61 protein-coding genes, 1 tRNA gene and 2 riboswitches (2 of these 64 only partly in view) are annotated in these 54,158 nt (G+C 71.1%); of the genes, 29 read left to right on the top strand and 33 right to left on the bottom strand.

What is annotated here, in order from left to right; translation table 11 throughout:
* From dnaK to KV102_RS05140, 3 genes are all read right to left on the bottom strand, one after another.
* A protein-coding gene (gene dnaK / locus KV102_RS05130) for a molecular chaperone DnaK (RefSeq protein ID WP_220345491.1) crosses the window boundary here: on the bottom strand, nucleotides 1-27 show its start. It extends 1,827 nt beyond the left edge of the window; only the first 27 of its 1,854 coding nucleotides appear in the window; it begins with the start codon at nucleotides 25-27; the stop codon falls past the left edge of the window.
* 170 nt (nucleotides 28-197) lie between these two features.
* Nucleotides 198-2,291: a YhgE/Pip domain-containing protein gene (locus tag KV102_RS05135; RefSeq protein WP_220345492.1), complete on the bottom strand. Its 2,094-nt coding sequence runs from the start codon at nucleotides 2,289-2,291 to the stop codon at nucleotides 198-200.
* A complete protein-coding gene (locus KV102_RS05140; RefSeq protein ID WP_220345493.1) occupies nucleotides 2,288-3,043 on the bottom strand; it encodes a hypothetical protein in 756 nt (251 codons plus the stop codon). Before KV102_RS05140 ends, KV102_RS05135 begins: the two co-directional genes overlap by 4 nt.
* 204 nt (nucleotides 3,044-3,247) lie before the next feature.
* On the opposite strand from KV102_RS05140, the gene KV102_RS05145 reads away from it, so the two are divergent.
* From KV102_RS05145 to KV102_RS05160, 4 genes are all read left to right on the top strand, one after another.
* Nucleotides 3,248-3,694, top strand: a complete 447-nt coding sequence (locus tag KV102_RS05145; protein WP_220345494.1) for a CrcB family protein — start codon at nucleotides 3,248-3,250, stop codon at nucleotides 3,692-3,694.
* Nucleotides 3,691-4,071, top strand: a complete 381-nt coding sequence (gene crcB / locus KV102_RS05150) for a fluoride efflux transporter CrcB (protein WP_220345495.1) — start codon at nucleotides 3,691-3,693, stop codon at nucleotides 4,069-4,071. The genes KV102_RS05145 and crcB overlap by 4 nt, the downstream gene beginning before the upstream one ends.
* Nucleotides 4,072-4,173: 102 nt before the next feature.
* A complete protein-coding gene (locus tag KV102_RS05155; RefSeq protein WP_220345496.1) occupies nucleotides 4,174-4,635 on the top strand; it encodes a CrcB family protein in 462 nt (153 codons plus the stop codon).
* On the top strand, nucleotides 4,632-5,012 hold the full coding sequence (locus KV102_RS05160) for a CrcB family protein (RefSeq protein WP_220345497.1): 381 nt from the start codon (nucleotides 4,632-4,634) through the stop codon (nucleotides 5,010-5,012). Before KV102_RS05155 ends, KV102_RS05160 begins: the two co-directional genes overlap by 4 nt.
* A 43-nt stretch (nucleotides 5,013-5,055) precedes the next feature.
* On the opposite strand, the gene KV102_RS05165 is transcribed toward KV102_RS05160, so the two are convergent.
* The 5 genes from KV102_RS05165 to KV102_RS05185 form a co-directional block, all read right to left on the bottom strand.
* Complete coding sequence (locus KV102_RS05165) at nucleotides 5,056-5,508, bottom strand: MaoC family dehydratase (RefSeq protein ID WP_220345498.1); 453 nt, start codon at nucleotides 5,506-5,508, stop codon at nucleotides 5,056-5,058.
* A 55-nt stretch (nucleotides 5,509-5,563) separates the two neighbouring features.
* Complete coding sequence (locus KV102_RS05170) at nucleotides 5,564-6,253, bottom strand: energy-coupling factor transporter transmembrane protein EcfT (protein ID WP_220345499.1); 690 nt, start codon at nucleotides 6,251-6,253, stop codon at nucleotides 5,564-5,566.
* Nucleotides 6,250-7,716 (bottom strand): ABC transporter ATP-binding protein, encoded by a 1,467-nt coding sequence (locus tag KV102_RS19385; RefSeq protein WP_220345500.1) that lies wholly within the window; start codon nucleotides 7,714-7,716, stop codon nucleotides 6,250-6,252. Before KV102_RS19385 ends, KV102_RS05170 begins: the two co-directional genes overlap by 4 nt.
* Entirely contained in the window at nucleotides 7,713-8,354 is a 642-nt protein-coding gene (locus KV102_RS05180) for an ECF transporter S component (protein WP_308290231.1), read from the bottom strand. The genes KV102_RS19385 and KV102_RS05180 overlap by 4 nt, the downstream gene beginning before the upstream one ends.
* A riboswitch (TPP riboswitch) is annotated at nucleotides 8,344-8,464 on the bottom strand. It overlaps the preceding gene by 11 nt.
* Before the next feature lie 39 nt (nucleotides 8,465-8,503).
* On the bottom strand, nucleotides 8,504-8,857 hold the full coding sequence (locus tag KV102_RS05185) for a metalloregulator ArsR/SmtB family transcription factor (protein WP_220342332.1): 354 nt from the start codon (nucleotides 8,855-8,857) through the stop codon (nucleotides 8,504-8,506).
* Nucleotides 8,858-8,942: 85 nt separating this feature from the next.
* Here KV102_RS05185 and arsM point away from each other — a divergent pair, with 85 nt between their 5' ends.
* Genes arsM through KV102_RS05200 form a run of 3 tightly spaced genes read left to right on the top strand, consistent with a single transcriptional unit; the run spans nucleotide 8,943 to nucleotide 11,229 of the window.
* A complete protein-coding gene (arsM, locus tag KV102_RS05190) occupies nucleotides 8,943-9,755 on the top strand; it encodes an arsenite methyltransferase (protein WP_220342333.1) in 813 nt (270 codons plus the stop codon).
* Nucleotides 9,752-10,828 (top strand): ACR3 family arsenite efflux transporter, encoded by a 1,077-nt coding sequence (arsB, locus tag KV102_RS05195; RefSeq protein WP_220345501.1) that lies wholly within the window; start codon nucleotides 9,752-9,754, stop codon nucleotides 10,826-10,828. The genes arsM and arsB overlap by 4 nt, the downstream gene beginning before the upstream one ends.
* Entirely contained in the window at nucleotides 10,825-11,229 is a 405-nt protein-coding gene (locus KV102_RS05200; protein WP_220345502.1) for an arsenate reductase ArsC, read from the top strand. The genes arsB and KV102_RS05200 overlap by 4 nt, the downstream gene beginning before the upstream one ends.
* A 9-nt stretch (nucleotides 11,230-11,238) precedes the next feature.
* Here the strand turns inward: KV102_RS05200 and KV102_RS05205 are convergent, their stop codons facing one another.
* From KV102_RS05205 to KV102_RS05245, 9 genes are read right to left on the bottom strand one after another with little or no spacing between them, the layout of a single operon-like run.
* Nucleotides 11,239-11,952 carry an SGNH/GDSL hydrolase family protein gene (locus KV102_RS05205; protein ID WP_220345503.1) on the bottom strand — a complete coding sequence of 238 codons (714 nt, stop codon included), beginning with the start codon at nucleotides 11,950-11,952 and terminating at the stop codon, nucleotides 11,239-11,241.
* A 52-nt stretch (nucleotides 11,953-12,004) separates the two neighbouring features.
* On the bottom strand, nucleotides 12,005-12,349 hold the full coding sequence (locus KV102_RS05210; protein WP_220345504.1) for a cupin domain-containing protein: 345 nt from the start codon (nucleotides 12,347-12,349) through the stop codon (nucleotides 12,005-12,007).
* Between the two features lie 5 nt (nucleotides 12,350-12,354).
* Entirely contained in the window at nucleotides 12,355-13,215 is an 861-nt protein-coding gene (locus KV102_RS05215; RefSeq protein WP_308290232.1) for an ABC transporter permease, read from the bottom strand.
* Nucleotides 13,212-14,111: an ABC transporter permease gene (locus KV102_RS05220; protein WP_220342338.1), complete on the bottom strand. Its 900-nt coding sequence runs from the start codon at nucleotides 14,109-14,111 to the stop codon at nucleotides 13,212-13,214. The genes KV102_RS05215 and KV102_RS05220 overlap by 4 nt, the downstream gene beginning before the upstream one ends.
* Before the next feature lie 5 nt (nucleotides 14,112-14,116).
* Nucleotides 14,117-15,283 (bottom strand): spermidine/putrescine ABC transporter substrate-binding protein, encoded by a 1,167-nt coding sequence (locus tag KV102_RS05225; RefSeq protein WP_220345505.1) that lies wholly within the window; start codon nucleotides 15,281-15,283, stop codon nucleotides 14,117-14,119.
* On the bottom strand, nucleotides 15,280-16,374 hold the full coding sequence (locus KV102_RS05230) for an ABC transporter ATP-binding protein (RefSeq protein ID WP_220345506.1): 1,095 nt from the start codon (nucleotides 16,372-16,374) through the stop codon (nucleotides 15,280-15,282). Before KV102_RS05230 ends, KV102_RS05225 begins: the two co-directional genes overlap by 4 nt.
* Before the next feature lie 53 nt (nucleotides 16,375-16,427).
* On the bottom strand, nucleotides 16,428-17,867 hold the full coding sequence (locus KV102_RS05235; protein ID WP_220345507.1) for an FAD-binding oxidoreductase: 1,440 nt from the start codon (nucleotides 17,865-17,867) through the stop codon (nucleotides 16,428-16,430).
* Nucleotides 17,854-19,179 (bottom strand): aspartate aminotransferase family protein, encoded by a 1,326-nt coding sequence (locus KV102_RS05240; RefSeq protein ID WP_220345508.1) that lies wholly within the window; start codon nucleotides 19,177-19,179, stop codon nucleotides 17,854-17,856. Before KV102_RS05240 ends, KV102_RS05235 begins: the two co-directional genes overlap by 14 nt.
* Nucleotides 19,180-19,189: 10 nt before the next feature.
* A complete protein-coding gene (locus KV102_RS05245; protein ID WP_220345509.1) occupies nucleotides 19,190-20,713 on the bottom strand; it encodes a CoA-acylating methylmalonate-semialdehyde dehydrogenase in 1,524 nt (507 codons plus the stop codon).
* 91 nt (nucleotides 20,714-20,804) lie between these two features.
* Here KV102_RS05245 and KV102_RS05250 point away from each other — a divergent pair, with 91 nt between their 5' ends.
* The 4 genes from KV102_RS05250 (at nucleotide 20,805) to KV102_RS05265 (ending at nucleotide 24,878) form a co-directional block, all read left to right on the top strand.
* Nucleotides 20,805-22,430 (top strand): PucR family transcriptional regulator, encoded by a 1,626-nt coding sequence (locus tag KV102_RS05250; protein WP_220342344.1) that lies wholly within the window; start codon nucleotides 20,805-20,807, stop codon nucleotides 22,428-22,430.
* An 80-nt stretch (nucleotides 22,431-22,510) separates the two neighbouring features.
* Entirely contained in the window at nucleotides 22,511-22,684 is a 174-nt protein-coding gene (locus KV102_RS05255; RefSeq protein WP_220345510.1) for a hypothetical protein, read from the top strand.
* A gap of 84 nt (nucleotides 22,685-22,768) precedes the next feature.
* Nucleotides 22,769-24,274: a gamma-aminobutyraldehyde dehydrogenase gene (locus tag KV102_RS05260; protein ID WP_220345511.1), complete on the top strand. Its 1,506-nt coding sequence runs from the start codon at nucleotides 22,769-22,771 to the stop codon at nucleotides 24,272-24,274.
* A 73-nt stretch (nucleotides 24,275-24,347) separates the two neighbouring features.
* Complete coding sequence (locus KV102_RS05265) at nucleotides 24,348-24,878, top strand: MarR family winged helix-turn-helix transcriptional regulator (protein ID WP_220342347.1); 531 nt, start codon at nucleotides 24,348-24,350, stop codon at nucleotides 24,876-24,878.
* On the opposite strand, the gene KV102_RS05270 is transcribed toward KV102_RS05265, so the two are convergent.
* Entirely contained in the window at nucleotides 24,875-25,543 is a 669-nt protein-coding gene (locus KV102_RS05270) for a hypothetical protein (protein WP_220345512.1), read from the bottom strand. The genes KV102_RS05265 and KV102_RS05270 overlap by 4 nt on opposite strands.
* A 60-nt stretch (nucleotides 25,544-25,603) precedes the next feature.
* Here KV102_RS05270 and KV102_RS05275 point away from each other — a divergent pair, with 60 nt between their 5' ends.
* From KV102_RS05275 to KV102_RS05285, 3 genes are read left to right on the top strand one after another with little or no spacing between them, the layout of a single operon-like run.
* On the top strand, nucleotides 25,604-26,185 hold the full coding sequence (locus tag KV102_RS05275) for a hypothetical protein (protein ID WP_220342349.1): 582 nt from the start codon (nucleotides 25,604-25,606) through the stop codon (nucleotides 26,183-26,185).
* Nucleotide 26,186: 1 nt separating this feature from the next.
* A complete protein-coding gene (locus tag KV102_RS05280) occupies nucleotides 26,187-26,819 on the top strand; it encodes a nitroreductase family protein (RefSeq protein WP_220342350.1) in 633 nt (210 codons plus the stop codon).
* A 25-nt stretch (nucleotides 26,820-26,844) separates the two neighbouring features.
* Nucleotides 26,845-27,525, top strand: coding sequence for a GPP34 family phosphoprotein (locus KV102_RS05285; protein WP_220345513.1), 681 nt, complete (start codon nucleotides 26,845-26,847; stop codon nucleotides 27,523-27,525).
* 12 nt (nucleotides 27,526-27,537) lie between these two features.
* On the opposite strand, the gene KV102_RS05290 is transcribed toward KV102_RS05285, so the two are convergent.
* On the bottom strand, nucleotides 27,538-28,989 hold the full coding sequence (locus tag KV102_RS05290; protein ID WP_308290233.1) for an MFS transporter: 1,452 nt from the start codon (nucleotides 28,987-28,989) through the stop codon (nucleotides 27,538-27,540).
* Nucleotides 28,990-29,037: 48 nt separating this feature from the next.
* Here KV102_RS05290 and KV102_RS05295 point away from each other — a divergent pair, with 48 nt between their 5' ends.
* Nucleotides 29,038-29,583, top strand: coding sequence for an NUDIX hydrolase family protein (locus tag KV102_RS05295; protein ID WP_220342352.1), 546 nt, complete (start codon nucleotides 29,038-29,040; stop codon nucleotides 29,581-29,583).
* 5 nt (nucleotides 29,584-29,588) lie between these two features.
* Here the strand turns inward: KV102_RS05295 and KV102_RS05300 are convergent, their stop codons facing one another.
* Nucleotides 29,589-29,903: a multidrug efflux SMR transporter gene (locus tag KV102_RS05300; protein WP_220345514.1), complete on the bottom strand. Its 315-nt coding sequence runs from the start codon at nucleotides 29,901-29,903 to the stop codon at nucleotides 29,589-29,591.
* A gap of 19 nt (nucleotides 29,904-29,922) precedes the next feature.
* Nucleotides 29,923-29,983, bottom strand: a riboswitch (guanidine-III (ykkC-III) riboswitch).
* A 116-nt stretch (nucleotides 29,984-30,099) separates the two neighbouring features.
* Here KV102_RS05300 and KV102_RS05305 point away from each other — a divergent pair.
* Nucleotides 30,100-32,478, top strand: a complete 2,379-nt coding sequence (locus KV102_RS05305) for a (Fe-S)-binding protein (RefSeq protein WP_220345515.1) — start codon at nucleotides 30,100-30,102, stop codon at nucleotides 32,476-32,478.
* 92 nt (nucleotides 32,479-32,570) lie between these two features.
* Here KV102_RS05305 and KV102_RS05310 read toward each other — a convergent pair whose 3' ends face one another.
* From KV102_RS05310 to KV102_RS05320, 3 genes are all read right to left on the bottom strand, one after another.
* Nucleotides 32,571-33,386: an ABC transporter permease subunit gene (locus tag KV102_RS05310; RefSeq protein WP_220345516.1), complete on the bottom strand. Its 816-nt coding sequence runs from the start codon at nucleotides 33,384-33,386 to the stop codon at nucleotides 32,571-32,573.
* Entirely contained in the window at nucleotides 33,383-34,345 is a 963-nt protein-coding gene (locus KV102_RS05315; RefSeq protein WP_308289280.1) for an ABC transporter ATP-binding protein, read from the bottom strand. The genes KV102_RS05310 and KV102_RS05315 overlap by 4 nt, the downstream gene beginning before the upstream one ends.
* Before the next feature lie 93 nt (nucleotides 34,346-34,438).
* Nucleotides 34,439-35,347 (bottom strand): carbohydrate kinase family protein, encoded by a 909-nt coding sequence (locus KV102_RS05320; RefSeq protein ID WP_220345517.1) that lies wholly within the window; start codon nucleotides 35,345-35,347, stop codon nucleotides 34,439-34,441.
* Nucleotides 35,348-35,448: 101 nt separating this feature from the next.
* Here KV102_RS05320 and KV102_RS05325 point away from each other — a divergent pair, with 101 nt between their 5' ends.
* Both KV102_RS05325 and KV102_RS05330 read left to right on the top strand, forming a co-directional pair.
* Nucleotides 35,449-35,640: a hypothetical protein gene (locus KV102_RS05325; protein WP_220345518.1), complete on the top strand. Its 192-nt coding sequence runs from the start codon at nucleotides 35,449-35,451 to the stop codon at nucleotides 35,638-35,640.
* Between the two features lie 152 nt (nucleotides 35,641-35,792).
* Nucleotides 35,793-35,957 (top strand): hypothetical protein, encoded by a 165-nt coding sequence (locus tag KV102_RS05330; protein WP_220342358.1) that lies wholly within the window; start codon nucleotides 35,793-35,795, stop codon nucleotides 35,955-35,957.
* Between the two features lie 52 nt (nucleotides 35,958-36,009).
* On the opposite strand, the gene KV102_RS05335 is transcribed toward KV102_RS05330, so the two are convergent.
* On the bottom strand, nucleotides 36,010-36,915 hold the full coding sequence (locus KV102_RS05335; RefSeq protein WP_220342359.1) for a pseudouridine-5'-phosphate glycosidase: 906 nt from the start codon (nucleotides 36,913-36,915) through the stop codon (nucleotides 36,010-36,012).
* Nucleotides 36,916-36,930: 15 nt separating this feature from the next.
* Entirely contained in the window at nucleotides 36,931-37,506 is a 576-nt protein-coding gene (dcd, locus tag KV102_RS05340) for a dCTP deaminase (protein WP_220342360.1), read from the bottom strand.
* Nucleotides 37,507-37,692: 186 nt separating this feature from the next.
* Between dcd and KV102_RS05345 the strand changes: the two genes are divergently transcribed.
* Together KV102_RS05345 and KV102_RS05350 are read left to right on the top strand one after the other, a co-directional pair.
* On the top strand, nucleotides 37,693-38,451 hold the full coding sequence (locus KV102_RS05345) for a hypothetical protein (RefSeq protein ID WP_220345519.1): 759 nt from the start codon (nucleotides 37,693-37,695) through the stop codon (nucleotides 38,449-38,451).
* A 44-nt stretch (nucleotides 38,452-38,495) separates the two neighbouring features.
* A tRNA-Gly gene (locus KV102_RS05350) sits at nucleotides 38,496-38,566 on the top strand.
* Nucleotides 38,567-38,625: 59 nt separating this feature from the next.
* Here KV102_RS05350 and KV102_RS05355 read toward each other — a convergent pair.
* Nucleotides 38,626-39,162, bottom strand: coding sequence for an alpha/beta hydrolase (locus tag KV102_RS05355; RefSeq protein WP_220342362.1), 537 nt, complete (start codon nucleotides 39,160-39,162; stop codon nucleotides 38,626-38,628).
* A 245-nt stretch (nucleotides 39,163-39,407) separates the two neighbouring features.
* Here KV102_RS05355 and KV102_RS05360 point away from each other — a divergent pair, with 245 nt between their 5' ends.
* Nucleotides 39,408-40,982, top strand: coding sequence for a M20/M25/M40 family metallo-hydrolase (locus tag KV102_RS05360; protein ID WP_220342363.1), 1,575 nt, complete (start codon nucleotides 39,408-39,410; stop codon nucleotides 40,980-40,982).
* A 70-nt stretch (nucleotides 40,983-41,052) separates the two neighbouring features.
* Here the strand turns inward: KV102_RS05360 and KV102_RS05365 are convergent, their stop codons facing one another.
* The gene (locus tag KV102_RS05365) at nucleotides 41,053-41,799 is read right to left on the bottom strand and encodes a hypothetical protein (RefSeq protein WP_220342364.1); all 747 of its coding nucleotides are present in this window, start codon (nucleotides 41,797-41,799) and stop codon (nucleotides 41,053-41,055) included.
* A gap of 83 nt (nucleotides 41,800-41,882) precedes the next feature.
* Between KV102_RS05365 and KV102_RS05370 the strand changes: the two genes are divergently transcribed.
* Nucleotides 41,883-42,104 carry a hypothetical protein gene (locus tag KV102_RS05370; protein ID WP_220342365.1) on the top strand — a complete coding sequence of 74 codons (222 nt, stop codon included), beginning with the start codon at nucleotides 41,883-41,885 and terminating at the stop codon, nucleotides 42,102-42,104.
* Nucleotides 42,105-42,135: 31 nt separating this feature from the next.
* Here KV102_RS05370 and KV102_RS05375 read toward each other — a convergent pair whose 3' ends face one another.
* On the bottom strand, nucleotides 42,136-42,594 hold the full coding sequence (locus KV102_RS05375) for an Rrf2 family transcriptional regulator (RefSeq protein WP_220342366.1): 459 nt from the start codon (nucleotides 42,592-42,594) through the stop codon (nucleotides 42,136-42,138).
* A gap of 142 nt (nucleotides 42,595-42,736) precedes the next feature.
* Here KV102_RS05375 and KV102_RS05380 point away from each other — a divergent pair, with 142 nt between their 5' ends.
* Nucleotides 42,737-44,608, top strand: a complete 1,872-nt coding sequence (locus tag KV102_RS05380; RefSeq protein ID WP_220345520.1) for an acyl-CoA dehydrogenase — start codon at nucleotides 42,737-42,739, stop codon at nucleotides 44,606-44,608.
* Between the two features lie 84 nt (nucleotides 44,609-44,692).
* On the opposite strand, the gene KV102_RS05385 is transcribed toward KV102_RS05380, so the two are convergent.
* Genes KV102_RS05385 through KV102_RS05400 form a run of 4 tightly spaced genes read right to left on the bottom strand, consistent with a single transcriptional unit; the run spans nucleotide 44,693 to nucleotide 47,863 of the window.
* Nucleotides 44,693-45,652 (bottom strand): hypothetical protein, encoded by a 960-nt coding sequence (locus KV102_RS05385; protein ID WP_220345521.1) that lies wholly within the window; start codon nucleotides 45,650-45,652, stop codon nucleotides 44,693-44,695.
* Entirely contained in the window at nucleotides 45,649-46,251 is a 603-nt protein-coding gene (locus tag KV102_RS05390; protein ID WP_301021972.1) for an RNA polymerase sigma factor, read from the bottom strand. Before KV102_RS05390 ends, KV102_RS05385 begins: the two co-directional genes overlap by 4 nt.
* The gene (locus KV102_RS05395) at nucleotides 46,248-47,102 is read right to left on the bottom strand and encodes an isocitrate lyase/phosphoenolpyruvate mutase family protein (protein ID WP_220345522.1); all 855 of its coding nucleotides are present in this window, start codon (nucleotides 47,100-47,102) and stop codon (nucleotides 46,248-46,250) included. Before KV102_RS05395 ends, KV102_RS05390 begins: the two co-directional genes overlap by 4 nt.
* Nucleotides 47,103-47,152: 50 nt before the next feature.
* A complete protein-coding gene (locus tag KV102_RS05400; RefSeq protein WP_220345523.1) occupies nucleotides 47,153-47,863 on the bottom strand; it encodes an aspartate/glutamate racemase family protein in 711 nt (236 codons plus the stop codon).
* A gap of 81 nt (nucleotides 47,864-47,944) precedes the next feature.
* Between KV102_RS05400 and KV102_RS05405 the strand changes: the two genes are divergently transcribed.
* Genes KV102_RS05405 through KV102_RS05415 form a run of 3 tightly spaced genes read left to right on the top strand, consistent with a single transcriptional unit; the run spans nucleotide 47,945 to nucleotide 50,273 of the window.
* Nucleotides 47,945-48,850 carry a LysR family transcriptional regulator gene (locus KV102_RS05405; RefSeq protein ID WP_220345524.1) on the top strand — a complete coding sequence of 302 codons (906 nt, stop codon included), beginning with the start codon at nucleotides 47,945-47,947 and terminating at the stop codon, nucleotides 48,848-48,850.
* Nucleotides 48,847-49,650 carry an MBL fold metallo-hydrolase gene (locus KV102_RS05410; RefSeq protein ID WP_255560564.1) on the top strand — a complete coding sequence of 268 codons (804 nt, stop codon included), beginning with the start codon at nucleotides 48,847-48,849 and terminating at the stop codon, nucleotides 49,648-49,650. The genes KV102_RS05405 and KV102_RS05410 overlap by 4 nt, the downstream gene beginning before the upstream one ends.
* Before the next feature lie 38 nt (nucleotides 49,651-49,688).
* On the top strand, nucleotides 49,689-50,273 hold the full coding sequence (locus KV102_RS05415) for a hypothetical protein (RefSeq protein WP_220345525.1): 585 nt from the start codon (nucleotides 49,689-49,691) through the stop codon (nucleotides 50,271-50,273).
* A 15-nt stretch (nucleotides 50,274-50,288) separates the two neighbouring features.
* Here the strand turns inward: KV102_RS05415 and KV102_RS05420 are convergent, their stop codons facing one another.
* A complete protein-coding gene (locus tag KV102_RS05420) occupies nucleotides 50,289-52,058 on the bottom strand; it encodes a thioredoxin-like domain-containing protein (protein ID WP_220345526.1) in 1,770 nt (589 codons plus the stop codon).
* 117 nt (nucleotides 52,059-52,175) lie between these two features.
* On the opposite strand from KV102_RS05420, the gene KV102_RS05425 reads away from it, so the two are divergent.
* The 3 genes in view from KV102_RS05425 to KV102_RS05435 are tightly spaced (at most 51 nt apart) and all read left to right on the top strand, a layout consistent with a single transcriptional unit that may run on beyond the window.
* The gene (locus KV102_RS05425) at nucleotides 52,176-52,679 is read left to right on the top strand and encodes a VOC family protein (RefSeq protein WP_220342375.1); all 504 of its coding nucleotides are present in this window, start codon (nucleotides 52,176-52,178) and stop codon (nucleotides 52,677-52,679) included.
* A 51-nt stretch (nucleotides 52,680-52,730) separates the two neighbouring features.
* Entirely contained in the window at nucleotides 52,731-53,534 is an 804-nt protein-coding gene (locus KV102_RS05430) for a maleylpyruvate isomerase family mycothiol-dependent enzyme (RefSeq protein ID WP_220345527.1), read from the top strand.
* Nucleotides 53,531-54,158, top strand: the 5' portion of a protein-coding gene (locus KV102_RS05435) for an oxidoreductase (RefSeq protein WP_220345528.1). The gene runs 329 nt beyond the window's last position; only the first 628 of its 957 coding nucleotides appear in the window; the start codon lies at nucleotides 53,531-53,533; its stop codon lies beyond the right edge, outside the window. Before KV102_RS05430 ends, KV102_RS05435 begins: the two co-directional genes overlap by 4 nt.

The following is a 54,158-nucleotide window of genomic DNA, read 5'->3' on the forward strand; positions in this document are numbered from 1 at the left end:
GAGATCGATTCCGACCGCACGGGCCATGTGTTCCTCCTGAGGGTTCGCGGGGCGGGCTTGTGACCCGCCGACTGCCTGCGTTCAATGAGTTGAGTCTGATCGTATCAACTTATATGAGCGCGACTTCATTCCACCGTAGCGGCCCCGATCCCGGACCGCGCGGACGGGTGAGATGGCACCGACCCTGCGGTGGGCGCTCAGATGACGAGCTCGGGCTGCAGCTGCTTCGGTGTCCAGACCTTCTGCCGTCGCGCGGCCAGCGCGGTCAGGATGATCGCCACGACGAACACGCCGACCAGCACCGAGAGGTCCCGGACGACGATCCACGCCTCGCCCCCGTAGAGGGTCTGCCGAAGCCCGTTGACCGCGTAGGACATCGGCAGGAGCCAGTGCAGCGACCGCAGCGGCTCGGGGATCGTCTCCCACGGGAACGTGCCGCCCGCCGTGACGAGCTGGACGAGCATGAGGACGAGCCCCAGGAACTCGCCCACCTCGCCGAGCCAGGCGTTGAGCGCCTGCAGGATCGCGACGAAGGACATCGATGCGATCACGAGCACAGCGGCCGTCGCGACCTCGTAGACCGGAGCGATGTCGAGCGCGAACCGGACGATCGTGAACATGACCGCGACCTGGACCAGCCCGACGACCGCCGGCGGGGCCCATCCGCCGAGCGCCGTCCGGGTCGCCGGACCGTTCGCCGCGAGGGCACGCGACGACAACGGCCGGACGAGCAGGAAGAGCACGTACGCCCCGATCCATGCTGCGAGCGGCAGGAAGAAGGGGGCGAGGCCGGCCCCGTACGACCCCGCACGCGCGAGGGTGTCCTCCTTGACCGCTACGGGGTCACCGATCGTCTCTGCGGTATCGCGCGCGGTCGTCTTGTCCAGGTCGGGGACCTTGCGCAGCCCGTCCTGCAGCCCGTTCCGGAGCTCGCCGGTCCCGGTCTCGAGCCTCGCGCTGCCCTTGCGCAGCGCGGTGCTCGAGGTGGCGAGCCGCTCAGCACCGTTCGCCACCTTCTCCGTCCCGTCCGCCAGGGTGCCGGCACCACGCGCCAGCGTCTGGGCGCCGCGGTCGACGCGTGCCGATCCCGAGGCGAGCTCCGCTCCTCCCGACGCGGCCCTCCTGACGCCCTGCGTGAGGACCGGGGCAGCGGCCGCGAGCTTCTCGGTGCCGGCGGCGACCTCGGAGGACCCCCTGCTGAGCGCGTCGAGCCGGTCTGCGGCGCTCTCGATCTGCACTGCCACCGCGTCGACCGGGACCTCGGCGTCGGCGAACAACGCCATCAGGGCGTCTCTCTCGGCGTCGGTCATCCTCCCCTGCTCGACGAGCGCATCGAGGCCTTCGTCGAGCGAGGCGCGCGAGGCGCGGAACTGGTCGACGACCGTTCCCGCCACCTCGGCCGCGTCGTCACCGACGGCGGCGACCTTCGCGTTCCCGTCGGCGACCTCCTGCGCGCCGTGCGCGAGCTTGCGCGTGTCCGCCGGCAGGCTCCCGGTGCGACGCTTCAGCTCGTCGAGCCCGTTCGAGAGCGTGCTCGCGCCGTTGGCGATGCGACGCGTCCCGCTCGCCAGCTCGTCGGCACCCGACTCGAGCCGGGCGGACCCGTTCGCAGCCTCCTGCGCACCACGCGCGAGCGTCGCCGTCCCGTCGACGAGCTCGACGGTCCCGTTGGTGAGCCGGCTGGAGCCGGCGACGAGCTCCTGCGCACCGTCCACCCCCTTCGTCAGATCGGTGTGCACCACGGAGAGCCCGTCGAGGAAGGTGCCCGCGGCGAAGGTGCCCACCTGTGTCGCGATCGTGTCCCGCACGTCTCCCACGATCGTCTCGGCGACCCGGGTGACGAGGTAGTTGTTGGCGTCGTTGGTGATGAGGGTGAGCCCTGCTCGCTCCGGCTCGAACCGGGCGGACGACGTCAGCTCCTCGGAGAACTGTGGACCGATGATGAGCGCGGCGTCGTAGCGTCCGTTCCGCACACCGGACTCCGCCTCTCCCTCCGTCGTCTCGACCCAGCCGAATCCACCGTCGCCGCTCAGGAGGCGGTCGGCGACCTGGTCCCCGTAGTCGACCTTCTCGGTCGTCCCGTTGATCGCGTCGGTCATCGTCGCCCCACGGTCCTGGACCACGAGGGCCGCCGGTACGCGGTGGAGCTCGCCGTACGGGTCCTCGTTGGCGAACAGGTAGAGCCCTGCGTACAACGAAGGGATCACCACCATGGCGAGGATCGCCAGCTTGGGCAGCGTGCCGGCGCTGATGCGCCGGATCTCCGAGACGGCCAGCCGGATCGCGATCATTGATCCTTCTCTCTCTCGCCGAACAGCCAGTCGGAATCGTCGGTCTCGTCGGACGGCGAGCGCTCCGGGTCGACCGGTTCCGGGCGGGTGCGCAGGGCCTCGACCGGTGTCGCCAGACGTGCGCTGTCGCCGCGGGCGGCAGGGAGATTGGCGCCGAGGTCCCGCGCTGACGACCGTCCGCACTGAACGAGGACCCCGTACCCGGAGGATGCGTAGGACTGCGCGATCTCCCACCAGTCCACCGGCTCACCGCCGTGACGGTCCGGGAGCGAGAGCACGAGGAACCGGACATCCTCGTGCTCGGCCGCCAGCGCGCTGAGAAGGGCCGTACGCACGGCTCCTAAGATCGCGTCCATCCGGACCGACCGGAGCTGCTCCCAGCCGTGAGCACGGAGCCACTTCGTGGGTTCGCCGGGCATCGAGCCACGACAGGCGAGGGCAAGACCTTCGGCGGCGACGGTCCCGACGGGCACCGCGTCGTCGGGCTCGGAGACAGCAGGCAGGTCCACGACGGCCGCGAGCTTCCGCAGCTCCGCCTTGTCGTTGGTCGTCGTCCCGTCGTCGCGGACGAGCGTCGCCTTGCCCTCGAACGGCGCCAGCCGCCCCGCGGCTACCAGAGCCATCGCCGTGTTCCCCTGGCCCGGCTCCCCTGCCATCAGGACGCACTCACCGGTGTCCACCGAGAAGTGGTCGATGTCGAGCAGCAGGCCACGCCGCCCGTGCACCTTGACGTCGTCGAGTACGACACGCACGTCCGCACCTACCCCTCGTCAGCGCTCACGGCTGGACACCGGACAGACAACCAACCTGGGTGTCGTCGTTTCTCGATGGTTCGCCGCGGCCAGAACCGCCGCAAGCCGAACAGAGCTGCCAGGACACGTCCGGCGCGCGGGTATCGACCGTCCGGCCTACTGTCGGCAGGAGGCGACTCTCACCATGCGACGGGGGCTTCTGTCATGGCGTCGAACTCCCGACCGACGAAGATCCGCGGTCGCTCGGTCGCGCTCGTCTTCGTGGGTGCGATGGTCGGGGTCGCGGCTCGCGAGGGCCTCAAGCTCGCCATCCCGAACAGAGACGGGATCCCGATCGTCGTCCCCGTCGTGAACATCCTCAGCGCGTTCGTGTTCGGCTACCTGTTCGAGGCGCTCGCCCGCAAGGCGCCTGGCACCGAAAACACCTCGCTGTGGATGCAGCTCATCGGGGTCGGGTTCTGCGGCGGGCTGTCGACGTACAGCTACCTCGCTACCGAGACGGCCGTGCTCCTGTACGACTCACGGGTCGGCATCGGCGTGTCGTACGCCATCGGGACGATCATCCTCGGTGCCGTCGCGACGTTCGCGGGGTTCATGCTCGCGTCGCGGCTGCGCGCGCGGAGCACCGGCGACACCGAGGTCGAGACATGACCTTTCCGCTCTTCCTCCTGATGATCGTGGCCGGCGGCGTCGGCGCGTGCGTGCGCTTCGTCCTCGACGAGACGATCAGGTCGAGGAACCCGGAGCCACCCTTCCCGATCTCTACCGCACTCATCAACCTGAGCGGCTGCTTCGTGCTTGGACTTGTCACCGGCCTCGTCGTCAGCAGGCTCGCCTCGGCAGACGTACGCGCCGTGGTCGGGTCGGGGTTCGTCGGCGGATACACGACGTTCAGCATGGCAAGCTTCGAGACTGTTCAGCTGATCCGCGAGATGCGCTATGGTGCGGCTGCCGCCTACGCCTTCGGCATCCTCGGGGGAGGCGTCGCGCTCTCGCTCCTCGGATTCGTCTGGGGCAAGACCCTGTAGCCGCGGCCAGCTCCGCGAAGATCTCGAGGGTGCGCGTGTGACGGACAATCGGAGGGACAGTCGCCGCACCGGCCACCCCGGACGAGATCGGAACCCATCACGGTGAGCACGACGAGACGGGGACGCGCGCCCCTTCGCGCAGCATCGATCGGGCTCGTCGTCTTCGGAGGAACCCTCGGCGCGGCAGCGCGCGAGGGACTCGTGCTCGCCGGTCGGCACACGGACGGGGGGCTGTTCGTGGTCCCGCTGGCGAACGTGATCGGCGCGTTCATCCTCGGCTACCTGTTCGAAGCCCTGACCCGCACCGCTCCTGCGCCGGAGCGGACGAGGCGCTCGATGCTGCTCGTCGGTACGGGGTTCTGCGGTGGGCTCACGACCTACAGCGCGCTCGCGACGGGCACAGCGGCGCTGTTCGACGACTCCAGGATCGGCATCGGTCTCGCGTACGCGTTAGGCACCGTCGTGGTCGGCGCCGGCGCGACGCTGCTGGGCATCGTGCTCGCGTCCGGGCTCCATGACCGGAGGGCTGCGGACAGGCACGAGGCTGGAGGGGCGGATTCGTGACGTTCCTCCAGTTCCTGATGCTCGTCGTGGCCGGCGGCGCAGGGGCCGGCGTGCGCTACGTGGTCACGTGGACGGTCGCAGCCAGGACGTCGCGCTCGGGCTTCCCCTGGGCAACCATGATCGTCAACCTGACCGGGTCTCTCCTGCTGGGCTGCCTCCTCGGCCTGGCGTCCGGCGACCGGGCCCCGTCCGACATCGCGGTGACGGTCGGGGCAGGCTTCCTGGGCGGCTACACGACATTCAGCGCGGCCAGCCTCGAGACCGTCACGCTGGTCCGGGAGAAGCGTTACGTCCTCGCCGCCACGTACGGGCTGGGCGTGCTCGTCGCGGCGGTTGCGCTCGCGCTGCTCGGGTGCGCATGGAGCAGAAGCCTCTGACTCCTACGGCGGTCGCCGGACACGGTCCTGTGGCGTGAGGCGGCTACTCCGCGAAGATCGCCAACGTGCGCGCGACGCACACGGGCTTGTCGATGCCCTCGGCCTCGATCGTGAACTCGACGCTCACGCGCTGGCCCAGGGCGACCGGCACGACCTCGACGAGCCTCGCGCGACCGCGCACCTTGGACCCGACGGGCAGCGGCGCGGGGAAGCGGACCTTGTCCGACCCGTAGTTGACGCCCATCTTCACGCTCTCGACCTTGTAGGTCTCCGCGGCCAGCATCGGGATCAGCGAGACCGTGAGGTAGCCGTGCGCGATCGTACGACCGAAGGGCCCCGCGGCTGCCTTCTCGGGGTCGACGTGGATCCACTGGTGGTCACCGGTCGCCTCCGCGAACAGGTTGACCTGCTCCTGGGTGATCTCGTGCCACTCGCTGACGCCGAGCTCCTCCCCCACACACGAGGTGAGCTCGGCCAGGTTCTTGAAGACGCGCATCCGATTCCTCCGCACTAAGCGCTCGCTTACTGCCCCGATCCTAGAGGGGAGGAGCTCAGCGGACGAGCCAGGGTACGGCGGCGAGCGCGACGCCGAGAGCCAGCAGCGCGCTGTCGGCGCGGGACCACGGCGCCGGCTCCGCCCAGGTGCGCCGCTGCGCCGAGGCGAAGCCGCGTGCGTCCATCGCCACCGACATCCGGGTCGCGTCGCGCAGCGCGGACACGAGGAGCGCGAACGCGAGCGAGACCGCGTGCCTCACCCGTGATAACGGGCTGCGCGTCGGCCCGAACCCACGCGCTCGTCGCGTCCGGTCGAGCTGGCCCCACGTCTCGCGCAGCGCACCGAAGCGTTGCATCGCCGCGGCGAACGCCACCACCGGCCGCGCCGGCAGCCGCAACCGCTGGCCGAGCTGGTCGGCCAGCTTCGACGGGTCGACGTACGCCGCGAGCACCGCCCCGGGCAGCGCGAGCACGACGATGCGCAGGCCCGCGGTCAGGGCGACCTCGAGATCACGCCCACCAAGCCACCACGTCGACCACACGAGCGACACCGAGGCGACGGCGATCGCCCCGAAGCGGGCGAGCGCGAACCTCGGCGACGGGAGCAGGACGACACCGGCGACCGCGTACGCGCCGAGAGCGAGGCACGCGGTCTGCAGGTCGCGCACCGCCAGCGAGGCGACGATCGCCAGCGTGCCGATCGCGAGCAGCACCAACGGGTTGGCCTCTCGGACGAAGCGTCTCATCGAGCGTCGTCCACCGGTGCGGGCGCGGGCGCAGGCCCGGGCGCGACGTTACGACCGCCCTCGAGCGGCACGACACGGTCGGCCCGCGCTGCGAGATCGGCGTCGTGGCTGGCCGCGCCGATCACCGCGTCGGCACCCGCAGCGGCACGCATCCACCCCGTGACGGCAGCCCACGTACCCCGGTCCTGACCGACGGTGGGCTCGTCCAGCAGGAGGACGGGCGGACGGTGAGCCAGGGCAGCACCGAGGGCCAGCCGTCGCTGCTCCCCGCCGGAGAGCCGGTACGGGTTCGCGTCGGCGAGGTGGTCCAGCCGGAGATGGGCGAGAACGGCGTCGACGTCGACCGGGACGCCGATCCGCCGGGAGGTCGCCGCGATCTCGTCGCGGACGCGGGTCGTGAGAAAGCCGTGCTCCGGGTTCTGCGGGACCCACCCGATCAGCGCGGCGAGATCGCGCGAACCGATCCGGTGCGGCGGTCGACCCAGCCCTCGCACCTCGCCGGCACCCGGACGTCGCAGACCCCCGACGACCTCGAGCAACGTGGACTTGCCCGCCCCGCTCGGCCCGCTGAGAACGGTGACGGCGCGCGACTCCAGGGCGGCGTCGACGTCGCGCAGCGCCGCGGTGACAGTGGCGCCCCGGATGTCGGTGCGACGCAGGTCGACGCCCAGCGCGAGCGCATCGAGGCGCGGCACCGCGCGGTCGGTCTCGACCAGCACGACCGGCGGCTCGACCGGCTCCGGCGCGGCGACCCCCGGCATCCACACCCCGGCGCCGGCAAGGTCGTCGCGCAGTGTGGCGACGAAGCTCACCGGGTCGGTGTCGGCGACCACGGATCCGTCGTGGCCCAGGACGACCACACGGTCGACGTGAGGGAGCCACGGGGCGATGCGGTGCTCGACCACGACGAGGGTCGCTCCTGTCTCGGCGACGACCTCCGCGACGCAGCGGCGTACGGCGTCGGCGTTGACGTCGTCGAGCATCGACGTCGGCTCGTCGAGGAGCAGGAGGTCCGCCTGCGACGCCAGCACCCCTGCCAGCGCGGAGCGCTGAAGCTCTCCTCCGGACAGCGCGGACGTCGGGTGCTGCATGCCGTACGGCAGGCGTACGGCGCGCAGCGCCTCGCGCACCCGCGGCCAGATCGCAGCCGGGGCGACGCGGGCGTTCTCGAGCCCGAAGGCCACGTCGCGGCCGAGCCGCTCTGCGACCACCGCGTCGCCGGGGTTCTGCAGCAGCATGCCGACGCGGCCGATGGTGGTGACCTCGCCGAAGGCGTCGCCGTCGCCGGTGGTCTCGAGCACCCCTGCGGCCGCCCGGAGCACCGTCGACTTCCCGGCGCCCGACGGCCCCGCCAGCAGCACCCGCTCACCCGGGCCGACGCGCAGGTCGAGGCCGGCGATGACCGGCGTGCGCCGGCCCAGCGGACGCCAACCGAAGCCGCGGAACGCGACCGATCCGGTCACGCTCGCGGGGAAGGGCTCGTGGACGACGCCGCGGCTCGGTCGTGGTGCTCGCGACCGGCCCCGAAGGCGTCGAGAGCTCCCGTCTTCGCCAGGGCCCGGACGAGCAGCCACCCTCCGACGCCCGCGACGAGCGCCCCCGACACCGCGAGGAACACGAGATAGACGAGCTGGTAGCCGAAGGCCCAGTCGGCGTAGTACGCGTACCACTCGTACACCGCCTCGAACGCCCCGGCGAGCGCGCCTGCTGCAGCGGCGACGACGACACCCCACCGGCGGTACAGGAAGAGGGCGAACACCAGCTCGACCCCCAGGCCCTGGATCAGGCCCGAGACGAGGACGGACATGCCCCACTGGTTGCCCAGCAGGCCGGAGACGACGGCTGCGACCACCTCGGTGCCGACCGCGGCGCCGGGTCTGCGGACGACGAGCCCGCCGATGACACCGCCGATCAGCCAGACGCCGGAGATCAGGCCGGAGCTCGGGGGGTAGGCGAACAGCGCCGTGCCGCTGACGACGGCGAACAGCTGGTTCCATCCCCAGAACACCACGCCGATCGCCACGCCGAGCATCGCCACCGTGACGAGGTCGATCGTGCGGTAGCGGGTCGAGGACGTGCGAGGACGAATGGCATCAGCCACGGTGACTCCCTTCGCCGGTGCTAACCGGTGCAGGTTCGGAGGGTCTGCGGGCTTTCCGCACTCTCAGCGCACCGTGCCCGTCGGGCACCTGCGCTCCCCTGTCGTGAGGTCGACTCTAGCCGCACCCGCGGCATCGTGACGAGCGCCCGCTAGGGCGCGGTCCGCAGCGAGGACGCCAGATCGGTCAGTGCGGAGTCGACGACGCGGTAGTAGGCCCATCGGCCTCGCTGCTCGCGGGTGACGAGGCCGGCGGAGACGAGCTGTTTCATGTGGTGCGAGACGGTCGGCTGACTCAGCCCGACCGGCTCGGTGAGGTCGCAGATGCAGGCCTCGCCTCCTTCGGACGCGGCGATCAGCGACATCAGCCGCACCCTGGTCGGATCACCCAAGGCTTTGAACATCCGGGCGAGCACCGCGGCCTGGTCGTCGTCGAGGACGCCCCCGGTCAGCGGCGAGCAGCATGCTCCGGCGGAGGTCTCGAGGACGGGAAGCGTCATGTCCATCACCCCATCGTGCCACACGTATTGACATCCGTCGATCAATCGGTAGTGTTCGATGCATCGAACTTCCTCGATCTCAGGAGACATCATGACCCTCACGAACGACGAGCTCGTCGAGCAGGTCCGCGAGCGCTACGCCGCCGCCGCCGTCCAGGCCCGCTCCGGCACCACGAACGACCTGGTTCTCGCGACGACCGAGTCGTGCTGCGCGCCGGCCGCCGACGCCGCGGACTCGTGCTGCGGCGGCTCCACCGCGGAGGTCGATCCCTCGTTCGGTGCCGGCCTGTACTCGAGCGCCGAGGCGGCCGAGCTCCCGGCCGAGGCGCTCGCCGCGTCGCTCGGCTGCGGCAACCCGCTCGCCGTCGCTGCCTTGAGCCCCGGCGAGAAGGTGCTCGACCTGGGCTCCGGCGGTGGGATCGACGTCCTGCTGTCCGCCCGGCGCGTCGGTCCCGACGGCTTCGCGTACGGCGTGGACATGACCGACGAGATGCTCGACCTGGCCCGGGCCAACGCCACGAAGGCCGAGGCCACGAACGTGGAGTTCCTCAAGGGGTCGATCGAGGACGTGCCGCTGCCCGACGCGGCCGTCGACGTGGTCATCTCCAACTGCGTGATCAACCTGTCGGTCGACAAGCCCCAGGTCCTCGCCGAGATGTTCCGCGTGCTGGTTCCGGGCGGGCGCATCGGCATCTCCGACGTCGTCGCCGAGGACCACCTCACGCCGGCCGACCGTGCCGAGCGCGGGTCGTACGTCGCCTGCATCGCCGGCGCGCTGTCGCGCAGCGAGTACCTCGACGGGCTCGCCGCGGCGGGCTTCGCCGACGCGACGGTCGAGCTGACCCATGAGGCGGCCCCGGGCATGCACGGTGCGATCATCCGTGCCACCAAGCCGACTGCATGACGGTCTCCGACGCCGGCACCCGCCCCGCTCTCGCCGGGCGGCTGTCGGCGACCGACCGGCTGCTGCCGGTGTGGATCGTCGCCGCGATGGCGGTCGGGCTGCTGGTCGGGCGCCTGGTCCCCGGACTCGACGACGCGCTGGGCGGCTGGGAGATCGGGGAGGTCTCCGCGCCGATCGCGCTGGGTCTGCTCGTGATGATGTACCCCGTCCTGGCGAAGGTCCGCTACGACCGGACACGCGCGATCCTCGGCGACCGCCGTCTGATCGCGGTGTCGCTGACGCTGAACTGGATCGTGGGCCCGGCGCTCATGTTCGCGCTCGCCTGGCTGCTGCTTCCCGACCTCCCCGAGTACCGCACCGGCTTGATCATCGTCGGCCTGGCCCGGTGCATCGCGATGGTCCTCATCTGGAACGACCTCGCCTGCGGCGACCGGGAGGCCGCCGTCGTCCTGGTGGCGATCAACAGCGTGTTCCAGCTCGTCGCGTTCGCCGCGCTCGGCTGGTTCTACCTCCAGATCCTCCCCGCGTGGCTCGGCCTGCCGACGACCAGCGCCGAGCTGAGCGTGGGAGCGATCGCGATCAGCGTGCTGGTGTTCCTCGGGATCCCGCTCGCCGCCGGCGCCGCCAGCCGGCTCCTGGGCGAGCGCCTCAAGGGCCGCACCTGGTACGAGACCCGCTTCCTCCCCACGGTGAGCCCGCTCGCGCTGTGGGGGCTGCTGTTCACGATCGTGGTGCTGTTCGCCCTCCAGGGCGACGCCATCACCCGACGACCTCTGGACGTCGGACGCATCGCCGTGCCGCTGCTCCTCTACTTCGTCGCGATGTTCGCCCTCGCCTGGATCGGCTCGCGCGCCGCCGGGCTCGACGACGCACGGACGACCACGGTCGCGTTCACGGCTGCCGGCAACAACTTCGAGCTCGCGATCGCCGTGGCGATCAGCACCTTCGGCGCCACCTCGGGTGAAGCCCTCGCCGGCGTCGTCGGCCCTCTCATCGAGGTGCCCGCGCTCCTGGCGCTCGTCTACGCCGCCCGCGCCCTCCGGCCATCCCCACCTCAGGAGATCCCCCGATGAGCGTTCGCACCGTGCTTTTCGTCTGTGTCCACAACGCGGGCCGTTCTCAGATGGCAGCCGGCTTCGTCCGGCACCTCGCCGGCGAGTCCGTCACCGTGCTGTCTGCCGGCTCCGAGCCTGCGGACCGGCTCAACCCTGTCGCCGTGGCAGCCATGGCCGAGCTCGGCATCGACATCGCCGAGAACCAGCCGCGGCTGCTCAAGACGACCGACGTCCGGCGCGCCGACGTCGTCGTCACCATGGGGTGCGGCGACACGTGCCCGGTCTATCCCGGCACCCGCTATGAGGACTGGGCGCTCGACGACCCCGCGGGACGCAGCCTCGAGGAGGTCCGCCCGATCCGAGACGAGATCCGCGCCCGGGTCCGACGGCTCGTCGAGAGCCTCGCGCCTGCCGACTGAGCGGAGGCCTCAGGCGACGCCGAGGTCCACGAGACTCTCGGCCACGAAGTCGCCGAGCTCGCGATGGCCGGCGGGCGTCAGGTGGAGCCCGTCGTCGAGGTAGGGCAGGTCGAGCCCGATCGTCGAGACGTACGCCGCCCCGGCCCGGCCCGCGAGCAGCGCGAGCTGGGCGTCCACCCGCCGCGCCCCCCGTTCGCGGGCCGGCGCGGCGGCGGGCCCGACCACGACCACGGGCGGACCCTGCACGGACCTCATCACGCGCTCGAAGCCGGCCCGGACCGCCTCCGGCGTCTGGTCGACGTCGTTGAGCCCTCCTGCGATCACCACCAGATCCGCTCCGCCGGCCACGGCACGGGCAGCACGGGCGGCGAACCACGAGCCGTCGCACGGGCTCGCGGACCGGCTGAAGCCCGAACCGGAGAACGCGTCGACGTGGACCTGCCCCGACAACCGGGATGTCCAGGCGTCGCCGGCATCGTCCAGACCGAGCCCGGCGGACCAGGAGTCGCCGATCACGACGACCCGCTTCCCGGCGGGGGCGCCGACGACCCGGCGTGCCTCGGACTGCGACGTGAACCGCTCGCACCGCACGGCGTCGGCCCGGCTCTGCCCGAGGTCGGTGAGGAACGCCGCGCTGATCGTCAGGAGGAGCAGAACCACGGCCAGACGCGCCCGCCAGGAGACGTCCAGCAGACGTGGTCGGGCGACGCGACGTGCTCTCACCACCCCATGATCACTCCCCGCGGCGCCGAACGGTGAGAACCTGCGGAACAGATCAGGCCACGTAGACCTTCCGCAGCCGCTCGCGCACCTCCCACACCGTGCGATCGCCGGCGTGCAGGCGTACGGCGACTCCGGGTCGCAGCTCGAGGGCGCTACGGTCCTCGAACCGTACGGTCGCGTCCCCGGACAGCACCACGAACACCTCGTCGACCTCGGTGTCACGGACGGTGCCGGCAGTCATCTCCCAGATCCCGACCTCGGTGTCCCCGAGCGCAGCGAGTACGGCCGAGGCCGTCTGTGGCACCCCTGCGACGACGTCGCTCGGGTCGAGCGCGTCACCGGTGAGCGCGTGCGTCCGCACGTCGACGGAGACGACGCGGTCGTCGACGGAATCCATGTCTCTCACCCGCCCGTGAACGTCGAGGCGACGGCGGCGTTGTCGTCGCCCGAGCGGCGCAGCACCGCCCACACCACCGCGAGCGCAGCGAGTGTGAGGAGCAGCATCACGGTCGACACCGCGGCGATCTCCGGCCGAAGCCCGACCTTGAGCGACCCGAACACATAGACCGGCCACGGCGTGTAGCCGGGGACCTGGATGAACGAGGCGACGATCGTGTTGTCGAGGCTCAGCGTGAACGCCATCAGGGCGCCGGCGAAGATGCCGGGCCAGGCCAGCGGCATCGTGACCTGACGGAACCTGTTCCACGGGTTCGCGTACAGGTCGGCCGCCGCCTCCTCGATCTGCTCGTCCATCCCCCGCATGCGCGCCCGGACGATGAACGTGACCACGGCGAGCGCGAGCGAGGTGTGCACGATGACGAGCCGCACCATCCCGTTGTTGACGACCGAGAGCCCGCCGTCGGTCCCGAGCGTCACGAGCCACGGCAGGATCGCGATGCCGTCGATGACCTCCGGCGTGATCAGCGTGACCGCGAGCAGCGCGGTCAGCAGCCCCGCCCACCGGGCGCCGGACCGGGCGCGAGCGAGCGCGACACCGCCCACCGTCCCGAGCACGGTGGCCACGAGCGACGCGAGCACCCCGGAGACCAGCGACGTACGGACGGCGTTGCCGATGACCGGGTTCTCCCAGGCCCGCGTGTACGCGTCGAACCCGAAGCTGTCCCAGGCGCCGAGGAGTCGGCCGCTGTTGAACGAGTAGACGACGATCACGAGGATCGGCAGGAAGAGGAACACGAAGACCAGCACGCCGAGCACCGCGAGCGCGAGGTTCACCGGATCCGTACGGCGACGAGTGGCGCTCACGGCGTCACCTCCAGGTTCAGGTGGCGGGCTCGTCGTATGACCGCCCGTACGAGCAGGAAGGCCGCGGCGGCAAGCACCACCGTCAGCAGCACGAACACCATCAGCGTGACGGCCATCGCCGCCCCGAGCGCCCAGTTCTGGGCCGACGTGAACTGGCGTGCCACGACCTGGCCGATCATCGTGCCGCGAGCGCCGCCGAGCACCGACGCGGTGAGGAAGTCGCCCATCAGCGGGATGAACACCAGGAGGCAACCCGAGGCGATCCCCGGCAGCGTGTCGGGGACGGTGACGGAGAAGAAGGTCCTCCACCGTCCGGCGCCGAGGTCGCGGCTCGCCTCCCGCTGGCTCGGGTCGAGCCGCTCGAACACGACGTACAGCGGCAGGATCATCAGCGGCAGGTAGTTGTAGACGACGCCGAGCTGGACGGCCCCACGCGTGTAGAGGACGTCGAGCGGGCCGCTCAGGATGCCCAGCCACTGGAGTGCGTCCGACGCCATGCCGTTCGGCGACAGGATGATCTGCCAACCGAGCGTCCGGACCAGGAAGTTCGTCCAGAACGGCACGAGCACGAGGGCGAGCAGGAGCGGGCGCCAGCGCGGGTCGACCTTGACGGCCATCCAGTACGCGAACGGGACGCCGACCAGGAGGCACAGCAGCGTGCCGGTGGCGGCGATCCTCAGCGTTGCCCAGAACGTCGACATGAAGACGCCGTCGAGGACCTCGGCGTACCGGTCGAACGACAGGTTGTCCATGGAGACGGCGGTGAAGAGGTCGGGCTTCTCGCCGAACGAGTACCAGACGACCAGCGCCAGCGGGGTGAACACGAAGAACGCCAGCCACGCCCACACGGGGAACGACAGCCAGGCGCTCGTCGCGCGGGGACGGAGTCGCGACATCGTCCTCATCCCGCCTTCGCCTGGACGTGCTCGAGGATCGCGGTGAGACGGTCCTGGGCATCGCTCAGCGTGGCCGGCGTGAGTCGCGAGACCACCGCGTCCGACGGGAAGATCAGGTCGAGCATCTCCAGCTCCCACTCCTCGGCGAGGTCCCGTTGGCCGGTGATCCCGGTCGGGTAGCCGTTCCAGTCGACCTCGCCGATCGCGGTCTCGGGGTCGAGCATGAAGTTGATGAACGCGTGCGCGGCGTCGACGTGCTGCGCGCCCCGCGCGATCGCCCAGGTGTCGACCCACAGGTTCGCGGTCGGCGTCGGGTAGACGAAGCGCCACCGGTCGGGGTCGTCGGACTCGGAGAAGGCGAGCCGGGCGTCGCCGTTGTACATCTGCAACAGCGCGAGCTCGTTCTGGACGACGCTCTGCGTCGGTGCCGAGTTGAAGGCCCGTACGTGCGGGGCGAGCCGGCTCGTCAGGTACGCCTCCGCCGCGTCGAGCGCCTTCGGATCGGTCGTGTTCGGGTCGATCCCCTCGGAGCCGAAGTAGATCGAGGCCACCTCCCACGGGTCGTCGAGCAGCGACACGGAGCCGCTCGCCTGCCCCGCGGCGAGATCGAGGAAATCGCGCCACGAGGTCGGGTTGCCGTCCACCTTCGTCGTGTCGTAGGCGAAGCCCGTCGTCCCCCACGCCTTCGGGACGGCATGGGCGTTGCCCGGGTCCCAGGGTTGGTCGACGAACGCCGTCTCGAGGTTCGCGATGTTCGGGATCAGACGGTGGTCCAGCGGGGACAGGAGGTCGTTCGCGACCATCATCGGGACGAACTGGCCCGACGGGACGAGGACGTCGTACCCGCTGGTCCCCCGGCTCGCGCCGATCTTGGCGATCATCTCCTCGTTGGAGGCGAAGCTGTCGACCTGGACGGTGATGTCGTGCGAGCTGCGGAACGCGCGGATGTTGTCCGGGCTCTCGTAGTCGCCCCACGAGTAGACGTTGAGCCGGTCCTCGAGGGTTCCGTCGGGCACGGCGGTGGTCGCCATCGTGCGGCTGCCGCTGCACCCGAGCAGCGTCGCGGTGCCGATCGCCGCAAAGCCGCCGAGCAGCGCCCGCCTGCTGATCCGCCCCGCCTCGGCGCGCGGTGCGAGAACCCGCACCGTGGCGGGCGGGCGTCGGCGGGTCATCCCTGCTCTTCCGCGAACACGTGGACGGCGGACGGCTCCCACGTCGCCCAGACCGTCGACCCGGTGGCGAGCGCAGGCGACGTGGACGCAGGGGTCCTCGCCAGCACCTCCCGGCCTTCCTCGCCGAGCACGACGTGCTGCACGACGTCGCCGAGGAACGACGTGCTGGCGAGCGTGCCGGCGACGACGTTCGGCGCACCCACCACAGGCTCGTCGGCCGTCACCGTCACAGCCTCGGCGCGCACCGCGACGCGTGCCGCGACGCCGTCGTCCATGCCGTCGAGCGCGGACGACTCGGGCACGAAGGTGACGCCGTCGGCGACCACGGCACCGTCCTTCACGATGCCGTCGGCGAAGTTCTGGGTGCCGATGAACCCCGCGACGAACGCCGTCGCGGGCGCGCCGTACACCTCCTCCGGCGTCCCGACCTGCTCGATCCGGCCGGCGTTCATCACCACGATCCGGTCGCTCATCGACAACGCCTCGGCCTGGTCGTGGGTGACGAACACGAAGGTGATGCCGACCTGGCGCTGGATCAGCTTGAGCTCCACCTGCATCTGCTCGCGCAGGTTGCGGTCCAGCGCCGACAGCGGCTCGTCGAGCAGGAGCACGTCGGGTCGGTTCACGATCGCGCGGGCGAGCGCGACACGTTGCTGCTGGCCGCCGGACAGCTTCTTCGGGCGCCGTTCGGCGTAGTCGCTCATCCGGACCAGCGCGAGCGCCTCGCGGACCCGCTCCGCGATCACGGCCTTGGCGAGGCGCGGCTGGCCCGCCCGCCGCTGGCGCAGGCCGTACGCGACGTTCTCCGCGACGGTCATGTGCGGGAACAGTGCGTACGCCTGGAAGACGGTGTTGACCGCGCGCCGGTTCGGGGGCACGCCGACGACCGACGTCCCGGAGAGGAGGACGTCACCCTCGTCCGGCTCCTCGAACCCGCCGATCACCCGCAGCAGCGTCGTCTTGCCACAGCCCGACGGTCCGAGGAGCGAGAGGAACTCCCCCTCGGCGATGTCGAGGTCGACTCCGTCGACGGCGGTCACCGTGCCGTACGTCTTGCGGATCCCGCTCAGCGAGACCGTGGTGGTGGTCATGCGTACCCTTCCGTGTTCCCGTGTCAGCCCCCGCTGGTCGAACCCGCCGCGATCTAGGAGTCGAACCCGAGCCCTGCCGCGTCCAGCGCACGCAGCCAGGCGTTGCGCCGGCCCTCGCGATGGTCGGCCCGGTCGAGGGCCCACCGCGTGACGTTGATGCCGAGCGCCGCGGCCGGCTCCGGCGGGAACGGCAGCGGCTTCTTGCGGACCATCTCCAGCTCGGTGCGCGGTGTCCGCTCGCCGGAGAGCCGGTCGAGCATCACGTCGGCGGCGAAGTGGGTGGCGCCGACCCCCAGGCCGGTGAAGCCGGCGGTGTAGGCCACCCGGCCCTGCTTCGCCAGTCCGTGGAAGGCGCAGAACTGCGTCGACGTGTCGATCGCGCCGGCCCACCGGTGGGTGAACCGGATGCCCTCGAGCTGAGGGAAGGTGGTGAGGAAGTGCGACGCCAGCGCCCGGTACGTCGCCGGCCGGTGCTCGTAGGCCGAACGCACCTTGCGCCCGTAGTGGTAGACCGCGTCGTACCCGCCGAACAGGATCCGGCCCTCCGGCGTGATCCGGTAGTAGTGGAACTGGTTCGCCATGTCGCTGACGCCCTGACGCTGCCGCCACCCGATCGCGTCGCGCTGGGCCGGGCTGAGCGGCTCGGTCATCAGCACGTAGTCGTAGACGGGCACGGTCATCAGCCGGGTGCGGGCCAGCAGCGACGGGAACACGTTCGTCGCCAGCACCACCCGGTCGGCGCGGACCGACCCGCGTGGGGTCCGCACCACCGCCGGCCCGGTGCGTCCGTGGGTCTCCAGCGACTCGGCCGCACTGTTCTCGAAGATCTCCACCCCCAGGCCCGCCGCCACCCGGGCGAGCTCCTTGGCCAGCTTGGCCGGGTGCAACATCGCGGTCGAGTCACGGTGCCAGACGCCCGCGAGGTACGTCGGGCTGTTCACCTCCGCGCGCACAGCGTCGGCGTCGAGCACCTCGGCGCCGGACTCGCGGAGCTGGTCGACCTGGTACGGCTCGACAGCCACGTCGAGGCTGCCGGAGCGCTCGAGCTCGCAGTCGATGCCGAGCGCGTCGATCGCCTTGGCCATCGCCTCCAGGTTGTCCTGGCCCAGCCGCTCGAGCGTGTCGAAGTCGTCCGGCCAGCGGGTGCGGCCGTTGTCCTCGCCGTGGGTCAGGCTGGCGTCGCAGAACCCGCCGTTGCGCCCCGACGCGGCCCAGCCGACGGTCTGCGCCTCGATCAGCACCACCCGCGCGGCCGGGTTGCGGACCTTGGCCTTCACCGCGGTCCACAGGCCGGTGTAACCACCGCCGACCACCAGCAGGTCGGCGCTGTGCGCACCGTGCAGCACCGGGTACGTCACCGCGTCCGCGACGTCGTCGAGCCAGAAGCAGGCGTCGCGCGTCTGCTCCAGCGAGGCCTCCACGGCAGCGGCGGGCGCCGGCTGCCGTTCGAAGACGGTCGGGTGCCGGCGTGCGCGCGCGTCAGCGTGCGGCATGGGCATCGCCGACCGACAGCGCCTCGTCCAGGACCGCCAGACCGGCACGCGCCTCGTCGGCGGTGATGTTGAGGGCGGGCACGACGTGGAGGCGGTGGTAGTTCACGAACGGCAGCAGCCCGTGCTTCTTGCACGCCGCGACGATCTCGTTCATCGCCGGGCTCGTCCCCCCGTACGGTGCCAGCGGCTCCCGGGTCTCCCGGTCGGCGACGAGGTCGAGCGCCCAGAACGCCCCCACCCCACGGACCTCACCGACACAGGGGTGTCGCTCGGCCAGCTCGGCGAGCCCCGGTGCGAAGACCGTCTCCCCCAGCGTGGCGGCGTTCTCGACGATGCGCTCGTCCTTCATCGTCTCGATCGTGGCGACCGCGGCGGCGCAGGCGAGCGGGTGGCCCGAGTAGGTGAGGCCGCCGGGATAGGGCCGGTCGGCGAAGGTCTCGTAGATCGGCTCGGAGATGATCACGCCGCCCAGCGGCACGTATCCCGACGTCACGCCCTTGGCGAACGTGATGAGGTCCGGTGTCGCGTCGTACAGGTCGAGTGCGAACCACGTGCCGGTCCGGCCGAACCCGGCCATCACCTCATCGGCGATCCAGACGATCCCGTAGCGGTCGCACAGCGCCCGCACCCCCTCGAGGTAGCCCGGCGGCGGGGGCATGATGCCCGCGGTGCCCGGGATGGTCTCGAGGATGATCGCCGCGATCGTGTCGGGCCCCTCCATCTGGATCGTGTGCTCGAGGTGCGTGAGCGCACGCTCGCACTCCTCGGCCTCGGTCGTCGCGTGGAACTCGGTGCGATAGAGGAACGGCCCGAAGAAGTGGACGACACCGTCCGCCCCGTAGTCGTTGGGCCAGCGCCGCGGGTCACCGGTCAGGTTGACCGCGGTCTGGGTGCCACCGTGGTACGAGCGGTAGCGGCTCAGCACCTTGCGGCGTCCGGTGTGCAGGCGCGCCATGCGCACGGCGTGCTCGACGGCGTCCGCCCCGCCGTTGGTGAAGAAGACGCGGTCCATCCCCTCGGGCGCGAGCTCGGCGACGAGGGCCGCGGCCTCCGAGCGGGCGGCGTTGGCGTGCTGGGGCGCGATCGTGCACAGGCGCGCGGCCTGGTCCTGGATGGCCTTGACCACGCGCGGGTGCTGGTGCCCGATGTTGGTGAAGACCAGCTGCGAGGAGAAGTCGAGGTATCGCTGCCCCTGGTCGTCGACGACGTAGCTCCCCTCGGCGCTCTCGATCACCATCGGGTTCATGGAGGCCTGCGCGACCCACGAGTGGAAGACGTGCGCGCGGTCGAGCTCGTACGTGCGGTTCGTCATGACGTCCTCTCTAGCTGTTCTTCGGGAAGGCGAGCTCGAGGCCGCCGACGGGCTTCACGGCGGGATCACCCCACCGCGAGGTGACCACCTTTCCACGGGTGAAGAAGTGGACGCCCTCGGTCCCGTGCGCGTGGCTATCGCCGAAGAGCGAGCTCTTCCACCCTCCGAACGAGTAGTACGCCATCGGCACCGGGATCGGGACGTTGATGCCGATCATCCCGACCTCGACCTCGTACTCGAACTTCCGCGCGGCCCCGCCGTTGCTGGTGAACAGCGCGACACCGTTGCCATACGGGTTCGCGTTGACGAGGGCGACGGCCTCGTCGTACGTGTCGGTGCGCACGACCGAGAGGACCGGGCCGAAGATCTCCTCGGTGTAGACGCTCATGTCGGGCGTGACCTGGTCGAACAACGTGGGGCCGAGCCAGAAGCCCTCCGCTCCACCGTCGGCGGCGACCTCGCGCCCGTCCACGACCAGCTTGGCTCCGGCCTCCTCGCCGGCATCGACGAACGACGCGACCTTGTCGCGGTGCGCCCGGGTGACGAGCGGCCCCATGTCGGCGCCCTTCGTCCCGTCGCCGGTGCGCAGGGTGCGCGTGCGGTCGGCGATCTTGGCGACGAGCTCGTCCCCGACTCCACCGACGGCGACGACGACGCTGATCGCCATGCAGCGTTCGCCGGCAGAGCCGTAGCCGGCGCTGACCGCCTGGTCCGCGGCCAGGTCGAGGTCCGCGTCGGGCAGCACGACCATGTGGTTCTTGGCACCACCCAGCGCCTGCACCCGCTTGCCCGACTGGCTCGCCCGCTCGTAGACGTAGCGGGCGATGGGCGTCGAGCCGACGAAGCTGATCGCCTTGACGTCGGGGCTGTCCAGGAGTGCGTCGACAGCGACCTTGTCCCCCTGGAGGACGTTGAAGACACCGTCGGGCAGCCCAGCCTCCTTCCACCGCTCGGCGATCCAGATTGCGGCCGAGGGATCCTTCTCGCTCGGCTTGAGGACCACCGTGTTGCCCGCGGCGATCGCGACCGGGAAGAACCACATCGGGACCATCGCCGGGAAGTTGAACGGGCTGATGATCCCGACTACGCCGAGCGGCTGGCGCTTGGAGTGCACGTCGACCCCGGAGGAGACGCCCTCGGAGTAGCCACCCTTGAGCAGGTGCGGGATCCCGCAGGCGAACTCGACGACCTCCAGGCCTCGGGTCACCTCCCCCAGAGCGTCGTCGAGCACCTTGCCGTGCTCGGCGGTGATGATCGCCGCGAGCTCCTCCTTGCGGGCGTTGAGGATCTCGCGGAACGCGAAGACGGTCTGCGTGCGCCTGGTGACCGACGTGTCGGCCCAGGAGCGCGCCGCGGCCGAGGCCGCACCGATCACGCGCTCGGCGTCGGCCTGGTCGGCGAAGACGACCTGCCCGGTCACGGCGCCGGTCGCGGGGTTGGTGACATCGCCGGTACGAGCGGCGGCGCCGGACCTGGAGCTGCCGAGGAACGGCGCGCCGTCGAGCCAGTGCGGAATCACGGTGGGAGTGCTCATGGGCACGAGCGTGCGCCTGGCGGGCCACCCCCCACAATGGACGGATTGTCACCCGTGCTCGACACAGGATTGCGGAGTGTAGCCTTCTGCCATGCCGCTCCCGACGCTCCGCGCCGTCTTGGCCTCGGACGCCCTCCGCGTCGCCGAGCCGCAGGTGCTGGCGGGCGCCGACCGGCTCGACCGGCAGGTCCGTTGGGTCCACGTCAGCGAGGTCCGAGAGGTCACCGGGCTGCTCACCGGCGGCGAGCTGCTCCTCTCCACCGGCCTGGCGATGCGGGGGGACGAGGCCGACGCGGCGGCGTACGTCGGTGAGCTCGTCGACGCCGGCGCGACCGGGCTCCTCGTCGAGCTCGGCGAGTCCTTCAGCGCGGTGCCCGCGGCGGCGCTGGCCGTCGCCCGTCGGCGCCGGTTCCCCGTGGTCGCCCTCCGGAGGCCCACCCGCTTCGTCGAGATCACCGAGCAGGTGCACCGTGCGATCGTCGCCGAGCAGTACGAGCACGTCGACTTCGCGCGGCGGGTCCACGAACGCTTCACCTCGCTGAGCCTCGAGGGAGCCGGGGCCCAGGTGATCGTCGAGGAGACCGCCGCCCTGGCCGGCTCGTCCGTCGTGCTCGAGGACCTGTCTCGTCACGTCGTGGCCTACGCGGCGCTGGGGCGTCCCGCCGCCGGCCTGCTCCAGGCGTGGGAGCGACGCTCGCGGCTGGTCGCCTTCACCGACCTCACCGGCGTGACGGGGCCCGAGGGCTGGATGACCTCCCCGGTCGGCGTGCAGCAGCAGCGCTGGGGCCGGCTGGTCGTCGTGAATCCCGCCTCCGACCAGGAGCGCCTCGCGATGGTCCTCGAGCGCGCGGCCCAGGCGCTGGAGCTCGGCCGGATGGTGGAGAGCGACCGGTTCGGGATCACCCACCAGGCTCAGGGTGGATTCCTCACCGAGCTCGCCGCGGGTCGCGTGGTCGACGTCGCCGAGGCCGAGGCGCGCGCCCGAGCGCTCGGGCTCCCCGCGGTGGCGCCGTACGTGGCCCTCGTCGTGCGCGCCGCACCGCGCGCCGGAGGGACGAGCACCGATCCGGTGGCGGCCCACCGCGGCGCACGGCGCCTCGTCGAGCGCGTCGCCCAGGCCGGGCGCGACGCCCGGCTCCCCCTCATCCTCGGCTCGCTCGGGCCTGTGGAGGTGGCGGTGCTGCTCGCGACCGGCGAGCGGGGCGGCGACGCCGCTGTCGCGCAGCTCGCGGAGACCCTGCACGCCCAGCGCGTCCGCCAGCCCGACCTCGATCCCGTGTCGGTCGGCGTGGGCGTCCCTGCCGAGACGGTGCTCACCGCCGGCGCTGGGCTGCGGCACGCCCAGCACGTCGCGGAGGTGGCCCACGCCCTGCCACCGGCACGCCGCAGACCGTTCTTCCGGGCCAGCGACGTCCGTCTCCACGGACTTGTGGCCCTCTTGCAGGACGACCCGCGGGTCCAGGCGTTCGCCGAGGCAGAGCTCGACCGGCTGCTCGTCCACGAGGCGACGCACGAGGACGGGATGCTCCAGCTGCTCCGCCAGTACCTCGCCGTGGGCGGCAACAAGACCGAGCTGGCGCGCGTCAGCCACCGCAGCCGCCCCGCGCTCTACAAGAAGCTCGCGCACCTCGAGCGCATCCTCGGCGTCCGCCTCGACGACGCCGACTCCCGGCTCGCCCTGGGGGTCGCCCTCCTGGTGCACGACCAGCCGCGGTGACCGCGCGCCGTCGACGCCGCCTCGACCGATAGGTTGGTGACCCAGGCCGCACCGGCGGCCACGGGAGCGAGGAGCACGACATGACGACCTGGGGCTGGATCGCCGTCTTCACCGTGGTGGCAGGTTTCGGCATGCTGCCGCTCGTCGTCGACCGCGCGACGTCCGCCAAGCTCGTCGGCACCGCTGCGGCGTGCCTGGTGCTCGCCTTCTTCGCCGCCCTCCTCGTCATCGCACTGCCGAAGACGATCGCCTGAGCGGCGACACGACGTCACCGCAGACGACCCTGTGGTGACATACCGGCTGTTGTCCGCGCGCGGACGACGTGCTGGAATCGCGCCATGACCACACCCCGCGCCTTCGACCCCGCCAGCATCCCCGCCGGACAGCACATCGGCGGTCGGTACGCCGACGGCTCCGGTGCCGACGACGTCGTGGTCAGCAACCCCGCGACGGGGGAGGTCGTACGCAGGTTCGCCTCGGCCACAGACTCCGACGTCGACGACGCGGTGGCCGCAGCGGCCCGCGCGTACCCCGGATGGTCCGCCGCCACCCCTGGTGAGCGGAGCACCGCGCTCCACGCGCTGGCGCGCCGGCTCGAGCAGATCGCGGACGACCTCGCCGCCGCCGAGACGTTGCAGACGGGCAAGTCGATCCGGATGTCCACGGAGTTCGACGTCCCGGGCACGATCGACAACACCGCCTTCTTCGCCGGGGCTGCCCGCAACCTGGAGGGCAGGGCGAGCGCCCGCTACTCCGCCGACCACACCTCCTCGATCCGGCGTGAGCCGATCGGCGTGGTCGGCTCGGTCGCCCCGTGGAACTACCCGCTCCAGATGGCGGCCTGGAAGGTCCTCCCGGCGATCGCCGCTGGCAACACCGTGGTCCTCAAGCCGGCCGAGATCACACCGTTCACCTCCCTGATGCTCGCCCAGGCCGCCACCGAGGCCGGGCTGCCCGACGGTGTCGTCAACGTCGTCAACGGCCCCGGTCCGACGACCGGGAGCGCCGTCGTCGGCCACCCGGGCGTCCGCATGGTGTCCTTCACCGGGTCGACGGCGGTCGGCCGGCAGATCGCGACGACGGCCGCCGCCTCGGTGAAGCGCGTACACCTCGAGCTGGGCGGCAAGGCGCCGTTCGTCGTGTTCGACGACGCCGACCTCGAGGCGGCCGTCCGTGGCGCCGTCGCGGGCTCGCTGATCAACGGCGGGCAGGACTGCACGGCGGCCACCCGGGCGTACGTCCACGCGAGCCTCTTCGAGGCGTTCGTCGACGGGGTCGCCGAGCTGATGGGCAAGGTGGTCGTCGGAGACCCCACTGACCCCGCGACCGACCTCGGGGCGCTCAGCTCGGCGGCGCACCGCGACAAGGTGGCCGCGATGGTCGACCGCGCCCGGGCCGCCGGCGCCCAGGTGGTGTGCGGTGGAAGCTCGCCCGAGCGCTCGGGCTTCTTCTACGAGCCGACCCTCCTGACGGGGCTCCCCCAGGACGCGGAGGCCGTCCAGCAGGAGATCTTCGGGCCGGTTCTGGTGGCGCTTCCGTTCGAGTCCGACGACGAGGCGGTCCGGCTCGCCAACGACACCCCGTACGGCTTGGCGGCGTCGGCGTGGACGCGTGACGTCTACCGTGCCCAGCGCGCGGCCGCGGAGATCCAGGCCGGCTGCGTGTGGATCAACGACCACATCTCCATCGTCTCCGAGATGCCGCACGGCGGCTACAAGCAGTCGGGCTACGGCAAGGACATGAGCGCGTACTCGTTCGAGGAGTACACCCAGGTCAAGCACGTGATGCAGGACGTGACCGGCACTGCTCGCAGGCCGTGGCACAGCACCGTCATGGGGGTGTGACCGGCGGCACCTTCAGCAGAGCCGGGGGATTGCATAGAAGGTCTATCTGTTGACGGGCGTATAACATAGCTCTGTGGACTCGCTGCCTCCGGTCGACCAGACCGACATCCGGTTCACGCTCGGGATGCAGCTGCGAGAGCTCTTGCGCGTCGCACCATCGGTGCACGCCCGCCTCGCCTCCGAGATCGGGATCGGCGTCACCGACGCCCTGGCGCTCGACAACGCCATGGCGGCACTGCCGCGACCCCTGGGCGTCGGCGACCTGGCCCACCGGCTCGGAATCCGTTCCGCCTCGGCGACCGTCGCGGTCGACCGCCTGGTCTCATCGGGGCACATGGAGCGCACTCCGCACCCGACCGACCGGCGTCGCACCAGCCTCCAGCCGACCGGCTCCGCCTACTCCGACGCCCGACGTGCTCTCTCTCCGCTGATCTCCGCCATCCGCGAGCTCACCTCCGACCTCGATGACGAGTCGGCCCGCACGATCACGACGTTCCTCGACGACGCCATCGCGATCCTGCGCGAGTACGCCGACCACGGAGGCGCCGACGAGCCCGTGCGCGGGCCCGCGAGCGACGACCCGGCTCCCCGTTCCGACACCTAGGAGAGTGCGGCCAGAGCGGCGCGGATCAGCCGTTCGTCCCGCTCACGCACCACGAGGGTGACCGCACGCTCGCCGCGTCGGACCGCTCGGGCGGCCCGGTCCGCGCCGGGCGACCCGATCTCCACCGCGCCCACCTCGTCGGTCAGCGTGCGTACGGCGAGGGCATCGAGGACGAGCGGCCCGTGGATCTCGTCGCGGTCGACCTCCACCCGCGTGCGGTCGCGGGTCGCACGAGCGCGCGCCTGAGCCACGACGACGTCCACGAGCGAGTCACGCTCCGGCTCGGTCGGGGCCCGCACGTCGAGGACGCCGGCGGTCTCCCCGGCGGTGAGGCCGTCGGCGGGCTCGCGGGACGTGAGTTCGCCGAAGGTGGCGCGTACGTCGGCATCTCCGTGCACCTTGGCCTGCTTCGCGGCCGCCAGGACCGTCATCGCACAGGTCAGCGAGGGGTCGGCGCGTACCGCCATGGGCGCCTCGTACGGCACGGGGTCGCCGCGGAAGGTGAACCTCCACCGACCGCGTGGCCAGGCGATTGAGACGACCCCCGCCGCGGCCTCGGGTGGGAGCACGCAGGCGAGGTCGTCGGCGACCTCGACCCAGACGCCCGAGGGTGTGCGCCACCAGGTCCACCCAGGCCCCTGCTCCACCACCGACGCACCGTCCATGACGGCCATCCTGCCGGGTCTGGCACGAGGAGCGCGACACCTGCACGGGATACTGGCGCCATGCGCATCACCCGGGACGACACCGACGCTGTCGAGGAGTCCGACCTCACCGCCCGCCAGAAGGCCGAGAAGCTGGTCGAGCTCGCCACCGGCGCGGGCTATGAGCTCGCCGACGACGTCACACCGCGCTCGCTCCTGGTCGCCGCCTCGGAGTTCCTCGGGTTCGACGGCTCGTGGGACCGGCAGGAGGAGGTGCTGGCGATGGCGGACACGGCCGCGGGCGCCTCGGCCATCCACCCCGACGTCGTGCGGGTCGGCGCTGCGCTCGCACGTGGTCTCGACCCGTCGGAGTACGCCGACCGCTACCGCCGGTCGGGACGCATCACGCCACTGTCGGCCCACTACATGGCCGACCTCTACGACGAGGCCGGCGAGCCGCTGGCGGCCGAGCGGTGGCTCAACATCGGGATCCGGGCGCTGGAGCACCTCGACCCCGACATGGTGGACACGAGCACCTGGGACCTTCTGCTCCTGTCCCGCCGCAACCTGCGCGCACGCCTCGGCCGCCCCAAGGACGGGTACGACGAGGAGGCAGAGGCCGCCGACACGCACGTCGCGATCGACAGCGACGAGAGCGATTGACATGGAGCTCGGGGACGTCGTCCGGAGGCGACGGATGGTGCGGGCCTACGACGGACGACCGGTGCCGCGGGCACTCGTCGACCGGATGCTCGAGCACGCGACCCACGCTCCGAGCGCGGGGTTCAGCCAGGGATGGGCCTTCCTCGTCCTGGACTCCCCCGAGGACGTCACCCGGTTCTGGGAGGCGACGACGCCCCCGGACCGGGCGGCCGCGCCGTCACGGTGGCAGCGCGGCATGCGGACCGCTCCGGTGGTGATCGTGCCGCTGGCGCACAAGGACGCCTACCTCGAGCGCTACGCCGAGCCCGACAAAGGATGGACCGACCGCGACGAGGCACGCTGGGCGGTGCCGTACTGGTACGTGGACACCGCCATGGCGTCGCTGCTCATCCTGCTGACCGCCGTCGACGAGGGCCTCGGCGCGTGCTTCTTCGGGATCCCCCCGACGCGTACGGCCGCGTTCCGCAGCACCTTCGGCGTCCCTGAGGCGTACGACCCGATCGGCGCGGTCACGGTCGGATACCGCGCCGAGGACCACGTGCCGTCCTCGCGCGGACGTGCGCGCCGTGGACTCGACGAGGTCGTCCACCGGGGGTCGTGGGGCCTGCCGTCCGACGATGATCTTGGCATGTGATCAACATCACGAGTAGCCTCACCGCATGCTGCTCGCCGAGGAACTCACGCTGCTCGCTCTCGACCCGGAGACGGGAATGCTCCGGGGACGTGAGGCGTGCGTCGACCACGCCCTCGCCGGTGCCGTCCTCCTCGACCTCGCCGCGGCCGGCCACCTCCGTCTCGACGACGACACGATGCTCGTCCTCGGTGACACGTCACCGAGGTCGCCGCTGCTCGGCGGCGGCCTCTCCTTGCTGACCGGCCAGCTCCCCGTCGGCGTGCGTGATGCGATCCGGCACCTCGCGCCCACGCTGCGGGCCACGGTGCTCGAGAGCATGGCCGAGCGCGGCATGCTGCGGCGCGAGATTCACCGCAGCCTGGTGCTCAAGATCCTCGTCCGGTGGTACACCGCGTCACCCGACACGAGCTACTCCGTCCGCGCCGACCTGGAGACGATCTTCGCGGCTGTCGGCGGCTCGGCACCTGAGCCCGGCACCGACCTCGAGCCACGGGCGGCCGGCCTCCTCACCGTCCTCGACGGGGCCGATCTTCTCGAGCTGGTGAGCCCGTCGCAGCCGGACACGACACAGGTGCGCTCGTGGTGCCAGACACCGCGGCCCGACGAGGGTGACGACCTCCGTTGCGCCGTGCACGCCGCGCTCAGCGAGCTCTCTGCTCCCGGTCCGAGAGCCTCGCGCACGTCCAGGCGGACCGCCTCGGTCTGAGGCGCCGGCGGGTCAGCCCTCGGGTCCCCGTGACCTCGGATACGCGCGGGGCGCACCCAGGTCGCATCCCGGCTGCCTCTCGACGGGGATGGTGTGCGCTCTCGGCCTGGTACGGATCGTCGCCCAGGCCACGATCGCGCCGAGTCCCAGCATCGCCGCACAGATGACCATCGCCTGGTCGAAGCCCGCGTCGAACACTCCCGGGTCCGACAGCGCACCGCCGACGATCCCGACCAGGGGCGGCAGCGCGGCCACCGCGAGCAGCTGCGCCGTACGCGCCACCGCGTTGTTCACCCCCGACGCGATCCCGGCGAGGCGGTCGGGCGCCGCGGCCAGGACCGCCGTGGTCAGCGGCGCCACCAGCACCGTGAGCCCGATCCCGAAGACGACGACTCCCGGCGCCACCTCGCTCAGGTACGCCGCGTCCGGACCGATCCGCAGCATCAGCAGCAGCCCAGCCGCCGCGACGACCGGCCCCACGGTCATGGGGATCCGCGGCCCGATGCGGGTCGCCACGGCGCCGGCGTAGGAGGAGAAGAGAAGCATCAGGAACGTGACCGGGAGCGTCGCCGCGCCCGCCGCCAGCGGCGAGTAGCCGGCGACGACCTGCAGCTGCACCACGAGCAGGAAGAAGACCGCGCCCAGCGCGCCGTACACGACGAACGTCACCAGGTTCGCGCCGCTGAACACCCGGTCGCGAAAGAGGCCCAGCGGCACGAGCGGGTCAGGACTGCGACGCTCGTGCACGACGAAGAGCAGCAGGACGACGAGACCGCCGACGGCCAGCCAGTCGCTGGAGGCGATGAGGCCGTAGGTCAGGACGGCCAGTCCGCCCGCGGCCAGCGCCACCCCGAGGAGGTCGAGATGCTTCGGCGCCCGCGGGTCCCGACTCTCGGGCACGTGCCGGGCGCACACCCAGACCACCAGCACCGCGAGCGGCAGGTCGAGCAGGAACACCGCACGCCAGCTCACCGCCTCCACGAGCCATCCCCCGAGGAGGGGGCCCACGGCCGCAGCGACTCCGCCAAGTCCCGACCACGCCCCGATCGCCGCTCCTCTGTCCTCGGGGTCGAACGACGCGGAGATCAGCGCCAGGCTCCCCGGTGTCAGCAGAGCCCCGCCGATGCCTTGGAGGACGCGGGCGGCGATCAGCGTGGAGACGTCCGGAGCGACGCCGCACAGCAGCGAGGCGACCGCGAACCAGAGCACGCCGATCACGAACACCCGCCGCCGGCCGAAGCGGTCACCGAGTGCGCCGCCGAGCAGGATCAGCGACGCGAGGCTCAGCGTGTAGCCGTTGACGACCCACTGCAGACCGCCGATGTCGGCGTCGAGGTCGTCGCCGATCGTGGGGAGGGCGACGTTGACCACGGTGCCGTCGAGCATCGCCATGCTCGACCCGAGCACGGTGGCGAGCAGGAGCCAGCGGCCTGCGGCGCTGCGGAGACGGACGGGCTCGTCCACGTGCGACACCGTACGCACCGATGGGACGTCATGGGGAAGACTGGCGTCATGACGGTACGCACGCCCGACCCCAACCCCGGCTGGCTCTCCGATCACGCGCTCGACGAGACCCGCGGCCGGGTCCCGATCCTCTACGTCGAGGCGATCCCGGTCCGCATGGATCCTGACGGGCTCGTCGCCGAGATCGGGCTGCTGCTGCGGGGCTCCGCGCACACCGGCGCGATCTCGCGCTCGTTCGTCTCCGGGCGCGTCATGCACGGCGAGCGCGTCCGCGACGCTCTGATGCGCCACCTCGAGAAGGACCTGGGCCCGACCGCCTTCCCGGTGCTGCCGGTCAGCACCGTGCCGTTCGCGGTCACCGAGTACTTCCCCTACCCGGGGGCGTCGCAGTTCTTCGACGCCCGCCAGCACGCCGTCGCGCTCGCGTACGTGGTGCCGGTCTCGGGCGAGTGCCAGCCGCGCCAGGACGCGCTGGAGCTGACGTGGCTCACCCCGGGCGAGGCGTCGACCGACGCGGTCGCGGCCGAGATGGAGGGCGGTCGCGGGGCGCTGCTGCGGCAGGCGCTGGGCTACCTGGGGGTGCTCGGCGGCTGACCGCCTCAGCCCACCGCCTTGAGCCCCACCACCCCGCCGATGATCATCGCGAGGAACAGCAGGCGCACCACGGAGACCGGCTCGACACCGGTCGCCATCGCGTACCCGACGGTGAGCGAGGCGCCGATGCCGACCCACACGGCGTACGCGGTGCCGGTCGGCAGGCTCCGCATGGCGTACGCCAGCCCGACCATGCTGAGGACCACCGCCATGCCGAACACAACCGACGGGACGAGTCGGGTGAGACCGGCCGATCGCCCGAGCGCGGTCGCCCAGACCGCTTCGAGGACGCCGGAGACGACGAGGACCAGCCATGCCATGACGAGCTCCTGACCACGTGGTGTCGACGTCTTCGCATGACCGGGTACGTCGCTTCTCGTCCGGAGCCGGGTGGCTGATCACAGCGTACGAGACGCCTCGAAGTTACCCACCGGTAGTGTTTGGCGTACCTTACCCAGAGAACGCCCTTCGCTGGGGCTAAGGTGCGCTAGTCAGTACTACCGGCAGGAGCAGAGCATGCAGGTCGTCGCGATCGTCGTCTCGCTGGCCATCACCGCCGTCGCCGTCGCGCTCGCCGCCAGGGCGGTCGCCTCGATGGTGCGCGTGGTGAGGATGGGCCGGCAGACGCACAACCGGACCGACAACCCGGGGACGCGCTGGAAGAACATGCTGGTCGAGACCCTCGGCCACACGCGGATGCTCCAGTGGCACTGGATCGGCATCATGCACTGGTTCGTGTTCGCGGGGTTCATCCTGCTGTCCACGATGGTCGCCGCGGCCTACTTCCAGATCTTCGACGCCCACGCGGTGCTTCCGATCATCGGGCACTGGGTCGTCTACCAGTGGGTGAGCGACCTCCTGTCGTGGCTGACCCTGATCGGCATCCTGTACCTGATCTTCGTCCGCCAGCGGAACAAGCCCAACAAGCTCGGCCGCAAGTCCCGCTTCTTCGGCTCCACGTTCTGGCAGGCCTACTTCGTCGAGGCTGTCATCCTGTCGGTCGTCGTCTGCGGCTTCCTGCTCCGCGGCCTCGAGTACGCGCTGTTCTCGCACGACGACCCCGCCCAGGCGACGTTCGCCCACTTCCCCGGCACCTTCTGGCTCGGCGAGCTCTTCTCCGGGATGTCGGCCGGAGCGCTCGAGACGACCATCTACGCCGTCGCGATGGTGAAGATCGCCATCTCGATGACCTGGTTGATCACGATCTCGCTCAACATCACCATGGGTGTCGCCTGGCACCGCTTCACCGCCTGGGTCAACATCTGGTTCAAGCGCGAGGCCTCCGGCGCTCCCGCCCTCGGTGGGCTGAAGCCGATCTACGTGGACGACACGCCGGTCACGATCGAGACGATGGAGGACCTCGACGAGGACGCGTTCGAGAAGCTCGGTGTCGGCAAGGTCGAGGACTTCTCCTGGAAGGGCATCCTCGACTTCACCACCTGCACCGAGTGCGGCCGCTGCCAGTCGCAGTGCCCCGCCTGGAACACCGACAAGCCGCTCTCGCCCAAGCTGCTCGTGATGGGTCTGCGCGACCACGCGTACGCCAAGGCGCCGTACGTCCTCGCCGGCGAGGACGGTCGCGACGGTCTCTCCGAGGCGGTCACCACGGAGGCGGAGCGTCCGCTGATCGGCGACGAGTCGGTCTACGGCGTCATCGACCCCGACGTCCTCTGGTCCTGCACCAACTGCGGCGCCTGCGTCCAGCAGTGCCCGGTCGACATCGAGCACGTCGACCACATCATGGACATGCGCCGCTACCAGGTGCTCGTGGAGTCCAACTTCCCCACCGAGCTCAACAACATCTTCAAGGGCCTCGAGCGCAAGGGGAACCCCTGGAACATGTCGCCCAAGAACCGGATGGACTGGGCGAAGGACCTCGATTTCGAGGTGAAGCAGGTCGGCGTCGACATCGAGGACCTGGACGAGGTCGACTGGTTGTTCTGGGTCGGCTGCGCCGGGGCGTACGAGGACCGCGCCAAGAAGACCACGCAGGCGGTCGCCGAGCTGCTCGACACCGCGGGCGTCTCGTTCGCCGTCCTGGGTGACGGCGAGACGTGCTCGGGTGATCCTGCCCGCCGCGCCGGCAACGAGATCGTGTTCGCCCAGCTCGCGGCGCAAAACGTCGAGGTCTTCAAGGAGACGAAGGTCAAGAAGGTCGTCTCGACCTGCGCCCACTGCTTCAACACGCTCAAGAACGAGTACAAGGACTTCGGCATCGAGCTCGAGGTCGTGCACCACACGCAGCTGCTCAACCGGCTCGTGCGCGAGGGCCGGCTCACGCCGCTCGCACCGGCCGACGAGAAGGTCGCCGGCAAGACGATCACCTACCACGACCCGTGCTTCCTCGGCCGCCACAACAAGGTGTACGAGGCGCCCCGCGAGCTGCTCGACGTGATCCCCAACGCCGAGCTCAAGGAGATGCCGCGCAACTCCGAGCGCTCGTTCTGCTGCGGTGCGGGTGGCGCCCGGATGTGGATGGAGGAGACGCTCGGCGAGCGGATCAACCTCAACCGCACCCAGGAGGCCATCGACACCGGTGCCGACCAGATCGCGGTCGGCTGTCCGTTCTGCCGGGTGATGCTGGCCGACGGCCTGACCGCGAAGCAGGCCGACGGCGCTGCTCGCGAAGAGGTCGAGGTGCTCGATGTGGCGCAGCTGCTCCTCGCCGGCGTCAAGCGCAAGGCGGCCGCCGAGCCCGCGACCGAGCCCGGGCCCGACGCGACCGCCGCCGACGCCGGCATGGCGGCGACGGCGACCGCCGTCCTCGAGCGGCCCGAGGGCCCCGGTGAGGACCTCGACGAGCCCGAGGCGGGCACGCCGGAGGAGAACCGCAAGATCGCCGAGGAGTCCGACATCCCCGTCGACGACGAGGGCCACGGCCACTCCAAGCCCTGACGCCCGCCCTCGCGCGATTCGGTGAGGAGATCGGGGGCCGTCGACGGCCGACTCCCGATTTCCTCACCGAATCGCCGTCTTGGCGGGCGGGGTCAGGCGTCGCGGCGGCGGAGCGCGACAGCTGCGAGCGTCATCAGCACGGCGATCTCCGCCGCGAAGATCGCGAAGCTCGGCCAGGCGTCCAGCAGGTTCGGGTTGAACGACACGGGCGTCGCGATCACCGTTCCGGCGCTGCCCGGCATGACCCGTTCGAGGAACAGGCCGATGTCACCGGGGATCAGCGCGACCATGTTGCTCACCACGAAGCACAGCCCGATGGTGATCGTGATGGCCGCCGCGGTGTGGCGCAGCAGGGTCCCGATCGCGATCGAGAACAGCCCCAGACCCGCCATGAAGAGGCCGCTGCCGTACATCGCCCGCAGCACGTCCCCCTCGAGCGCCATGCCGATGCCCTCGCGGTCGAGGAAGTAGTTGCCGCCGAAGTAGCCGATCAGGGCCGTCAGCGTGCCGACGACGAACAGCAGGCTCGCGACCAGCAGCGACTTCGCTGCGAGCACGCGCCCTCGTCGGGGAACGGCGGCGAACGTCGCCCGGACCATCCCGGTGCCGTACTCGCTGGTGACGGCGAGCACCCCCAGCACGACGGCCGTGATCTGGGCGATCATCATGCCCCAGGTGAGGAAGGCGCCGGGCGACTCGTCGGCCTCCGGGCTCGCGAGCCAGTCGGCATTGCCCCAGCACACGACGATCGTCAGGCCGGCTCCCAGGCCGACCAGAGCGGCGAGGGTCCACCACGTCGCGCGGACCGAGCGCAGCTTGATCCACTCGGCGCTGAGCACGTCGCCGAACCCTTGCCGGTGGACCGCCTGCTCCGACCCGACCGCGACGGTCTGCGTCGCGGTGCTCATGCCGCTGCTCCTGCCGTGACGGCGCCAACCTTCGAGCGGTACTCGACACTGTCGGCGGTCAACCTCATGAAGGCGTCCTCGAGCGAGGACCGCACCAGCGTGAGCTCGTGCAGCGGGAGGCTGTCGTGGTGCAGGAGATCGCCGATCGCCGACGCGTCGAGGCCCTGGACGTGGAGCGCGTCGCCGACGCCCTCCACGTCGAGCCCGCTCCTCGTCAGCAGCTCGGCCACGGCCGTGCGTGCCGGTGACTTGACCCGGACGTACGAGGTGGCGTGCGCGGCGATGAAGTCCTCGGTCGACATGTCGGCGAGGATCTGTCCGCGCCCGATGACGATCAGGTGGTCGGCCATCATCGCCATCTCCGACATGAGGTGGCTGGAGATGAAGACCGTACGGCCTTCGTCGGCGAGCCGGCGCGCGAGTGCGCGGACCCACCTGATGCCCTCGGGGTCGAGCCCGTTGACCGGCTCGTCGAGGATGACGACCGGCGGATCGCCGATCAGCGCAGCGGCGATCCCGAGCCGCTGCCCCATCCCCAGCGAGTAGCGTCCCGCCCGCTGACGAGCCACGGACTCCAGACCGACGAGCTCGAGCACCTCACCGACGCGGGTGGCCGGGATGCCGTTGCTCGCGGCGAGCCAGCGCAGGTGGTCACGCGCTGATCGGCCGGGGTGGAAGGCGTGGGCGTCGAGGAGCGCGCCGACCGAGCGCAGCGGCGCAGGTGACGTCTGGTGCCGATGACCGTTGACCGTCACCGAGCCCGCCGTCGGGGCGTCCAGACCGAGGATCATCCTCATGGTGGTCGACTTCCCCGCACCGTTGGGGCCGAGGAATCCGGTCACGCGACCTGGTCTGACCGTGAAGTCGATGGCGTCGACGGCGACCTTGTCGCCGAACGTCTTGGTGAGTGCCTGGGCGCGGATCATCCGATCGCCCGCCCCGATGTCTGAGCTGTCCATGCGCTCAGAGTCACGGGCAGTGGCGCCTGGGGGCATCGGGGAACCACCCCGACCGTCCCCTGAGCCGACCCTGGAGACCGCCGTCGTACGGCGTCAGCCGATGACGGGGCGTGACTCCCCCAGCGCGGGGCGTGCGCCGGTACGAGACACCGCGAGAGCGGCCGTCTCCGCCCCTCGGCGCAGCGCCTGCTGCGCGTCGAGGCCGTCCACGCTCGCGGAGAGGAAGCCGGCGGCGAACGCGTCACCCGCGCCGGTGAGGTCCTCGACCTCCGTCTTCTCGGCGCGCTGGCGTACGAGGAAGCCGTCGGGGGTCATCTGGACCGCCCCCGAGGCGCCGAGGGTGGCGACCGCGGTCGGGTACCACCGGCCCAGCGCCAGCAGCGCCCTGTCGGGTTCGTCCTCCCCGGTCATGCATCGCAGCTCGTCGGCGTTGGGCAGAATCACGTCGGCCCCGGACGTCCAGTCCACGAATTCCTCGACCCCGGCCTCGCGCAGGAACGCCACCGACCCCGGGTCGACCGACACCACAGCGCCGCGGTCGCGTGCACGGGCGACGATCTCCTGCGCGACCGGACGCGTCGCGGGATCGAAGAACGAGTAGCCGGTGAGGTGGACCCACCGGACGTCCTTCCAGGCCGACAGGGGGACGTCCTTGGTCGACAGGGCGCTGTTCGCGCCGCGGTCGACGAACATCGTCCGCTCTCCCGCCTCGTCGAGGGTGATGACGATCGTGGCGGTGTCGTGCTCCCCGTCGGCGGCGATGCGCGCCTGCACGCCGAAGCGCTCGAGCGACTCCGTGTGCCGGCGTGCGCCGTCCCTGCCGGCACGTCCGACGAACATCACATCGGCACCGAGCGACCCCAGCCACGCCGCGACGTTCGCCGCGGAACCGCCATCGCGCCTGCGGATCACCGCGGGGGTGTCGCTCGCTGGGGTGACAGTCGAGAGGGGCCGGACGATGAGGTCGTCGACCACGTCACCGACCACGAGGATGCGTGCCATGCGTCGAACGCTACCGCCCGGATAATCGGGTGCGCCGGACCTGCCCCTCGCCCTAGTGTCGGAGCCAGTTGCCAACGAACGAGCCGCGGAGGGAGGCAGAGATGGACGACTGCACGCACGACATCATGACGCGTCAGCGCGAGGCCCACGTACGCCGCACGCTGGAGCGCCGCCGGCCCGGGACGATCCACCAGGCCTCCTGGCGGGCCCGGGCAGCCGGCGCGGTGCGCCGGCTCGCCGACTCGGTCGACTCCCGCCCAGCGGGGACGACCGCGCCCACTCGTCCGATGTGACCCTCGGTCGCCCCGGATCGACGTGACGCCGAGCGCCGCAGACGCGGCGCCGCCACGACGGTGAATCCTCCCCGTCTACCGCACGAACCACACATCATCGACGTCCCGTACGGGCACGTCGACGACGCCTGCACAGGCATAGGGGCAATGACATGAACGAGTACACCCATCTCCTGCTCACGAACATGCGTGAACGAGAGCTCACCCGCCGACTCGAGCAGCGAGAGCACCTCGGTACGACCTACCGCCCCTCGCTGCGCAACCGGACGGCCAGGACGCTGCACAGGGTCGCCGACCGCCTCGACGGCCAGTCGTGACCGACGACCGTCAGAGCCGACACCACCGAGACCGGTGTCACCGAGACCGGTGTCACCGGTCTCGTGCGCTCCAGGCAGTGGCGATCTCGGCGCCGACTGTGATGTTGTTGGCCGCGATGTCGAGGTTGACCTCGAGGCTCGAGCCGTGGGTCAGCTCGACGATCCGGGCGAGCAGGTAGGGGCTGACGTCCTTGCCGGTGATCGCATCGCGCTCGGCCTCGGCGAGCGCCTGCCGCAGCGCCTCGTCGTGGACCCGCGGGTCCAGCTGCTTGTCGGACGGCAGGGGGTTGGCCACCAGCACCGCGCTCTCACGTCCGAGGGCGTCGTTGGCGGCCATCACCGCAGCGACCGTCGCGGCGTCGGGGACCGCCCAGTCCAGAGTCTCCCCCGACTCCGTCAGCCAGAAGCTCGGGAACTGGTCCGTCCCGTAGCCCAGCACCGTGACGCCGAGGGTCTCGAGGCGCTCCAGGGTCGCCGGGATGTCGAGGATCGACTTCACGCCGGCCGACACCACCGTGATGCGTGTGCCGGCGAGCGTGGTGAGGTCGGCCGACTCGTCGAACGTGGCGCTCGCCCCTCGGTGCACCCCACCCAGGCCGCCGGTGGAGAACACGCGGATCCCCGCCCGGGCCGCGAGGAAGGCCGTGGCCGCGACCGTCGTGGCACCGGAGGTCCGGGTCGCCATCGCGACCGGAAGGTCGCGTACGGACACCTTCACCACGGAGTCGTCGAGGGCGATCCGCTCGAGCGCGGCGTCGTCGAGCCCCACGTGCGGCTCCCCGTCGAGGACGGCGATCGTCGCGGGGACGACGTCGCGCTTGCGCAGGATCTCCTCGAAGTCACGCGCCGCCTGCAGGTTGCGGGGTCGTGGCAGGCCGTGGGAGATGATCGTCGACTCGAGCGCGACGACAGGTCGGCCGGCCTCGCAGGCAGCGGCGACGTCGGGGTGGATCCTCATCCGAGCGGTCTCTCCTCAGATCGTGGCGCGATAGAAGTTGGCGAAGGAACGCGAGGGCGTGGGACCGCGTTGCCCCTGGTAGCGCGACCCGTACTTCTCGGAGCCGTACGGGTGCTCGGCCGGCGACGAGAGCCGGAAGAAGCAGAGCTGGCCGATCTTCATGCCGGGGTAGAGCTTGATCGGGAGCGTCGCCACGTTGGCGAGCTCGAGCGTGACGTGCCCGTCGAACCCGGGGTCGACGAACCCTGCCGTGGCGTGGGTCAGGAGACCGAGACGCCCGAGCGACGACTTGCCCTCGACCCGGGCGGCGACGTCGACAGGGAGGGCGACCCGCTCGTACGTCGACCCCAGGACGAACTCGCCGGGGTGCAGGATGAACGGTCCACCGTCGGCCGCCGTGACCTCTTTGGTGAGATCGGACTGGTCCTCTGCGGGGTCGATGTGCGGATAGCGATGGTTCTCGAAGACCCGGAAGAACTTGTCGAGGCGGACGTCGATGCTGGACGGCTGCATCATCTCCTCGTCGTAGGGATCGAGGACGATCCGTCCTTCGTCGAGCTCGGCTCGGATGTCGCGGTCGGAGAGCAGCACAGACCGACGGTAGCGCAGGTCTGTGGACGGAGGCCTTGGCTGACCCCGGGTGGATGTGCTTCACTTCCGAGGTCCCCCCTGCTGTCCACGGAAGGTGAACTTGTGGCTACCCCCGGCCGCAGGAAGGCTCACCGCGCCCCCCGCAAGCGCAAGACGAGCCCGACGTCGTCCAGGATCCGTCCTTCCGTGACGGTCACGCCCGAGACCCCGCACGAGCGCCTGGAGGCTCTGCCTCTGCGCTCCGCCCGTCGCCGACCCGCCGCGCTGGCCGGTCTTCTGCTCGCAGGAGTGGCGACCGTGGCCGCTTCTGCCCCGCAGGCGATCAGCACGACCGCTGCCAACGTCGAGGGCGGGTCGACCAGCGGCATCGTGGTCCGGTCCGCCCCCAGCCTCGAGCAGCACATCGCCGAGCGTCGTGAGATCGCCGTCACGCGCTCGAGCGGACGTGCGGCTCTCACCGCCCCCGGCAAGCAGGTGGTCGCCGGCGTCGCCGAGGCCACCGCAGAGCCGGAGGAGGAGGACGCGGCCGAGACGGAGGGCGCAGACTCCGAAAGCCCCGATGCCAGCACGCCGAGCGGATCGGTCTCGGGCAAGCCGTGCGCCAGCGGCTCCTCGGTCGAGAGCGGTCTCTCCTCGAACGCGATCGCCGTCCACCGGGCGGTGTGCGCCGAGTTCCCCAGCGTCTCCTCGTACGGCGGGGTCCGCGCGGGAGACGGCGGCGAGCACGGCACCGGACGCGCGCTCGACATCATGGTGAGCGGCTCGACCGGTGACGCGATCGCCGCCTTCGTGCGCGCGAACGCCTCCAAGCTCGGCGTCTCAGAGGTCCTCTGGGCGCAGAAGATCTGGACTACCCAGCGTGCCTCCGAGGGCTGGCGCCCGATGGAGGACCGCGGCTCGTCGACAGCGAACCACTACGACCACGTCCACGTGACGGTGAGCTGAGCGGCACCTATATAGTGGTCGGCGTCGCCTCGGCGACGACGCCCGCGGGCGTAGTTCAATGGCAGAACATCAGCTTCCCAAGCTGATAGTGCGGGTTCGATTCCCGTCGCCCGCTCCCTTCACGAAGGCCCTGGCCGAGACGACAACAGTCCCGGCCAGGGCCTTTGCTGTGAACTAGCTCGACCAACCGAGGCCGTCGACGAACTCCTCCACCGCGGTCACGACGCGACCCAGGACAGCGACCGAGTCGGTCAGCGGGCCGGGGACGTACATGCCGTGATCGGCGCCCTCGACCTCGAGCACCCGCGCCGAGAGGCGGCGCGCGGCGTCGGCGTCCCACAGTGGGTCCGCCGTGCCTCCCACGAGCAGGAACGGCGCGGTTGCGCGGCTCAGGGCGTCGACCACCCACGGGAGGGTGAGTAGCGGCGTGATCCACACGGCGGGCAACGATCTTTCCGCGGCGATCGCCGCGGCATTCGTGCCCAGGGACTTGCCGATCAGCAGCGGTCGGCCGCCCACGTGGTCGATGAGAGGAACGACCTCGCCGCAGACCCAGTGCTCGATCCCCGGCTGATCGAGAGCCGAGGGCTGTCGGAACCACGAGTGCCGGTGCACGGTCGCGCCCCGCCGCTCTGCGACGTCACCGGCATACATCAGCAGCGGCGCGCCCGGTCCGAATCGAGCGCCGGGGATCACGACGACGTCGGTCATGCGGAGACCGTACCGACCGCGAGGCCACTTCGGGGCCATCGTCGTTCGTCGAGCAAGACCTGGTGCCCACCGTGCGATCAGTTCATTCGTCGCTGGCAGCGATTCGCCAGGTTCTCGCCCGCGCCGCCTGGCTCGCGCGGCGAGTTGCTGCCACGAACGGGACATTTCGGTTGCTGCCCCTGTTGCTGTCTCGTCGGCTGGCCTAAGTTGAGGCGGTCCAACACGACTCAACGAGGAGGTCCGTAGTGCGAAGAGCACTTACCGGAGCCCTGGGAGCAGCTGTCGCCGCCACCTTGGTGACCACTGCAACACCGGCAGCGGCAATCGACGACGTCAACACGACGCAGCTCCGCAAGGCTGTCACCGTCAACGGCATCCTGAAGCACGCACGTGCGCTTCAGGTCATCGCCAACCAGAACGACGGGACGCGCGCCTCCGGGCTCCCCGGCTACGAGGCATCCGTCGACTACGTCACCAAGCAGCTCCGCCGATCGGGCTACTCGGTCAAGAAGCAGGCCTTCACGTTCTCGTTCTTCCGGTCGCTCTCCGAGCCGACCCTCTCGCAGGTGTCGCCGACGGCCACCGACTACGAGACCGACATCTACAGCTACTCCGGCGGCGGTGAGGTGACCGGCGTCGTCGTGCCCGCGAACGACAACGTCATCCCCGCGACCGAGGAGCCGAGCAGCACCGCCGGATGCACCCCGGGCAGCTTCGATCCCGCGCCGGCCGAGGACGCGATCGCGCTCGTCCAGCGCGGCGGCTGCGACTTCGCCGTCAAGGTCGACAACGCCGCGGCGGCGGGCTACGACGCCGTGATCATCTTCAACGAGGGCAACCCGGGCCGTACCGAGCTGTCCATCGGGACCCTCGGCGATCCCAAGGACATCCCGGTCGTCGGGCTGTCCTACGCCGACGCCGTGGCACTGCTCGAGCAGGCCGCCGCAGGCCCCGTGACGCTCTCGGTCTCGACCGAGGTGGAGACCGATCCCAACCGCACCACGTGGAACGTGATCGCGGACCTCTCGCCGAAGGACCTCAAGAAGGTCAAGAACAAGGACCAGGTCGTCGTCGTGGGCGCCCACCTCGACTCCGTCCCCGAGGGCCCCGGCATCAACGACAACGGCAGCGGCTCGGCCGGCACGCTCGCGATCGCACAGGCGATGTCGGACCTCAAGCTGACCAAGAAGCTGTCCCGCCCGGTGCGCTTCGCGTTCTGGGGTGCTGAGGAGTCCGGTCTGCTCGGAGCCGAGCACTACGTCGCGTCGCTGAGCGATCAGCAGCGCTCGAAGATCTACGCGAACCTCAACTTCGACATGATCGGGTCGCCGAACTACGTCCGCTTCGTCTACGACGGCGACGGCTCCTCCGGCGGTCCGGTCGGTCCGCCCGGATCCGACGTCATCGAGACGATCTTCACGGACTACTTCGAGAGCCAGGGTCTGGCGAGCGAGCCGACCGACTTCGACGGACGCTCCGACTACGGGCCGTTCATCGCGGCCGGCATCCCGGCGGGCGGTCTCTTCTCGGGCGCCGAGGGTGTGAAGACGCCGGAGGAGGCAGCCGTCTACGGCGGTACGGCCGGCGAGTGGTACGACCCGTGCTACCACCAGGCCTGCGACGACATCACCAACCTCAGCGTGAAGGCGCTCAACGAGCTCGGCGACGCCGCTGCGCACGCGACCTTGACGTTGACGAAGTCGAAGTCCGGTCTCTTCCCCGACGGCAGCCGCAAGGCGAACGCTGCGGCGTCGGCGAAGGCCCAGGCCCTGTCCGCGCCGGCCCCGGCACGGCATCAGGGTCACGCGGCGACGCGCTGAGCCGACCGACCGGTTCACCATCTGACCGATGCCCCTCCGCTCCCTCGGGCGGAGGGGCATCGGTGTGTCCTCAGTCGTTCGGCACGCGCTGGACCGCGAGGAGCGCCTCGCCGAGAGCCCTCACACCATCCTCGCCGACGACGTCACCGAGGAGACCCAGGAACGCGCCTTCGAGCGCGCTCTGCGCATCGCGCCAGCGGCCGGAGTCGCTGGGCCGCTGGCGCAGCCTCGCCTCGGCGATCTCGTCGTCGTTCCACCCGAGCGTGGACATGCGCTCGGCGCCTGCGCCCGGATCGACGAGCATCGCGCGCGGGACGGAGAGCCCGACCAGGCCGAGGGCGGCGAAGTACTGACCCCCACGGATCTCCCGCACCGCCATCGCCGCCTGCGCCAACCGTGCCGGGACGTCGTTCGGGCGCTCGGCCCGCTGCCAGCCCTGAGCCAGCAGCATCGGCGCCAGGTCGGCCTCGTCGAGCACCTGCTCGAGCAGGGCCGTGGCGCGACCTGCCGCCTTGTCGTCCACGAGGTTCTCGCGGCCCCACCGGTGACACACGTCGAGGTAGGCGTCCACCGCGGCCTGTGGCGCCGTCTCGGCACTGCGCTCCCAGACGCTGTCGACCACACGCCGGGAGAAGATCCCCAGGACGTCGAAGGCCGCGTCCGTCGAGACGTCGCCGAGGACGCCGACGCGCCCGCGGAAGTAGAGGGCTGAGGCCGGCATGCCGGCCTCCTTGGAGGTCGACCGGATCATGGTCGACGTCATGAAGGTGCTGCCGAGTGTGTTGAGCGCGTCGCGCCAGGGGTTCGCGGGGGGCATGGGTGCACGGTAGCCGCCCCCAGAGGCCCCGCGCAGGGCGCCGTCGCTAGACTCGGCGGGACTTCTCCCTGAGGAGGTCCCCCTTGCTCGTCCTGCGAATCCTCGCGGCCAACGCCGCTGTCGTCGTGGTGTGGATCGCGGCGCTCTCGGCGCTCGGCTTCCGGGCGATCCCGATGGAGGTGGCCCTTCTCGCGATGGGACTCATCACCTCGTCACTCCTCGTGACGCGCGCGGTGATGGCGCGCGAGCGCCGCCGCGTCCCGGTCCCCGGGCTGATCGAGGAGCCCGCGCGCCTCGAGCCGTGAGCGGATCCGCTCGGCCCGTCGTCTCAGCGACTCAGTGCGGCTGCCACGCGTCTTCGTCCGTGGTCATCGCCTCCACCGCATCCGGGAGGACCCCGTCGGCGAGGTGCTGGATCGTCACCGACTCGAAGACCTCACGGAGACTCGCCCGGGCGGCGATCCACACGTGCTGCAGCACCTCTGCCGACCCGGTGTAGGCCACGGACTCGGGCCGCAGTCCGTACACGCTCACGAGAGGGCCGTCGACCGCACGGATGACGTCGGCGACGGTGATCTCGGTGGCGGCCCGGGCAAGGCGCCAGCCACCGGACTGGCCGCGCTGGCTGACGACGATCCCCGAACGACGGAGGTCGGCGAGGATCGCCTGGAGGAAGCCGTGGGGGATCTCCTGCTTGCGCCCGATCTCCTCGGCAGAGACCGGGGAGGCATCGTCGCGGCTGGTGATCTCGATCAGGCCCCGGAGGGCGTAGTCCGACTTGGTGGAGACCCGCATGGCTGAAGTCTCCCAGATCCCTCGACGTACCCCGGTTCGGCGCCCCGGGGTTGCATCGGTTACCCGCGAGTAGGACACTTGTTATTACTCGCGAGTAATCCGCTGCGTGCGAGGCAGCACGAAAGACTAAGGACCTGTCGCCGTGAGCCACTACAAGAGCAACCTTCGCGACATCGAGTTCAACCTCTTCGAGGTCTTCGGCCGCGACGAAGTCTTGGGGAAGGGCCTGTTCGAGGACCTCGACGTCGACACCGCCAAGAGCATCTTGAGCGAGATCGACCGGATGGCGCGCGAGGACCTCGCCGTGTCCTTCGCCGAGGCCGACCGCAACCCCCCGGTCTACGATCCCGAGGCCTGCACCGTCACGATGCCGGCCGGCTTCGCCAAGAGTTACAAGACGTGGATGGACTCGGAGTGGTACCGCCTCCAGCTCCCCGTCGAGCTCGGCGGTCAGCCTGCTCCCGCGTCGCTCGTGTGGTCCACCGCAGAGCTGGTGCTCGGTGCCAACCCCCCGGTCTGGATGTACTCGGCCGGCCCGAACTTCGGCTCCATCCTGCACCGCAACGGCACCGACCGTGACAAGAAGATCGCGCAGCACATGGTCGACCGCAAGTGGGGCGCCACGATGGTCCTCACCGAGCCCGACGCCGGGTCCGACGTCGGCGCCGGCCGCACCAAGGCGTACCTCCAGGAGGACGGCACCTGGAACATCGAGGGTGTCAAGCGCTTCATCACCTCCGCCGAGCACGACATGAGCGAGAACATCATCCACCTGGTGCTCGCACGCCCGGTCGGCATCGAGGGCGTCGGCGGCCCCGGCACCAAGGGCCTGTCGCTCTTCATCGTCCCGAAGTACGGCTTCGACCTCGAGACCGGTGAGCTCGACGGCACCCGCAACGGCGCCTACGTCACCAACGTCGAGAAGAAGATGGGCATCAAGGTCTCGACGACCTGCGAGGTCACCTTCGGCGATCCGTCGGTCGGCAACGGTGCTCCGGCCAAGGGCTGGCTGCTCGGCGAGGTGCACAACGGCATCGCCCAGATGTTCCAGGTCATCGAGAACGCCCGCATGCTGGTCGGCACCAAGGCCATCGCGACGCTCTCGACCGGCTACCTCAACGCCCTCGAGTACGCCAAGGAGCGCATCCAGGGTGCCGACATGCTCGACCCGGCCAAGGACGCGCCGCGGGTGACGATCACCCACCACCCGGACGTGCGTCGCTCGCTGATGACCCAGAAGTCGTACTCCGAGGCGCTGCGCTCGCTGGTCATCTACACCGCGACCTGGCAGGACCGCGTGATGATGTCCGAGGCGGCCGGCGAGGAGGACACGCTCGCCGAGCGCGTCAACGACCTGCTGCTGCCGATCGTCAAGGGCTACGGCTCCGAGCGCTCGTGGGTGCTGCTCGGGACGGAGTCGCTCCAGACCTTCGGCGGCTCGGGCTTCCTTCAGGACTACCCGGTCGAGCAGTACGTCCGTGACGCCAAGATCGACACCCTGTACGAGGGCACCACCGCGATCCAGGGGCAGGACCTCTTCTTCCGCAAGATCGTCAAGGACCAGGGCCAGGCGATCGCCCACATGGCGCAGGAGATCCAGTCGTTCATCGGCTCGGAGGCGGGCAACGGCCGCCTCAAGGTCGAGCGCGAGCTCCTCGCCAAGGGTCTCGAGGACGCCCAGGGCATCCTCGGCGCGGTCTTCGGTCAGATGATGTCGGCCAACCCGGCCGACGGTGGCGACCCGAAGAACGTCTACAAGGTGGGGCTCAACAGCACCCGCCTGCTCATGGCGCTCGGTGACGTGGTCTGCGCGTGGCTGCTGCTGCGCGGCGCCGAGGTCGCCCTCGCGAAGCTCGAGGGCGCCGTCTCGCCGGCGGACAAGCACTTCTACGAGGGCAAGATCGCCGCGGCGCAGTTCTTCGCGCGCCAGGTCCTCCCGAAGCTCGCCGCCGAGAAGGCCATCGCCGAGGCGATCGACCTCGACGTGATGGAGCTCGACGAGGCTGCGTTCTGACGACCTGACGCACATCTCGACAGAAGGACCCGACTGTTCGCCCGGAGACGGGGGAACGTCGGGTCCTTCTGTCGGGTCCTCGTCTCAGGACGACGGACCTGAGCAGGTGCGCGAGCTGATCACGTCCTTGGGTCGGACCAGCTCGCACAGATCCCAGCTGCGGTCGTCCGTACGGGTGGTGCCCGGGCTCTTGCTGATCCCGCCGCCGTTCTCCTGGTCTCCCGGCGCGTCCAGCAGGTTGCCGTCGTCGTCGAGCACCTGCGTCTCGAGGGTCAACGCGCGCACCCCGACGAGATCACGCTTCGCGATCCGCGCCTGGAGGAAGACGTAGCCGTCGACAGCCCGAGCCACGTGCCACGGACCGGCCTGCCCGTCGACGACGAAGCGCCGGCGCATGGACGCCACCCGCTCGTCGACCTGGTAGGTGTCCCCGGCGTACCCGAGGGCGTAGCCGCCCGGACCGTCGACCGGGACCGCAGGATGCGTCGTGTCGTTGGCGTTCCTGGTCGACTTGCTCCCCGGCCCACGCATCAGCGCGGAATCCATCCCGACGGTGGTGCCCCGGTAGCGCAGCGGGATCTCGCACCCGATGCGCTGCCCCGTCGCGGAGTCCTCGGCGACGACGACCGCCGTCCGGCCGAGGCCGGTCATCCCGCGTTGCACCTGGGCGGACAGCACCTCCTCCGGCTCGAACACCGAGCGTCTGCTCCCCATCCCCTTCGCGCAGTCGGTGGCGAGAGCGGCGGCCTCCTCGCGCGGGAGGTCACGCAGCCACAGCTCGACATCGGGCTGGGCGGGCTCTGGTCGCGCCGTCGGCGACGCCGCGACCTCGGACTCCGGGACGGCGGGCGGCGAGGTCGCGGGGTCGTCGCCGGCGAAGGCCAGGCTCAGGCCGATGACCGCCGCCGCCGCCACGGACGCCACGGCCGGGCCCGCCCAGCCACGTGTGATCGGGCGGCGGCCCCGGGATGCCGTCGCGACGATCTGCGCGGCGCGCTCGTCCTTGCCGGTGAGCACTCGCTCGGTCGGAAGCTCGATCCTCATGACCGCTCCTCACGTTGCAGGATGACTGACTGCTCGCCGAGGCGCGCACGGGCGCGAGCGAGCCGGGACTTCACCGTGCCGACAGGCAGCCCGAGCGCCTCGGCGGCCTCCTGCATCGAGCAGCCCGACCACCACACCAGCTCCACCACGACCCGCTGGCCGGCGGGCAGCCGACCGACGACGGCGCGGATCTCACGCATCCGTCGTTCGCTGTCGACGTCGGCCGCTACCCCGTCGGCGTGGTCGTGGTCGATCTCGTTCAACGGCACCTTGCGCCTCAGCGCCGCCAGCCGCCGACGCCCACGCAAGGCGTTGGCGCACTCCTGCGACGCCATCGCGAGCAGGACGCCGCGAGCGGACTCGCCCCTGAGCTCGTCGACCCGTCCGTCAGCGGCCCGCCGCCACAGGGCGACGAACGTGGCCTGCGCGACGTCCTCGGCGGTCGCCCAGCACGCCACCCGGCGGAACGCGAAGTTGTAGACCGCGTCGCCGTACCGGGTGAACAGCTCGGCGAACGCGTGCTCGCTCCCCGATCGCAGCTGTGCCCACACCTCCTGATCGGGGTGCGGGTCGATGCGGTCCTCCACCTGGCTGCTCACACCCTGGAGAGTCCACCACCGACGATCGGGTTCCCTCGACGCCCCGCGATCAGATCGTTGAGCCATCCGTAGTCGACCGCGCCCGCGGTCGCGCCGTAGGTGCCGCTCGACGCCATCTCCTCGACCGCGCGCTGGACCACGGCGTAGGCGGCCTGCGCCACGCTCGACCCCAGACTCACCCGTGCCACCCCGAGACGGCCGAGGTCGTCGATGCTGAGTGCTCCGGGTCCGACCATGACGTTGACGGGGACGGGGAGCGCGGCCGTGAGGGCACCGATGCACTCGGCGGTGGAGGCACCGGGGACGAAGATGCCGTCCGCACCGGCCTCGATGTAGCGGTCGGCGCGCGCGAGCGCCTCGGCGAGCTGCTCGTCGGGGGAGCCGACCGCTGCGAGGAAGACGTCTGTACGAGCGTTGATGAACATCGGCACGCCGGCGGCGTCGGCAGCTCGTCTCGCCGCGACGATCCTCGCGACGAGCTCCTCCGGACCGCGGTCGCCGTCCTCGATGTTGATGCCCACGGCCCCCGCGTCCAGGATCACAGCCACGGTCTCGCCGACGCCGTCGGCCGACGCCGCGTAGCCGCCCTCGACGTCGACGGTGACGGGCACGTCGACCGCGGCAGCGATCGCGGACACGACGGCCGTACCCCTTGCACGGTCCAGCTGGTCGCCGTCCGGCCTCCCCAAGGCCCAGGCGACTCCCGCGCTGGTCGTCGCGACCGCCGGCGCACCGGCCTCCTCGGCGACGACCGCGCTCGCTACGTCCCAGACGTTGGTCAGGGCCAGCGGTCGCGTCCCTTCATGGAGTGAGCGGAAGCGGGCGGCCTTGTCGTTGCTCGTCGCGTTCATCGCCCTAGTACACCGGGATCGCAGCACTCCGGGCTGGCGGATATCGGACGTCACCAGCGAGTCGCGGTCACCGTCCCCAAGGCCAGGCGGCCGAGCTCCCGTGCGTGCACCTCGACACTGTCGACGAGGGGAACTGGGACTACGTGGGGCTGGATCAGCAGACCGATCTCGGTGCAGGCGAGCACGACCGCATCCGCACCCTGGTCGGCCAACCGCTGGATGGTGTCGATGTACGCCGACCGGGAGGCGACCTGCACGATCCCCTTGGTCAGCTCGTCGAAGATGATGGTGTCGGACATCTCGCGGTCAGCCTCGTCGGGGATGACCGAGTCGATCCCGTGCCGAGCCAGCCGCCCGGCGTAGAAGTCCTCCTCCATCACCCACCGGGTGCCCAGGATGCCGAGCGTCCGCCACCCGTTGCGGGCCGCCTCCGCCGCGACGGCGTCCGCGATGTGAGCGAGCGGGACGTCGATGCCGGCTTCGACCTCGGGGGCGACCTTGTGCATCAGGTTCGTGCAGATCGCCACCGTGGTCGCTCCGCTGCGGACGCAGCGCTGCCCTGCCTCGGTCAGCAGAGCCGCGGCCGAAGCCCAGTCACCGCGGATCTGGCACTGGCGGATCTCCTCGAAGTCGAGCGACTCGAGCGTGATCCGCGCGGAGGCGTGACCGCCTCTCGCGGCGGCCACGATCTCGTTGATGATCCGGTAGTAGGTCGCGGTCGAGTGCCAGCTCATGCCGCCGATCAGTCCTAAGGTCTCCATGCCTCCATGCTGTTCCGACCCTGGCGTCCCCGGAAGCCCACACTTGCCGAGGGCATCTCTTAGCGCCTCTAATGGGTCGAGATGGACCCACGACGTGTGCTCATGTTCCGTGTCGTCGCTCGTACGGGCTCGCTCAGTGCCGCGGCCCGCGAGCTCGGCACCACGCAGTCGGCCGTCAGCCAGCAGCTGAGACAGCTGGAGCGCGAGGCCGGCGGCCCGCTCCTGCTGCGGACCGCGCGGGGGACACAGCTCACCGAGGCCGGCGCCTCCCTGCTGGGGCACGCCGACGTCATGCACGGGGCCCTGCACCTCGCCGGCGAGGAGCTCGGTGCGCTGGCGCAGAGGCACAGCGGGGTCGTACGCCTCGCGTCCTTCCCCTCGGGTGTCGCGACCCTCGTGCCACCGGCCGTACGCTCGCTGCGCGCCGACCACCCCGGTGTGGGGGTCTCCCTGGTCGAGACCGAGCCGCCCGAGGCGTGGGCGTCGGTGCTTGCCGGCGAGACCGACGTAGCCCTGATCTTCGGCTACGACGGCCCGCCGGACGACGACGGCTCGCTCAGCTGGGCGCCGCTCGGGGTGGAGCCGATCCACCTCGTGATCCCGCCCGGTACGGCGCCGACCGAGCTCGACACCCCGTGGCTCGCCGAGCAGGACTGGGTCGCCGGCTGCGCTCGATGCCGTCAGCACCTCGTGTCCTGCTGTCACGGCGCAGGCTTCGAACCGCGACTGCTCCACGAGAGCGACGACTACGTCGCGGTCCAGAACCTGGTGGCGCACGGGTTCGGAGTGACCGTCCTGCCGCAGCTCGCCCTCTCGGCGTTCCGACACCCCGATGTCGAGGTACGGCGGTCCACACTGTTCGGCGAGCGGCACGTCGGGATGGTCCACCGCAGAGGCGCGGAGGCCGTCCCCGTCATCCGCGCGTTGATGGAGCGCCTGCAGGTCTGCGCCCGAGGGCTGCTCGGGGCGAGCGCGGCCGGGTCATGATGCCGTCCCTCCTGCCCCGTCACGACGGCGAGGTGCTGGTGGTCGGAGGCCCGACGCTGGTGATGGACCTGGGCGGGCTGCGCATCGTCAGCGACCCCACCTTCGACGACCCGGGACCGCACGGCTACCTCACGAAGACCTCGGGCCCGGTCGTGACCGAGGGCCAGCTGGCCGACGTCGACATGGTGTTGGTGAGCCACGACAACCACGCCGACAACCTCGACGACCGTGGCCGTGCCTTTGCGATGGCGGCTCCGCTGCTGCTCACCACGACCGGTGGCGCAGAACGCCTCGGCTCTCCAGCGCAAGGCCTCGCCGCCTGGGAGACACGGAGGTTCCCCCGGCCCTACGACGGTGAGCTGACTGTCACCGCCGTACCGGCCGTGCACGGCCCCGAGGACGGCGAGCGGGACGCGGAGGGCAACGTCAACTGCCAGGTCGTCGGATTCGTCCTCGCCGGAGCCGGTCTGCCGACCGTCTACGTCAGCGGTGACAACGCGTCGGTCCGGACCGTCGCCGAGGTCGCCCGGCGCGTCCCCGGCATCGACGCGGCGGTCCTCCACGCCGGCGCGGCCCGCGTCCCGGGGAAGTTCCGCGGGCGCCCGGTCAGCCTCGACAGCGTCCGCACGGCTGCGGCAGCCGCGATCCTGTCCGACCCGGTCACCATCCCCGTCCACTACGACGGGTGGGCGCACTTCACCGAGGGTCGCGACGCCATCGTCTCCGCGTTCGACGACGCCGGCCTCGCTGCCGTCGTGCGCATCGCCGACCACGGCACCTGGATCCCGCTGACGCCCTAGCGCCTCCGGCCCGGAGAGGGCACCGATACGCTCGCGCCATGGTCCAGCCAGTCACCTCGCGCGAGCCACGACGCCCGCGGCGGCTCTCTCGAGGCTGGTACGCCGTCGGCGCGGTGATCGCCCTCGTCGGGGTCGCCGGCGCACTCGTCCTCGGTCTCGGCGCCGTGGGCGTCGCCCGCGACGCAGCCGTGACGGCGCTGCCCGACGACAGCTCCGTCACCGTGACCAAGAACCGGCTCGCGGTGTGGGTGCGAGCCGACGTCCCCGCGGAAGCCACGGGTGCCGACCTCGGTGTCGCGTGCGACCTGATCCCCCAAGGCGGGCCCGTCATCGAGGTTCCCGCGCTGCGCAACCAGTCCGCGGCGGTCGGTGGGTGGCACCTCGTGGCGCTGTCGGCACGAGACTCGACGACCGGCTGGGTCGGCACGGAGGCCACGCTGTCGTGCGACGCGACCGACCCACGGCTGGCGACGGCCACGTGGGGCACGGGCAAGCAGCCGCAGGTGCTCGGCGTCGTCGCGCTGTCCCTCGGTGCGCTCGCGTTCGGCGTCGGCGGCGTCGTCGTCGGGACGCTCGCGGCGCTCCTGGTGTGGCTCGCGCGGAGGCGGACGCTGCGGCCCTGAGCCGCGACCGGTCCGCTAGGCCGTACCGCCGAGCGGGAGCACGATCCGAGCCTCGCCGTCTGGTGTGACCCGGACCGGGACCCCCCAGTCCTGCTGATGGATGTAGCAGGCGGCGCCGACTCCGCCGTCGTCGTCGCAGGACGCCGCCATGGCGGCCACGTGGAGGACTCCGTCACCGACCGCGGGATCGAGGACCAACCGACGGTCGAGTCCGGTCTCCCGGCCCTCGCCCTCGCGGAGGAGTGCCGGCGGCGTCGACGTGACGACCAGCCGCGTCGCGGGGCCGTACCGCTCGTCGAGGTGCTGCCCCGGTGGCGGCGTGAACGCGACCACCAGCTCGACCTCGCCGCCGCGGACGTCGGTGGTCGGGCGGCCGGTCGTGTGGCTGGCGCCGCTGGCGGCCGCGGAGGACCCGACCGCCACTCGGGTGAGCCGGTGCCCCGTCGACTCGACGACGAGCACGGTGTCACCGTCCACGAGCAGGCCGGACGGCTCGGCGAGGCCGGTGGCCAGGGTGCTCACCTCGTCGGTCGCCGGGTCGTAGCGGCGCACGGCGCCGTTGTAGGTGTCCGCGATCGCCACCGAGCCGTCGGGGAGGACCGCAAGACCGAGCGGGTGCTGGAGGAGCGCCTCGTCGGCCGGGCCGTCGACGAACCCGAAGTCGAAGAGGCCTTGCCCCACGACCGTCTCCACGACGAGCTCACCGTCGCGCTCGACGATGCGGCGAAGCGCGCTCGCCTCCGGGTCGGCCAGCCACAGCACCTCCCCGTCGGGGGCGAGGCGCGACGGCTGGGCGAACCACGCGTCGATCAGCGGCCCGTCGACCAGTCCTTCGTTGGTGGTGCCGGCGACCACCTCGACGGTTCCGGTGGCCGGGTCGAAGGTCCAGAGCTGATGGATCCCGGCCATCGCGACCCAGACCCGGCCGCGCCACCAGGCCACGTCCCACGGTGACGACAGCGACGTGGTCCCGTCGCCCTGCATCCACTGCCGACCGTCACCCGCGAGCGGCTCCGCCGCACCGTCGTCGAGCCGGAGTCCGACGAGCTGGTGCGCCACCGTGTCGGCGACGACCACGTCGTACGCGACGGTGTCCCGTACGCCCTCGGGGAGGAGCACGAGTCCGTTCGGCTCGCGGAACCCCTCGTGGCGGCCGACGACGGTCGCGGCGTCCGCCGCGAGCTCGACGACGCTCCCGCTGCCGGCGTCCGCGACGAGGACGTTGCCGGACGGGAGCCGGATCGCGGTCGCGGGAAAGCGGAGGTCGCCCGGCTCGGGATCGGGAGCGACGTACGGCGACCGGCCTCGCGTGAGCGAGCCTCGCTCCTCGTACTCGGGGACGAGCGTCGCGAGCAGCGCGTCGATGGCGTGCACGTGGCCCTCCCCGGCGTACTGGGCGACGACGTAGCCCTCCGGGTCGACCACGACCAGGGTCGGCCAGGCGCGCACGGCGTACGCCTGCCACGTCGTCAGGTCGGGGTCGTCGAGGACCGGGTGGGTGACGCCGTTGCGCTGGACCGCCGCGGCGAGCGCGTCGGCGGTCGCCTCGTGGGCGAACTTGGGCGAGTGCACGCTCACGACCACCAGCGCGTCGGCGTACTTCTCCTCCAGCGGGCGCATCTCGTCCAGGACGTGCAGGCAGTTGATGCAGCCTGAGGTCCAGAAATCGAGGACGACGAACCGTCCGCGCAGGTCGGCGAGCCCGAGGTCCGCGCCCCCCGTGTTCAGCCAGCCGCGACCCACCAGCTCGGGCGCCCTGACACGGACGCGACGCTTCTCGTTCACGCTCCGAGAGTAGGCACGGTGACCCCAGCGCGCGGCTGTCGGCCACCCTGCGGACGCGTTCGGCGTCCCGCCAGAATCAGGACAGGAAATGTCCGCATTCGACCTTAACGTCGGGTCATGACGACATCACCCATTCCTCCCGACTACGGCACGCTGACCCCCTACGTCTCCGTGCGAGGTGCTTCAGAGTTCGTCGACTTCATGGTGGCCGCCTTCGGGGCGGTCGAACGCGGGCGGTTCGCGCTCCCCGACGGACGGCTCGGGCACGCCGAGGTGCTCATCGGCGACCGTGTCGTCATGGCGTTCGACGCAGCACCGGAGTGGCCAGACTGCATCGCCCTGCTCAGCCTCTACGTCGAGGACGTGGACGCGACGTTCGTCTCGGCGCTGAATGCCGGAGCTCAGGAGGTGACTCCACTGGCCGACGACGCCTTCGGCAACCGAGGGGGCCGCATCCGCGACCCCTTCGGCAACGTCTGGTGGCTCGCGTCGCACGTCGAGGACGTCACACCGGACGAGATGGCGGCACGCCTCGCTGAGCCCGCGTACCAGCAGCAGATGACGACGGCGATGGAGACGTTCGACGCCGAGATGCGGTCGCGTCGCTCGAGACGCGGGTGATTTCTCGAAGGTCGGGTCCAGCACCGTCCCGGCTCCCCTAGGCTTTCGCGCATGGATCTCTCGCTGTACGTCGACGCCTGGGCCGAGTCCGCCGACCGGACCCTGGCGCTCCTCGACGCCGTGGTGGACGACGCGTGGGAGCTGCCGACCGGCTGCCCGGGTTGGCGCGTCCGTGACGTGGTCGCTCACCTCGCTGCGCTGGAGTCGGAGCTCGCGGGCACCGGCCGCGGTGGCCCCGCGCAGGGACGTGTCGACGGCGGCGAGTTCACGTCGGCGTACACCGAGGCCGGGGTGCGTGAGCGCGACGACGCCATGCCCCGCGAGCTGGTCGACGAGCTCCGCGAGGCCGTCGAGGTCCGCAAGAAGGCCCTCGCGTCTCTCCCCGACGACCCGTCGGCCGCCGCGGGGGTCACGCCCGGAGGCATCGGCTGGAGCAACGAGACGCTGCTGCGCAACCGGATGGTCGACATGTTCGTGCACGAGCAGGACCTGCGCGGCGCCGTCGGCGCCCCGGGCGGGTACGACGGCCGCGCCGGCGCCCTCGTGGTCGGAAGCTTCCTGACCGCGCTGCCCTATGTCCTCGCCAAGCGGCTGAAGGCCGAGCCGGGCACCGAGCTGGACGTCGAGCTCACCGGCGGCGTGAGGCGCTCGGTCTGGGTCGAGGTCGGCGACGGCGGACGGGGACGGCTCCACGACGGCACGTCCCCGCAGCCGACGGCGCGGGTCAGCATGGCCGCCGAGACGTTCCTGATGCTCGTCTCGGGGCGCGAGGCGCTCCATCCCCTCTCGGTCACCTGGACCGGCGACTCCAGCCTGGTAGGTGACCTCCTCGCCGAGATCGCGGTCACGCCGTGAGGCCGGCGCCCGCGGCGGGTTCCTGGACCACTGACGACATCGGTGACCTCCACGGCACCACGGTCGTCCTCACCGGGGTCACCGGAGGCCTGGGCACCGAGGTGGCCTTTCAGCTCGCGCACCACGGCGCGAAGATCGTCGCCGCCGGGCGCGATCTCGCCACGGTGGAGGACGCACTGTCAGCGCTGCGGCACGGGGTGCGTGACGCGCAGGCGCTCGCCGTCCGGCTGGACCTCGCCGACCTGGACTCGGTCGCCGCGGCTGCCACCGAGATCGCCGAGCGCGCCGGGCGGATCGACGTGCTGATCAACAACGCCGGCATCATGGCGGCGCCCTTCCGCACCTCCGCGCAGGGGTTCGAGCTGCAGATGGCGACCAACCACCTCGGCCACTTCGCGCTCACCGCGCACCTCTGGCCGACCCTGACGACGAGCCGTGCGCGGGTCGTGTCGGTCTCGTCGCTGATGCACTCGTTCGCCCGCAAACTCGACCTGAGGTCGCTGGAACCGGGTGCGCCGCTCGCCCGCTACGACCGCTGGGGGGCGTACGCGCAGTCGAAGCTCGCGAATCTTCTCTTCATGCGCGAGCTGGACCGACGGGTCCGCGCCGCCGGGATCGACGTCA

The organism is Mumia sp. zg.B53 (genome assembly GCF_019550935.1).
Lineage (GTDB): Bacteria > Actinomycetota > Actinomycetes > Propionibacteriales > Nocardioidaceae > Mumia.

Coding starts and splice junctions, on each gene's coding strand:
- KV102_RS05135 (WP_220345492.1), bottom strand. CDS start 2,291: ATGATCGCGATCCGGCTGGCCGTCTCGGAGATCCGGCGCATCAGCGCC.
- KV102_RS05145 (WP_220345494.1), top strand. CDS start 3,248: ATGGCGTCGAACTCCCGACCGACGAAGATCCGCGGTCGCTCGGTCGCG.
- crcB (WP_220345495.1), top strand. CDS start 3,691: ATGACCTTTCCGCTCTTCCTCCTGATGATCGTGGCCGGCGGCGTCGGC.
- KV102_RS05165 (WP_220345498.1), bottom strand. CDS start 5,508: ATGCGCGTCTTCAAGAACCTGGCCGAGCTCACCTCGTGTGTGGGGGAG.
- KV102_RS05170 (WP_220345499.1), bottom strand. CDS start 6,253: ATGAGACGCTTCGTCCGAGAGGCCAACCCGTTGGTGCTGCTCGCGATC.
- KV102_RS05185 (WP_220342332.1), bottom strand. CDS start 8,857: ATGGACATGACGCTTCCCGTCCTCGAGACCTCCGCCGGAGCATGCTGC.
- arsM (WP_220342333.1), top strand. CDS start 8,943: ATGACCCTCACGAACGACGAGCTCGTCGAGCAGGTCCGCGAGCGCTAC.
- arsB (WP_220345501.1), top strand. CDS start 9,752: ATGACGGTCTCCGACGCCGGCACCCGCCCCGCTCTCGCCGGGCGGCTG.
- KV102_RS05200 (WP_220345502.1), top strand. CDS start 10,825: ATGAGCGTTCGCACCGTGCTTTTCGTCTGTGTCCACAACGCGGGCCGT.
- KV102_RS05210 (WP_220345504.1), bottom strand. CDS start 12,349: ATGGATTCCGTCGACGACCGCGTCGTCTCCGTCGACGTGCGGACGCAC.
- KV102_RS05220 (WP_220342338.1), bottom strand. CDS start 14,111: ATGTCGCGACTCCGTCCCCGCGCGACGAGCGCCTGGCTGTCGTTCCCC.
- KV102_RS05225 (WP_220345505.1), bottom strand. CDS start 15,283: ATGACCCGCCGACGCCCGCCCGCCACGGTGCGGGTTCTCGCACCGCGC.
- KV102_RS05230 (WP_220345506.1), bottom strand. CDS start 16,374: ATGACCACCACCACGGTCTCGCTGAGCGGGATCCGCAAGACGTACGGC.
- KV102_RS05235 (WP_220345507.1), bottom strand. CDS start 17,867: ATGCCGCACGCTGACGCGCGCGCACGCCGGCACCCGACCGTCTTCGAA.
- KV102_RS05240 (WP_220345508.1), bottom strand. CDS start 19,179: ATGACGAACCGCACGTACGAGCTCGACCGCGCGCACGTCTTCCACTCG.
- KV102_RS05245 (WP_220345509.1), bottom strand. CDS start 20,713: ATGAGCACTCCCACCGTGATTCCGCACTGGCTCGACGGCGCGCCGTTC.
- KV102_RS05250 (WP_220342344.1), top strand. CDS start 20,805: ATGCCGCTCCCGACGCTCCGCGCCGTCTTGGCCTCGGACGCCCTCCGC.
- KV102_RS05255 (WP_220345510.1), top strand. CDS start 22,511: ATGACGACCTGGGGCTGGATCGCCGTCTTCACCGTGGTGGCAGGTTTC.
- KV102_RS05260 (WP_220345511.1), top strand. CDS start 22,769: ATGACCACACCCCGCGCCTTCGACCCCGCCAGCATCCCCGCCGGACAG.
- KV102_RS05270 (WP_220345512.1), bottom strand. CDS start 25,543: ATGGACGGTGCGTCGGTGGTGGAGCAGGGGCCTGGGTGGACCTGGTGG.
- KV102_RS05275 (WP_220342349.1), top strand. CDS start 25,604: ATGCGCATCACCCGGGACGACACCGACGCTGTCGAGGAGTCCGACCTC.
- KV102_RS05280 (WP_220342350.1), top strand. CDS start 26,187: ATGGAGCTCGGGGACGTCGTCCGGAGGCGACGGATGGTGCGGGCCTAC.
- KV102_RS05285 (WP_220345513.1), top strand. CDS start 26,845: ATGCTGCTCGCCGAGGAACTCACGCTGCTCGCTCTCGACCCGGAGACG.
- KV102_RS05295 (WP_220342352.1), top strand. CDS start 29,038: ATGACGGTACGCACGCCCGACCCCAACCCCGGCTGGCTCTCCGATCAC.
- KV102_RS05300 (WP_220345514.1), bottom strand. CDS start 29,903: ATGGCATGGCTGGTCCTCGTCGTCTCCGGCGTCCTCGAAGCGGTCTGG.
- KV102_RS05305 (WP_220345515.1), top strand. CDS start 30,100: ATGCAGGTCGTCGCGATCGTCGTCTCGCTGGCCATCACCGCCGTCGCC.
- KV102_RS05310 (WP_220345516.1), bottom strand. CDS start 33,386: ATGAGCACCGCGACGCAGACCGTCGCGGTCGGGTCGGAGCAGGCGGTC.
- KV102_RS05315 (WP_308289280.1), bottom strand. CDS start 34,345: ATGGACAGCTCAGACATCGGGGCGGGCGATCGGATGATCCGCGCCCAG.
- KV102_RS05320 (WP_220345517.1), bottom strand. CDS start 35,347: ATGGCACGCATCCTCGTGGTCGGTGACGTGGTCGACGACCTCATCGTC.
- KV102_RS05325 (WP_220345518.1), top strand. CDS start 35,449: ATGGACGACTGCACGCACGACATCATGACGCGTCAGCGCGAGGCCCAC.
- KV102_RS05330 (WP_220342358.1), top strand. CDS start 35,793: ATGAACGAGTACACCCATCTCCTGCTCACGAACATGCGTGAACGAGAG.
- KV102_RS05335 (WP_220342359.1), bottom strand. CDS start 36,915: ATGAGGATCCACCCCGACGTCGCCGCTGCCTGCGAGGCCGGCCGACCT.
- KV102_RS05355 (WP_220342362.1), bottom strand. CDS start 39,162: ATGACCGACGTCGTCGTGATCCCCGGCGCTCGATTCGGACCGGGCGCG.
- KV102_RS05365 (WP_220342364.1), bottom strand. CDS start 41,799: ATGCCCCCCGCGAACCCCTGGCGCGACGCGCTCAACACACTCGGCAGC.
- KV102_RS05375 (WP_220342366.1), bottom strand. CDS start 42,594: ATGCGGGTCTCCACCAAGTCGGACTACGCCCTCCGGGGCCTGATCGAG.
- KV102_RS05385 (WP_220345521.1), bottom strand. CDS start 45,652: ATGAGGATCGAGCTTCCGACCGAGCGAGTGCTCACCGGCAAGGACGAG.
- KV102_RS05395 (WP_220345522.1), bottom strand. CDS start 47,102: ATGAACGCGACGAGCAACGACAAGGCCGCCCGCTTCCGCTCACTCCAT.
- KV102_RS05400 (WP_220345523.1), bottom strand. CDS start 47,863: ATGGAGACCTTAGGACTGATCGGCGGCATGAGCTGGCACTCGACCGCG.
- KV102_RS05405 (WP_220345524.1), top strand. CDS start 47,945: ATGGACCCACGACGTGTGCTCATGTTCCGTGTCGTCGCTCGTACGGGC.
- KV102_RS05410 (WP_255560564.1), top strand. CDS start 48,847: ATGATGCCGTCCCTCCTGCCCCGTCACGACGGCGAGGTGCTGGTGGTC.
- KV102_RS05415 (WP_220345525.1), top strand. CDS start 49,689: ATGGTCCAGCCAGTCACCTCGCGCGAGCCACGACGCCCGCGGCGGCTC.
- KV102_RS05425 (WP_220342375.1), top strand. CDS start 52,176: ATGACGACATCACCCATTCCTCCCGACTACGGCACGCTGACCCCCTAC.
- KV102_RS05430 (WP_220345527.1), top strand. CDS start 52,731: ATGGATCTCTCGCTGTACGTCGACGCCTGGGCCGAGTCCGCCGACCGG.